Here is a 57,136-nt window from a genome sequence, read left to right as displayed (position 1 = left end):
GAGATTGGTGCCAGCGACGACCTTTCCCGGCGGCTGCTGCAGGAGGTGGTAAGACCGCGCAAGGAGCGACTGCTCGACGATCTATCGCGACGCCTGAACGCCATGCTGGAGAATGGCTATCGGGACAACCGCGGCGCCATCGAAGGCTATGTCGACGGATTGATCCACCAGGCGCTGGCGAATAATCCGGAGGTCATCCGCCTGCGTCGCCTGCCGCTTGGCGACCGGGTCGTCGATACCCTGGACGATGCGCTCGCCGATATCGCGGCACGGCTCCTCCAAGGCGCGGTAGACGGGCTGCGGGGCGCGCAATTCCAGCGTCTGGCTCGCAGCCTGGCTGACGAATGCTTCGAGGCCTGGGTGTATCAGGACGAAAACACCGATCTAGCGCTGGAGGAATTGCTGGTCGATGTCATCGAAGTGCTCAAGCAGCAGGTGCTCGACCGGCGCTGGAGCCGCTTCGTCGGCCCTATCGAGCCGCCGACGCCGCCGGGTTAGCCCAACCGCGCGGCGGCTGCACCGTGCTGCTGGCCGACACGTCCACCAACGACCATCTCGGTGGCCCATTTGACGAGAATATCGGTGTAGGCCTGCTGGCAATTCTCATGGGACAGACCATGATCGGCCCCAAGGATGATGCGGTGAGTCAGAGAATGGGTCTGATGGAATGCCGCCCGGTAACTCATGATCGTGCTGTGCGGGACCAGATGATCGTGCTCGGACTCGACGATTAATACATCGCCACGAAACTCGGCACAGGCCGCCAACGCCCGATTCTCCTCGGGAGCGACCCGCCGACCACGCAGCTCATTGAGCAGATCGCGACTCAACTGGCGCTTGGGTATCGCCCAGTCATCATCCCTGTACAACGCCGGCACGCGCATCGCCAGCCATTTGACCGGACGCAAGGAAGTAAGCAGCGCAGCCAGATAGCCGCCGTAACTGGTGCCGACCACGGCGATCGCGGAAGGATCGATGTTCGGATGCTGTACCAAGAGATCGTAGGCCGCCATCAGATCACGCAGATTCTGCTCACGCGTGACAGTCTGCTGTTGCGCCAGCGTTTGGGCATGGCCGCGCAGATCGAACGACAGACAGATGCAGCCCAGACCAGCAATACCGCGAGCGCGGGTCAGGTCGCGCTCTTGGCTACCGCCCCAGCCATGCACGAAGAGCACACCCGGCAATTTCGTCGGAGGCGACAGAAAGGTGCCGGCAATGTGCTCGTCATCTACGAGGATATCCACGCTTTCACTATGGGTTGCCATGAGCCTCCACCACTGCGTATTTGGTTATGAAGCCGACCTCGGCGTCCTCGCCGCGAAACAGCACCGTTGCGCCTTCGGGCACGGTTGATTCACCGTAGACTTCAACCGATGACGCACGCACGACCGGCCCGCTCTCGCCTCGGATAAACGCCTCCAGCGCCGCAACCTCGGCACTGCTGGCACCGCCAATGCGCCAGGATTGCTCCAGCACACCGGAGCAGGCGCGCCCTCTGCCATCGACGCCCTGAGCGATATCGTAGTTGCGCCGAGAAGCATAGAAATTGCGAAAGCAGGCCGAGGCGGCAGCGTCGTAGATTTGAGCCTGGGAGATGGCCAGACGGATCTTTTCGGGCAGATTCAGGTTTAACAGGGCATCGAAATCGCCTTCAACAACCAACAGATCCGAGCCACCGTAGACCGCTACACCCGTGTTGTCCTGAGTCAGCCGCTGGGTACCGTAGTAACTCAGTACCCTCCCCGCTGCGCGAGTTTGCCCGACGCTGAAAGTCGTCACGTCATCCAGGTGCGTTTCGAGTACCAGCCCGTACTGGCTGAGTTCGGTTTCGTCGATATTTTCCAGGGCATGGTCGAGCTCCTGCTCGGTCGTCACCCGCTCCTGCCCTCGCCCACCGGTGGCACGCACCGGTTTGATGCGCAGCGCGCCTTCGTTAAGCAATCGCCGTCCGGCCTCTCGCGCATCGTGTAGGGAAAAAACGCTGTAACCGGGCAGAACGCCGCCCGTGACGCGCCGGGTGAAACCTCGCGACCAGCCCAACGGCGAGTCGGCATCCGGCCGTACCAGCGGATGCGTGATGGCCTTGGTTTCGATGAATGCATGCGGTACGACCCCGCCGAACAGATCCTGCTCGCTCTCAAGCCCCAGCTCACGTGCCTGCTCGGTGCCGATCACGGTGCCGGAGGGAACGAAGTAAAGCTGATGTGGATAACTGGTGCTGCGGTCGTAGTCGCCGAGAAAGACGAAGCCCTGCAACTCAGCCAGGCGTTTGGCGAGCTGCTCGTGCACGACTCTTTCGTGTTGAGGTTCATTGGATCGATTGGCAAGCGTTACAACAGCGCCTCGGACGTCTTGCGGCGTATCCGCTTTTTTCATAGATGGATTCGCTCCATGGACGACTGGTACATGTGCGACGAAGCGGTCCATTGCCGCATCTTTCGCTCGTTTCCACCCGACCGACGCGGATCCGGTGTAATGAAATAGACCCCGGAACGCCGCTATCTATCCTTCGCGGCCAGCCCTCAGCCCTCAGCGTAGCGATCCCCAAAAAACGAAAAGGGGGAGCAGACCGAAATCTGCTCCCCCTTTTTCGTGCCCGTCAGGCTCAGTCTTCCACGGAGCTGCGGATCAGGTGGTCGAACGCACTCAGCGAAGCCTTGGCGCCTTCGCCGACGGCGATGACGATCTGCTTGTACGGCACCGTGGTGACGTCGCCCGCCGCGAAAATGCCCGGCAGCGAGGTCTCACCCCGCGCATCGACGATGATCTCGCCGCGCGAAGTCAGTTCGACGGTGCCCTTCAGCCAATCGGAGTTCGGCAGCAGGCCGATCTGCACGAAGATGCCTTCCAGTTCCAGGTTGTGGAACTCGCTGGAGTTGCGGTCCTTGTAGATCAGTCCGGTGACCTTCTGGCCGTCGCCGATGACTTCGCTGGTCAGCGCGCTGGTGATCACGGTGACGTTGGGCAGGCTGTGCAGCTTCTTCTGCAGCACGGCGTCGGCACGCAACTGGCTGTCGAACTCGATCAGCGTGACTTGAGCGACGATGCCGGCCAGGTCGATGGCCGCTTCCACGCCCGAGTTGCCGCCGCCGATCACCGCTACGCGCTTGCCCTTGAACAGCGGGCCGTCGCAGTGCGGGCAGTAGGCGACGCCACGGCCACGGTATTGCTGCTCGCCCGGCACGTTCATTTCACGCCAGCGGGCACCAGTGGCGAGGATCAGTGTCTTGGCCTTGAGCGAGCCGCCGTTTTCCAGCTTGATCTCGTGCAAGCCGCCTTCGGCCGAGGCCGGAATCAATGCCGCAGCGCGCTGCAGGTTCATGATGTCCACGTCGTATTCGCGCACGTGGTTTTCCAGCGCACGGGCCAGCTTCGGGCCTTCGGTCTCGTTGACCGAGATGAAGTTTTCGATGGCCATGGTGTCCAGCACCTGACCGCCGAAACGCTCGGCCGCCACGCCGGTACGGATGCCCTTACGCGCAGCATAGATAGCTGCCGCGGCGCCAGCCGGCCCACCACCCACAACCAGTACGTCGAAGGCCTCCTTGGCGCTGAGCTTCTCGGCATCACGCGCCGAGGCGCCGGTGTCGAGCTTGGCGAGGATTTCTTCTTCGCCCATGCGGCCTTGGCCGAACAGTTCACCGTTGAGGTAGATGCTCGGTACGGACATGATCTGCCGGGCTTCGACTTCGCCCTGGAACAGCGCGCCGTCGATGGCGACGTGGCGGATGTTCGGGTTGAGCACGGCCATCAGGTTCAGCGCTTGGACCACGTCGGGGCAGTTCTGGCAGGACAGCGAGAAGTAGGTCTCGAAGCTGTAGTCGCCTTCGATGTTCTTGATCTGCTCGATGACTTCCGGTGCGGTCTTCGACGGATGGCCGCCGACCTGCAGCAGGGCGAGCACCAGAGAGGTGAACTCGTGGCCCATCGGGATGCCGGCGAAACGCAGGCTGATGTTGCCACCGATGCGGTTGAGTGCGAACGACGGGCGACGAGCATCATCACCATCGGTGCGCAGAGTGATCTGGGCGCTCAGGCTGGCGATGTCTTCCAGCAGGGCGAGCATTTCTTGGGACTTCTCACCGTCATCGAGGGACGCGACGATCTCGAACGGCTGAGTGACCTTTTCCAGATAGGCTTTCAACTGGGTCTTGAGATTGGTGTCCAGCATGAGCGGCGGTACCCCGTAGTCCGAATATGAAAATGCAGAAAATAAAACGCCTGGATAAACCGCATCCAGGCGTTGGGCTAGAGAGGCTGGGTTACAGCCCCTATAGCATGCAAGGCATTCGAGCGAATGAACCTTAGATCTTGCCGACCAGATCCAGCGAAGGAGCCAGAGTCTTCTCGCCTTCTTTCCACTTGGCAGGGCAGACTTCGCCCGGATGCGCGGCGGTGTACTGGGCAGCTTTCAGCTTGCGCAGGGTTTCGGATACGTCGCGAGCGATTTCGTTGGAGTGGATTTCCACGGTCTTGATCACGCCTTCCGGGTTGATCAGGAAAGTGCCACGCAGAGCCAGACCTTCTTCAGCGATATGTACGCCGAAAGCGTTGGTCAGCTGATGAGTCGGGTCACCGATCAGCGGGAACTGTGCCTTGCCAACAGCCGGGGAAGTCTCGTGCCAGACTTTGTGCGAGAAGTGGGTATCAGTGGTGACGATGTACACCTCGGTACCGGCCTTCTGGAACTCGGCATAGCTGTTGGCAGCGTCTTCGATCTCGGTCGGGCAGTTGAAGGTGAAGGCTGCCGGCATGAAGATCAGCACCGACCACTTGCCCTTCAGGGACTCTTCGGTGACTTCGATGAACTTGCCATTGTGGAAAGCGTTGACTTTGAACGGCTGAACTTGGGTGTTGATCAGAGACATCTGCTAACTCCTTTTGGGATTCAGAAATTTAACGGGGTCTACGATAACGCAGCTGACCGCATACGGTTAATTGATTGAGAAAATAGCAGCGATAAACTTTAACTATCGCAACCATCTCTTCTATTGCGACGGCATCGGATACGACCACGGCATTGACCGGCAATTCGGATCAGGCCTGTCGATGCGTGTGATCGCGCCAGTTATCAATGCGGCCAGAACGCCCGGATCGCTGCGACGCCTTGGCCGCCCACTCGCAGGGCCTGCGCCAGATCGGCGGGACCGAGCCCGCCCAACATATAAGCGGGCTGGCTGAAGCCTACCAGCAATTCAGCGGCGCGTGGCCAACCCAAAGGCTGTGCCCCAGGATGAGTGGCGGTCCGCAGTACCGGTGAGAGCGTGACGAAGTCGACTCCCATCGCCATGGCCAAGTCCAGCTCAGCGGCATCATGACACGAGGCTGCGAGCCATTGCCGGAGCGGGAGCGGCCTGCCCTGTCCGGCATGATCACGCAGCTGTTCAGCCGTCAGATGCCAGCCGGCCACGGGAAATTCGTCCGCCCATTCCAGCGGTCCCTTCAGCATCAACTGCGCCCGCCCGGAACACATCGCGATGATCTCGGCCGCCAACGCTCGGTAAGCAACGTGGGGCAGGGATGGCGCTCGAAACTGGATTAGCCGGATGCCCGCATCCAGTGCCCGAGCAACGCCGCCCAGCAACTGTTGAGGAGACAGGCCATCAGGCGTAATCAGGTACTGATCGGGCAGACGCGCCGCCGTAATGATCGGCCGGTTCGCCGCCGGAAAACGGTAGTTCGGCAAGTCCGCAGGCTCCACCCAGGCCAGCGGTTGGCCCTCGGCGCCATGCGGCTCACCCAAGAAGGCCAGCACCTCCCAGACGTCCAGCAGAACCTGCTTGTCAGGATAATCATGGCGCACCTGAATCAGCGGACGAGTTTCGGTGACGGCGATGTTCAGCTCTTCCTGCAGCTCTCGCGCCAGCGCGGCCTCGACGGTTTCGCCGGCTTCGACCTTACCGCCTGGGAACTCCCAGAGCCCGCCCTGATGTTTGTCGAGCGGGCGCTTGGCGATCAGAACGAGGCCGTCAGGGGAGCGGATCACCGCGGCGGCGACATGGATTCGGTTCATGGCTAATTCATTAGCTGGAAGGTGGAAAGAAGTGTCGGGGCAGTCCGCACGGCCTGCCGCGCTCTGTCTTCAAGCCTCCAGCTTAAGGCTTCAACTGCTTTACGTTCGATATTCGGCATTGATCCGCACGTACTCATGCGACAGATCGGTGGTCCAGATGGTCTCGCTGCAGCTACCGCGGCCCAGCTCGATACGAATCTCGATCTCCTCCTCGGCCATCACCGCAGCGCCCTGCTCTTCCGTGTAGCTCGGCGATCTGCCGCCTTTGCTGGCGATACAGACCGCGCCGAGATGAACATCGATCTTGCTGACATTCAACTCCGGCACGCCGGCACGGCCAACCGCCGCGAGGATGCGACCCCAGTTCGGATCGGAGGCGAACAGTGCGGTTTTGATCAGCGGCGAGTGGGCAACGGCATAGCCGACATCCAGGCACTCCTGATGGTTCTTGCCGCCGTTGACTGTCACCGTGACGAACTTGGTGGCGCCTTCGCCGTCGCGCACGATGGATTGCGCAACGTCCATGCTCACCTCGAACACGGCCTGCTTGAGCTTGGCGAACAGCTCGCCGCTGGCTTCGGTGATTTCCGGCAACGCCGCCTTTCCGGTCGCTACCAACATGCAGCAGTCGTTGGTCGAGGTATCGCCATCGATGGTGATGCGGTTGAAGGACTTGTTAGCCGCATCGCGTAGCAGGTCCTGCAATACGGCCTGGCTGACCTTCGCATCGGTAGCGATGTAGCCGAGCATGGTGGCCATGTTCGGGCGGATCATGCCGGCGCCTTTGGAGATGCCGGTAACGGTAACGGTAACGCCCTGGTGCTCGAACTGACGGCTGGCACCCTTGGGCAGGGTGTCGGTGGTCATGATGCCGGTTGCCGCTTCGGCCCAGTGATTTTCGTCCAGGTCAGCCAGGGCGGCCGGCAATGCCGCCTCGATCTTCTCGACCGGAAGCGGCTCGCCGATCACACCGGTGGAGAATGGCAGGATGGCCGTTTCATCGACGCCGGCCAGTTTGGCGAGGCTGGCGCAGCTACGAATCGCTGCCTGCATGCCCGGCTCACCGGTGCCAGCATTAGCGTTCCCGGTATTGGTGAGCAGGTAGCGGACCGCTCCCTGTGCACGTTGCTTGGCCAGGATGACCGGCGCGGCACAGAAGGCGTTGAGTGTGAACACGCCAGCAATGGTCGAACCTTCCGCACAGCGCATCACCACTACATCTTTACGCCCGGGCCGCTTGATACCGGCCGAAGCGATGCCGAGTTCGAACCCCGGTACCGGGTGCAATGTAGGTAAAGGACCAAGACCGACAGCCATTGATGCACTCCTTAGGAAGAATAGATGGCCTTCGGCCACCGCGAAGCAGGGATAAAAACGCCGCGAGCGGCTAAGCCGGTCGCGGCGCGGGTCATAACGGGTGGTTCAGGTTATTGGACCTGCCCGTGACAATGCTTGTACTTCTTGCCGGAGCCGCAGGGGCACGGCTCGTTGCGCCCGATCTTCGGTTCGACACGCACCGGAGCAACAGGTGCGGCGGCACCACCGGCGGCTTCTGGCTCCTCCTCGGGCTGTTCCAAGGCCGAAACTTCGGCATGCTGAAACTGCATGCGCTGCGCCAGTTCCTCGGCCTCGCGACGCAGGCGCTGCTCTTCCTCGGCAGGATCCTCGCGGCGGACCTGGACGTGGGAAAGGACGCGAATGCTGTCGCGCTTGATCGATTCGAGCAGCTCCTGGAACAGCGTGAACGACTCACGTTTGTATTCCTGCTTCGGGTTCTTCTGGGCGTAACCGCGCAGATGGATACCGTGACGCAGATGATCCATGGTCGACAAATGATCTTTCCACAGATCATCAAGCACACGCAGGACGATTTGCTTCTCGAAGGATCGCAGCGCCTCTGCGCCAGCCATTTCTTCCTTCTCGTTGTAGGCGTCGATCAGGGCCTGCAGGATGCGCTCGCGCAGGGTTTCCTCGTAGAGCTTCTCGTCTTCGTCAAGCCACTGCTGAACCGGCAAACGAACACCAAAATCGCTGTACAGCACCGCTTCTAGGCCGGTGATATCCCACTGCTCTGGTAGCGACTGCGGCGGAATGTGCTGGCTGATAGCGGAATCGAGCGCTTCACGTCGGAACTCGGCGATGGTCTCGCCGATTTCATCGGCCGCAAGCAGACTGTTGCGCATGTGATAGATGACTTTGCGCTGCTCGTTGGCAACGTCGTCGTACTCCAGCAGCTGCTTGCGCATGTCGAAGTTTCGACCTTCGACCTTGCGCTGCGCTTTCTCGATGGCGTTGGTGACCATGCGATGCTCGATGGCCTCGCCGGATTCCATGCCCAGCGCCTTCATGAAATTCTTGACGCGATCCGAGGCGAAGATGCGCATCAGGCTGTCTTCAAGGGACAGATAAAAACGGCTGGAACCGGCATCGCCCTGACGACCGGCGCGACCGCGCAGCTGGTTGTCGATACGACGCGATTCGTGACGTTCGGAAGCGATCACATGCAAACCACCGGCTTCGAGAACCGCCTGATGGCGTTTCTGCCAGTCGGCCTTCAACTGCGCAACCTGCTCTTCCGTGGGGTTCTCCAGCGCAGCGACTTCAACCTCCCAGTTGCCGCCGAGAAGAATGTCGGTACCGCGACCGGCCATGTTGGTGGCGATGGTCACCGCGCCCGGGCGACCGGCCTGCGCAATGATCTCGGCTTCCTTGTCGTGGTGCTTGGCGTTGAGCACCTTGTGCTCGATGCCTTCCTTTTCCAGCAGCCGCGACACGTACTCGGAACTCTCGATCGTCGCCGTACCGACCAGAACCGGGCGGCCGTTGTTCTGGCAATCCTTAATGTCGGTGATGATCGCAGCGAACTTCTCTTCCTGGGTCAGATAGACCAGGTCGTTGTAGTCCTTGCGCGCGAGCGGCTTGTTGGTCGGAATGACCATGACCGGCAGGCTGTAGATCTGCATGAACTCGAAGGCTTCGGTATCGGCGGTGCCGGTCATACCGGAAAGCTTGCTGTACAGACGGAAGTAATTCTGGAAGGTCGTGGAGGCCAGGGTCTGGCTCTCCGGCTGGATCGGCAGGTTTTCCTTCGCCTCGATGGCTTGGTGCAGACCTTCGGAAAGACGGCGACCTGGCATGGTACGACCGGTGTGCTCGTCGATCAGCAGAACCTGGTTGTTCTGCACGATGTATTCGACGTTGCGATGGAACAGTTTGTGCGCGCGCAGACTGGAATAGACATGTGTCAGCAATCCCAGATTGTGTGCGGAATAAAGACTTTCGCCTTCGGCCAGTAGCCCGGCGCGGGTGAGCATCTCCTCGACGAACTGGTGGCCCTGCTCGTTCAGCTCGACCTGGCGGGTCTTTTCATCGATGGAAAAGTGGCCCTCTTGAGTGACGACACCCTCTTCTTCCTCGATGTGCTGCGTGAGCAGCGGAATCAGCTGGTTGATCTGCTGATAAAGCTTGGAGCTGTCCTCGGCTTGACCGGAAATGATCAGCGGCGTCCGCGCTTCGTCAATGAGGATCGAGTCCACCTCGTCGATCACCGCGAAGTTGAGTTCGCGCTGGTTCTTGTCCGCAAGGCTGAACGCCATATTGTCGCGCAGGTAATCGAAGCCAAACTCGTTGTTGGTGCCGTAGGTAATGTCGGCGGCATAGGCGGCACGCTTTTCTTCCGGTGGCTGGAATGGCGTGACGATGCCTACGGAGAGACCGAGGAACTCGTATAGCGGACGCATCCAGTTGGCGTCGCGGCGCGCCAGGTAGTCGTTCACCGTGACCACGTGAACGCCCTTCCCAGCGAGCGCGTTGAGGTAGACCGCGAGCGTTGCCACCAGGGTCTTGCCTTCACCGGTGCGCATCTCGGCGATCTTGCCCTCATGCAGGGTCATGCCACCGATCAGCTGTACATCGAAGTGACGCATGCCCATCACGCGCTTGCCGGCTTCGCGGCAGACCGCGAAGGCTTCGGGGAGAATCTGGTCGAGGGTCTCGCCTTGGCCGAGGCGGGCCTTGAACTCTTCGGTTTTGCTTCGCAATTGCTCGTCGGACAGAGACAGCATCTGCTCTTCGAGCGCATTGACGGCTTGTACCGCCTTGAGCATGCGCTTGACCTCACGGTCATTCTTGCTACCAAAGAGCTTCTTCATTAAAGGCGCAAACATATCGACAAGGACTTCCATGCTGGGGATGGAGGCACGGCCGCGGGGCCACCACGGCTGCGTGCAAAGGGGGCATTCTACTCGGAAACGTCCGAGAGGAAAGGTGCCTTACTGCGCAGCCAAGGCAGCCAAGCATGCGGTAAATTGCCGACCGCACGGTCACGTCCGAAGCCGCAAGGGCTATCTGCCAGCACATGCGGCCCAACTACAGATGGGCCAGTTGCTTATCTACGTTCACCGCCTCGATCGGCCGACCCGGCGATATCCGAGGCTTCTGCTAAGATAGCCCGCTCATCCTTTCCAGTTCGAGCCTTGACCATGTCGCTGCGTCCCCTGCCGGCCCGTGCACCCGTTGCGCTGCTACGCGAGGCGAAGCCGCTGAAAGCCTTGTTCGGCGAGGCAAGACGGCTCGACCACCTGCAACGGCTGGTCGAAAGCCAGTTGCAGCCCGCAGCGCGAGAGTATTGCCGTGTGGCCTCGTGGCGTGAGGGCACTCTTCTCCTCATCGTCACCGACGGTCATTGGGCGACGCGTCTGCGCTATCAACAACGCCGCTTGCAACGGCAACTGCAAGGCATGAACGAATTCACCGGGCTGAACCGGATCCAGTTCAAAGTCCAACCTCCCGAGGCGCCCCGATATAAACCCGGGCCGGCACCGGAACTGTCGGCAAGCGCAGCGGACAACATCCAGCAAACCGCGCAGGGCATTACAGATCCGAGACTCAAGGCCGCGCTCGAGCGACTCGCCAGCCATGCCCAGCCGGCCAAAGACGACTGACCCGCGCGTATCTGCGCATGACGCGGTCGCAACCCAACCTAGTCAGCGTTAGCATGTTCGCGGACTCAATCGAAATCGAGGTATTGATGCCTGCCCTCTCGAAAGGCGACCGATCGTGCTGATCGGCGCCCTGTTGATCGCCACCTGGGTGATCCTGCTGATTCGCTATCCCGTTCGAGCGATTCCAATCTCACTGGGAGCATTATTCGGGTTGGGCCTGGTTGCCGCGTGGGTGATCTGGCAGGAACAACGTGAAGTACGCCTGCTTGCTCAGCTCGAACTACGGTTGGAATACGCACCCGCGACCTGTCCGGCGGCACAGCCGCTGCGTATCACGATCGACAACCATAGTCCGCAGCCATTGCGAAGCCTGCGTTGGGAGATCGGCGCCTATTCGCCCGGCTCCAGCCTAGATTTGGTGACATCGAACTACGACGCGCCTCAATACCGCGGGCCGGGTGACCTGCAACCCGGCCAACGCTGGGAATCCTGCTTCCCCTTGCCGCCGCTGCGCGCCGGCTATCGCGGCAGTAGCCTGGAGTTTCGGGCCGAGCGGCTTCAAGGGCACTTCGACCATTGAGATGGCCATAGGACACACAAGCGCTTTTCATTCGTCGCCGGGCGGCATATGCTGTATAAAAAACCAGTAACTCAATTTAGCCGAGGTGGTTGATGGCCGTCGAAGTGGTGTACCGCAGCAGCCGGGACCTGGAGCGTTTATTCATGGATAAAGCCGAAGCCGATCGTCACGACAAAATGCTTGAGCTGGCCGAAGCCCTCGCTGCGGCGTTGCAGAAGGCCTCTCCATCCCTGAGCGAACAGCAAGCCGATGACATAGGCATCTTCATGGCCCGGCATCGAGACCTGTTTGCCAAGGCTTTCAAGAACAATCCAGAAGTACTTACTGAGCTGCCAGCCACGACCGAAGAGTGATGGCGCCCCCCTCATCGCACCCGTCCGGTGCTACGTATCGCCACAGGGAAACACGCCCAACGGGCGAAACTTGTCATTCGATCCGCCGGTCCATTGCGTGCAGTCATCCAAACCAGGTAACCGGCATGGACAGTCCATTCAAAAAAATCAGCGATGTGTTTCAGCCCCACTACAACGTCAATTTCAGCATCGAAAAACCTGACGGCAGTATTCTGCTGACGCTGACTGACGCAGCTGGCGTGGCGGTCAAACGATTCATTAGCACCAGCCAATGGCGGGACCAGCAGCAGCTCGAACGCTTGATCACCAGCCTGCAGTTCAGCTTGGCGATCGAACGTGGTGAACACGCCAGCCTCTATCGGCTGGCCAAGCATTCAACCTCAGCCACTCAATAATCGACGCCTGACGCCTGCAGTAGCTGCTACCCCCGCGCTGTTCTTCCGACAAAAATAAAAAGATTTCTGGTTCTGCCGACTCGATGTTTTGACACCGCGCGCCGCACCACTGCGCCCGTCTCGGTCGCTTTCGCCTTCATCCGAACCGATCAGAGCCAAGCCAAAGCCTTGGCGCGAGCTACAGCCTGCGTACGCCTGGCGACGCCCAGCTTGGTATTGATACGACGAGCATGGGTTTTGACGGTGTGAAGCGAAATAAAGAGTTGTTCGGCAATTTCCTGATTCGAACATCCCTGAGCGATAAGGCGCAGTACCGTGAACTCACGATTGCTTAGAACCACCTCCTCGTTTGACGCAACAGCCTCGTCAGGCTCACGCTCGAACTGCAGAAGCCGATCTCGCAGACTTTCACCTTTATTGACTGGCAAAATTCTGGCGAGCCATTGTGGTTGACGATGCTGCAATTCGTACAACGGCTTAATCAAGTGCTGCCTTGCCGCCTCCCCAAGGGCTTTGCGCAGCTCCACTTCCGCCTCTTCATGCCGACCATCCAGCTGCAGCGCTTCGGCCAACGTGAACCGGCACTCACAGGCCAGACCTAATCGCTGTGAACGCAGATTCTGCTCGATCAGCTCGCGCAGCGTGTCGATGGCCAGCGAGCAACGTCCCGACAGCAGATCGATCACGGCAAGATAGCGCTGCACCCGTGGCAGCAACTCGTAAAACCCCGACGGGGCCAGATAGCTGTGTCCTTTGTAAAGCTCCAGCACCTGCATGAAAACAGCCCTGGCTTTTTTCAATTGCTCCTGATGAAGCCAGGTCAGACCCGTTATCAATAGCAGGATGCCGCGGAATCGCGCCTCCGGCACATGCCGCCACTGCGCCAGCCGCTCAGCTTCACGCAACCAATGGTACGCCGTCGGAAATTCCTGCTTGCGAGCCGCCAGCTCCGCCAGCCCGGCGTAGCCAAAGAAAACGTAGGAATCCCCGCAGGTTTCAGTCTCGATTCGCCCCTGCTGATAAGCTTCCCGCGCCAGCTCGTCGAGCCCCTGATACGCCAACAGATGGCCCTGCAGCAACTTTAGGCGACCAATGATGGGGCTGTGCCTGACGTTGTCGCGCAGCACCAGCAGCGACTCGTCCAGCACACCTACCGCGCGCTCGAACTCCCCAGTCAGCTCCAGCAGCTGAATTCGGTCGACGTTGAGCATCGCTTCATACAACACGCTGCCCTTGAGCCGAGCCAGCTTCATTCCTTCGCTGTTGTAGTGCTGCGCAAGCTCGAGCCGGCTTTCAGCCATTGCGTGCTGAGATAACGCCTGATAACAGAGTACTCGCTGCGCCCAGGCATGATCTGACAAAACCTCAAGCGCCTGGAGGCAATAACTCCTGGCCTCCGGCTCCCCTCGCAGTCGCGCAAGAAAGCCACGTAGCGCTTGCCATTGGGCCAGCAGTTGCGCCTGGCGACGGGCGTCGGGCTGGGGAAAGAACTTCGCCAGATCGGCAAGACAATTATCTACCTCATCGAGCCGGGCGGAGATGATCAGTGCCCAGCCATGCAGCACGATCAGTCGAGTAGTGCTGTTGAACAAATCCTGCGGCAGCTCGCTGCGCCATTTCAGAAAATGCGAGACGTTGTCGCCGATCAGTAATTGCTCCTGTCCGTAACGCTGCAAGAAATTGGCGGCGACCTCGGGCTGCCCCGCCCAAAGCGCATGTTCCACTGCCTCACGCATCTCGCCGCGGTTGGCGAACCACTGGCACGCACGCAAATGGACCTGAGTCGGTGAAACGGTCTCCGGCATCCGTCGTAGCATCGATGCAAAGGGGCGCCACAGACGAAACCACTCACCGCAATTGTCGATCTGCCGAATGAACAGCTGGAAGGTCTTCAGCACATCCAGAATGTCGCTACCGCTTCCGTCGAGCACATGTTCGCAAAGCTGCGGTGAAAAACGTGGCATTTGCGCCAGCGCGAACAGTGCCCGGCAAACGTCTTCGCTCTGCCCTTCGAGCACTTCTCGCTGAACGTAATCTCTCAGCAATGGCGTTCCCGCTACCAGTCGCTCGCGCACCGCCTGCTCATCTGCATTCAGCAGCAACAGGCTGACGCCGGCCAACCAACCTTCGCTACCGGCCAACAATCTCTTGAAGGTGTCGTCAGCCAACTCCAGACGGTGTGCTTCGAGCAACTGCCTGAGCTCGCCGGCAGTGAGCGCCAACGCCTCGGCTTCCAGTTCGAACAGGTCACCCTGCAGCAAAAGCCGGGGCAATTTCCACGCTGGTTGCCGGCGGCTACTCACCCACCAACTGACGGACTCGGGACCTCTTTCCAGAAGCAGGTCAAGGCAGGCATCGAACTGTACGGCGGCCTCACGCGGATAGTCATCGAGCATGATCCAGAGCGGTCGCGGAAAGTCATTCAACAGATCGACGAGATCCTGCTGCACGTCTCCGCTCGGTGCCGAGGGGATACCGAGGACCCGACTCAGTTGAGCATGCAGCGCCTCGACGGAGAACGGCCGCCCGCCAAGATCAAGCCATACGAGATGCGTGTCAGCAGGCATTCGCCGAGCACACTCGTTCATCAACACGCTTTTGCCGAAACCCGCTGGTGCGCAGATCAAACGCAGGCGGCAATGGGCTTCGAGCAGTGCCTCTACCAGCCGCGGTCTGGAAATATGAATGGGGGGTAAACGCGGAATAGTCGCAACTTGAACCTGCGCGGCGGCCTCTGTGCTAAGTGCACCAGGGTTGAAGCGTACGGACATGGCGAGGTTTCTCTTATTCGTGTCAGTCCATTGAAAACGCGATGAGCGCAGCCAAAGACCCTGCTCCGAGGGCCTACAACCTTGAACCGTATCGTTGCGCTTTTGCGGTAATAACCTGCACGATCCCGCTGCTTTTGTCGACTCGAGCAAAGTGCTCAGCCTGCTTTGCGCGATATCCGGCCTCACTACTGGCTAAAAAGTATCATCCTCCGCTTCGCAAGAAAAAAAAAGGCGGCCAAACGGCCGCCTTATTCACTACATGGATTTCAATCGATCAGCGCACCCCGGCATTACGCAGAGCGGCGGGTGTGAAGTCCCGAGCCGACGCCTTGTAGCCGAACTCATGCGCTTTCTCTTCGTTGCTCATGCCGATCGCGATATAGCGACCCGAGATGATGTCGTAGAGCGCTTCGAAGGCGAAGGTTGGAACCTGATGCTGATAGTACTGCACCATATGCCCCTCACCGACGCGCCACAGCTGGCCGCGACCGTCATAGAGCTCGGATTGCACAATAGTCCAGCTATCCTCGTCGACGAAGAATCGGCGCTTGGCGTAGATGTTGCGCTCACCATCTTTGAGGTTGGCTTCGATCTCCCAGACACGGTGCAGCTCGTAACGTGCTAGATCCTGGTTGACGTGACCGGCCTTGAGGATGTCGCTGTACTTCACATCGCTGGAGTTGATTTCGAAGCTGTTATACGGGATATACAGCTCCTTCTTGCCGATCAACTTCCAGTCGTAGCGATCAGGCGCGCCGCTGAACATGTCGAAGTTGTCCGTGGTACGCATACCGTCGGACGCGGTGCCCGGACCGTCGTAGGCAACCTGCGGAGCGCGACGGACGCGACGCTGGCCGGCGTTGTAGATCCAAGCCTGACGCGGCTCTTTCACCTGATTAAGCGAGTCGTGCACTAGCAACACGTTACCGGCGAGGCGTGATGGCGCCGTTACCCGCTGCTTGAAGAACAGCAGCGCATTCTTGGCACGCTCCGGATCCAGATCCGTCATGTCGCTCGGGAACGCCACTTCATCCTCGAAGTGCACCAGTGTGTAGCTGCCGTTCGTTTGCGGGGTAGCCTGGACGATATTGCGGCGTACGTTACCCCCACGGTAACGGGTGATGTGGTTCCAGACGACTTCCAGACCACTCTTCGGAATCGGGAAGGCGTAGTAGCGACTGTCGGCGAAATTGTCGACCCCGTTACCCCCGGCAACCAATTCGGTATTCAATGCGCTTTTCTTGGCCGCTTCGTAAATGGCGTCAGGCACAGCAGCGCTGCGATGCGTCGGGAATACGCGAATCTTGTAGGTTTCCGGATAACGCTTGAACATCGCCTGCTGACCTGCGGTCAGCTTGTCCTTGTACTGCTCGACGTTCTGCGCGGTGATGACGAACTCGGGTTTTTCGTCCTTGAAGGGGTTGGTCAGGTGGCCGTTAACCAACGGAGCGGCATCGGTAGGCAGACCGCCAGTCCACGCAGGGATGGTCCCGTCGGCGTTACCGGCTTTTTCGGCACCGAGCGGAGTCAATGAAGTGCCGAGCTTCGCGGCTTCCTCGGGAGATACAGCGGCCATGACGCTGCTTGCGAGCAGCGAGAGGGCCAAGACACTGAATAGTTTTCTTGTTGTTTTCATACGCTTCCAGTTCCTCTTGATCTTGTTTTGGCCGGAGGCCTTGCATGAAGCTAGTCGCGCGGCGGAGCCTTTCGCGGGCCCCGCTCGACGACTTTGAAGCGGCCTCCTTTAGAAGTTCACACCTACGCTCAGTGCGAGGAAGTCACGGTCGACCAGCGTGTTGTAATCGCCACCGAAGAAGTCGGTGTACGACAGGCTGGCGGTGTAGGTGTTCTGGTAGACGGCGTCTACGCCAACGCTGATAGCCTTGGAACCTTCGTTGAACAAGCCGTTAGGGCCATAGCCGTCGACGTCATGAGAGAAGGATAGGTTCGGGGTCAGGTTCACCCCGGCGAACACGTTGCTGTAATCGGCCAGCGCGCGCAGACGGTAGCCCCAGGAGTTGGCGGTTACGAAGCCGTCCCAGCCATATCGCGCCTCCGAAGCGGCGTTGCTGGGTTGGGTTCCAGCCGGGGAGCCGTAAATTGCGTCTCGCCCATAACGCACATCACGCCTACTTTCTAACCCACCAACGTGCGCGTAGCCGATTTCGCCAACGAGCGTAACCCGTCCGGCACCAAGCACCTGATCGAAGAAGTGTGTGAATGTTGTTTGAAGCTGCGTTACTTCTTTCCGGTTGTAACCATGCGTATCGAGACCAGCTTGAGCGGCGGCCAAGCCAGGGCCACCAGCTAACAATGCTTCAACAAAGCTCAGCGCCAATCTACCCGTGGTGTCAGTAGTATTAATTTGAATGGGCAGATTCGGCCTATAGCTCAACTCGCCCGACCACGCAGTGCCGGTGGGCAGGGTTGTGGAAAAGCTAAGCCCGTATAGACGTATATCTTCCGGGTATTCAAGAAAATACTGCCCATTGCCAAGCAAAAGAGCTTGAGCAGTTGAAATTTGCCCAGCACCGGCCGCTTGAAGTGCACCACCAATCACTAAGGGATTGCTTGTGTTTTGCATACTCAAGTTAGGCGTGCGGCTGTGGTAATTCATGAAGTAAGCACCATATTCCGTAGCATCACCAAGCCAACGCAACGCAACCCCGAACTGACCAGAATCACGAGCGTCACGATCGCCGCCGCGAGGAACCATTAACCCCTCGTCAGTTACCGTCAAGCCTGCTTGTTGCAAAGCAGCAGTTTGAGCCGCACCGAATGGGCCAAGGATGTGATAGTTGTTGTCACAACCGTCGGCCGCTACGTCTGCGCTAGAAAAGAAGGTGCCGCAGTTATCGACGATGGTCTGATCCCACTCCAACTGATAGAACGCCTCCATGCTCAGGCGATCACTCAGGCTCTGGGACACATACAGCATATTGACCGGAATCAAACCTTCCTTGATTTCCGCACCTGGGCGGCGGAAAGCTGCGGCGTCGAGCGGGTTGATGGAGTTGATCGAGTTACCGATAAAGGTACTTTCACCCCAACTAACCACTTGCCTACCGACACGTACCGTGCCGGGCAAATCGCCTACGTAATAGTTGTGGTAAAGGAAAGCATCGAGAATCTGGGCACCGGAAGACTGCGCAGCCTCTTTACGGTTGCTGTCGCTAATATCCTTGAACAGACGATCTTCATCCTTCAGTTCAAAGTCATACCAGTACTTGCCACGAATGAATGCGCCACTGTCGCGATAGCGCAGTTCGAGGTCATGAATGCCTTTAAAGATTTTCGAGAAGGTCTCGCCCTTTTTGAAGTTCAGACGGCCATCGTCACCAGTCTGAGTAAAGCCGGTACCGCCATTGGCTGCACCTACCAGATCCATATCGGGATCATCCATTGCCCAACTAGCCCCAACGGACATTGCCGAGTCGAATTGCCCCTCGATTTCCCCGATATTGAAACTAACGGCATAAGCCGGTGCGGCAGTTCCCAGCGCAACGGCGAGAGCCAATGCCTTGGGCTGGAAGATTCCTTGCCTTGTTGTTTTTGTCATGAGGCGCTCCTGGTTGGTTCGAAGTAGGCTCACCCTAACCACACGGCAGCGGAGGGTTAAGCGCACTAAGGTTTGATTTGTTTTGTAATCCTAAAGTATGAACGGCCTTCCCGTTACTGGCTTGCAACGGAGCATCACCCTATCGGAAATGCCGCCCCCAGCGAAGCTATCGAAGAGCTTAGCCGCAAGGCAAATTGGTGCAAGCCCCGAAATAGAGCAGCTGCGACGCCGTTTGCGGAAAATCTGCAGAACTACGCTCTATCAACCCCAGGCGACTTGAACCGAAGCGCCCGTAATCAGCATCGCAACTCACAGACTGTAAGGAAGGCAAAACGCTATCGGCGAGTCGGAGCGTTACCCAAGCACAGCGCCTTGGGGCGAAACGAAACAACTGAAAGGTCGAAAGCCGCTGCTAGGGCATTCGCGCCGGTCTACAGTGAGAAGCCGAGCAAACGCTAGTCGCTCGGCGCGAAGGGATAGCCCAACCGGAACAGGAAATGTGGCGAGATAGCCGCTTAGTCAGAAATCAGAGCCGAGCATTCGGCCCTGACGGGATATCAAGGCAAGCCGACTTACATTCCTTTAACGGCATAGATACCAGGAGCGTTGCGCCAATAGCCCTTGTAGTCCATGCCGTAACCGAACACGTAGCGATCAGCACAGCTGAGCCCGACGTAATCCGCTTTCAGGTCTGGACGGGCCTTGCGCTGGTGCTCCTTGTCGACCAGCACCGCGGTATGCACCGCAGTGGCACCCGCATGACGACAGAAATCGATGATCGCGCCGAGGGTATGCCCTTCATCCAGAATGTCGTCGATGATCAACACATCGCGGTCAATGAAGGAAATCTCCGGCTTGGCTTTCCAGAACAAGTCGCCACCGCTCGTCTCGTTGCGATACCGCGTGGCGTGCAGGTAGGAGAGCTCCAGCGGAAAGTTGAGCTTCGGAACCAGCTTGCCGGAGAAGATTAGCCCTCCGTTCATGACGCAGAACACCACCGGGTTACGGTCGGCCAGCTCGCCATTGATTTTTGCGGCCACCGCATCGATTGCCGCCTCAACTTCGGTTTCGGAATAAAGACAATCGGCTTCGGCCATGATCTGGCGGATATGTGCGAGATCGACGGACATGGGCGATGCTCCAAGACAGAGAAGAGAAGGAAGCAGCTCAGTCGGCTGCGCACAAAATAAGGGGCGCGACGATACCGATGCAGTTGCGACCAAGGCAAGCCCTGATTGATACATCAATAGCCGCTAACACCCCGATGCATTAATCTACGCCGGTTTATTCGACCGCCGGAGCCACCATGACCATTCGAGAGATCCGCCACCCGCTAATTCGCCACAAACTTGGGTTGATGCGTCGCGCCGATATCAGCACCAAGAACTTTCGCGAACTGGCGCAGGAGGTCGGGTCGATCCTGACGTACGAGGCGACTCGCGACCTGCCGCTGGAGAATTACAGCATCGAGGGCTGGTGCGGCCCGGTCCAGGTGGAAAAGATTTCCGGCAAGAAAATCACTGTGGTACCGATCCTTCGAGCCGGCATCGGGATGCTCGACGGCGTGCTCACTTTGATTCCCGGCGCCAAGGTAAGCGCGGTAGGCATCGCCCGTAATGAGGAAACTCTGCAGGCACACACCTATCTGGAGCGCTTGGTAGACGATCTTGATCAGCGCTTGGCGATGATCATCGACCCGATGCTGGCAACAGGCGGTTCCATGGTCGCGGCAATCGACATGTTGAAAAAAGCTGGCTGCAAGGAGATCCGTGCGCTGGTGCTGGTCGCTGCGCCGGAGGGCATCGATGCCGTGGAAAAGGCTCACCCGGACGTCATCATCTATACCGCCTCCATTGATGAGCGCCTGGACGAGCATGGTTATATCGTGCCCGGCCTGGGCGATGCGGGGGACAAGATCTTCGGCACCAAGCAGAAGGACATCTAAGATGTCGCAACCCATGGAAGAAGCGCTCGGCCGCCAAGTTCTCGCCGGCGCGCAGATGCTGTTCGTGGCGTTCGGCGCACTGGTGCTGATGCCGTTGATCACCGGCATGGATCCCAACGTTGCGCTGTTCACTGCCGGTATCGGTACCCTTCTGTTTCAGCTGGTCACTAAGCGTCAGGTGCCCGTGTTTCTGGCATCGAGCTTCGCCTTCATCGCGCCGATCATCGCGGCCAAAGGTGACTTCGGCCTGCCTGCGGTACTCGGCGGCGTAGTCGCGGCGGGCATCGTCTATATAGTTCTCGGTTTTGCGGTTCGCCTTAAAGGCCCAGGCTTTATCGACCGGCTGCTGCCACCCGTTGTAATCGCTCCGGTCATCATCTCCATCGGCCTCGCGCTCTCGCCTGTCGCGGTGAACATGGCAATGGGCAAGGCCGGCGACGGCAGCGCCCAACTGGTGCCGTACGAGACCGCCATGCTGATCTCGATGCCGGCGCTGTTGACGACGCTGCTGGTGGCCGTACTCGGCAAAGGGTTGTTCCGGCTGGTGCCGATACTTGCAGGCGTCGCAGTGGGCTATGGCCTATCGTTCGCTTTCGGCGTCGTGGATACCACCGGCATCGCCGCGGCGCCCTGGCTGGCGGTTCCGAACTTCGTCGCTCCGGAATTTCATTGGGGCGCGATTCTGTTCATGGTCCCGGTGGCGTTGGCCCCTGCGATCGAACACATCGGTGGCGTGGTGGCCATCGGCGGGGTCACTGGCAACAACTTCATCAAAAAGCCGGGGCTACACCGCACATTGCTAGGTGACGGCCTGGCCACCTCGGCCGCTGGCCTGTTCGGCGGCCCGCCCAATACCACCTACGCGGAAGTCACCGGCGCGGTGATGCTGACCAAGAACTACAACCCGAAAATCATGACCTGGGCAGCCATCTTCGCCATCGTTCTGGCCTTCATCGGCAAGTTCGGAGCGGGCTTGCTGAGCATTCCAGTGCCGGTGATGGGCGGCATCCTTTGCCTGCTGTTCGGTTCGATTGCCGTAGTCGGCCTGAGCACGCTGATCCGCCATCAGGTGGATCTGGCGGAAGCGCGTAATCTGATCATCGTTTCGGTGACACTGGTGTTCGGCATTGGCGGCATGGCGATCGGCTATGGCGAATTCACGCTGTCAGGCATCTCCCTTTGCGCGATCATCGCGCTGCTCCTCAACCTGCTGCTGCCGGGCGGAGAAGGTTGGAAGAACAAGCAGCTCGAAGAAAATAGCTGACGCGATTCTGGCCAGCCGCCTCTCTTGAGCTGGCCTTCGCCGTTGCGCGTCGAGCGGTCTGTCATCACCGTTGCAGCTATCGCTGGGCAGGAGGGGTAGACTGCCCCGATGAGCCTGCCCAACATCCCCCATCGACAACTGAGCGGAGCTGCTGTGAGCTGCTCCACTTGCGCCGCCTGTTGCTGTCGACTTGAGGTTCTTCTCATCACCGATACCGGCGTACCGGAGCGCTTTATCGATGAGGACGCCTGGGGTGGCCAGGTCATGCGCCGTCTCGATGATGGCTGGTGCGCGGCGCTCGACCGCGACAGCATGCGCTGCACCATCTATGAGAAGCGCCCGCTGATCTGCAGAGAGTTCGAACTCGGCTCGGAGGATTGCCTGGAGGAGCGAAAGGGCTCTGAACGGGCTTATCAGGACTGAGCGGGCGGGAGTGAACGGGTGAGCGCAACGTTAAGTAAGACCCATCGAGCATAAATAGCCGATGGGTTTCACCTGCGCGGCCCGCACCATGCTACGGGCACGTGGCCTCCGGCGCTTAGAACGACGCCCGATAATGCACTGCGTAACTTTCGATGCCATCGTTCGGATTCTTGATCCCGGCGTTGGAATAGTGAATTGCCCGGATACCAACTTCGTGCCCGCCTGCGAATCGCAGCCCCGCGCCGAAGCGATCTTCGAACTGGAACGATGACCCCAGATCCTTATCTTCTACTTTGGTGTTCTCGAATGCCGCAACACCGATACCCAGTTCCAGATAAGGCTTCACCGCATCTCCGGCGAACTCGTAGACGAACACCGGTGCCAGCGACACGCTATGGTTACTCGAGGTTTCGTCACCTTCCCAATAGGTGTACCCAGCATCCCAATATCCGGTGAGCCGCCCCACGCTCGTCTGGAACCAGCTGCGGTTGAAGTCGAATTGCGCACCAAGGCGATAAGTCATTGTCGACTCACCGGTCTGGCCGACGGCAGCTGTCAGGTCCAGCGCATGAACAGCAGCCACCTGACCCAGCGAAACGGCGGCAATCGCAGCGAGGGAGATCAGTTTTTTCATCGGAATTTCCTTATCGAAAAGTTGGCGTCGCTTGTTTTTTTTCGAGCATTAACTCGAATACAGAAAGCAGGCGCAGCGGGGAGTTCCTAATTAGAGTAGTCGGCTACCGTGCCGTTTTCGCCCCAAAGTACCGGGAGTACGCCGGCCAATTGGCGGGGATCGCCACTGCTCCAGAATCGTATCGCCGGTTCGCCATGCCCCAGCAGGTCGCGCGCTGCCAGCACCGCTTCGAGATGCCGCGCCACCGCGGCCCCGGTGTCTACCAGAGTTACGTTAGACGGCAGCAGCTCGGTTAGCAGCGGTTTGATGAACGGATAGTGAGTGCACCCCAGTATCAGTGTGTCGCAGCCCTGCTCGATCAAAGGCTGGACGAACTCCTGCAGCAACGAACGCGTCGTGTCGCCATTGAGCTCGCCGGCCTCGATGCACTCGACCAGACCGGGGCAGGGCTGGGTGATGACCCGAACATCGCTGGCAAAGCGGTCGAGCAATGCGGCGAATTTCGCGCTTTTCAGCGTGCCGGTGGTCGCCAGCACCCCCACGACACCGCTGCGAGTCGCCTGTGCGGCGGGCTTTACCGCCGGCTCCATCCCCACCAACGGGACATTCGGATACAGCTCGCGAAGCTCGGCCACACCCGCGGCAGTTGCGGTATTGCAAGCCAGCACCAAAGCCTTGGCGCCCTGCCCCAGCAAGAAGTCAGCGATTGATCGGCACCGCTGACGAATGAATTCCGGACTTTTTTCGCCGTAGGGCACATAACCGCTGTCGGCCAGGTACAACAACGACTCCTGCGGTAAGCGCGCGCGAATCTCCCGCAGCACCGACAGCCCGCCCACGCCGGAATCGAAGACGCCAATCGGCGCGTTATCAGCCATGGCGGTCGCCGCAAACCGCACAGGCCGGGTCGCGCTTGACCTTCAGTTCGCGAAAGCGACCGGACAGCGCGTCTATCAACAGCAGCCGGCCTACCAAAGGCTCACCGAAGCCGGCGAGCAGCTTCAGCGCTTCAAGCGCCTGCAGACTACCCACCATTCCCACCAAGGGCCCCACTACGCCGGCCTCGCTACAGGTCAGTTCGGCTTCGCTGCCATGACCATAAAGGCAGTGGTAGCACGGGCTTGTCGTCACTCGCGGATCGAACACCGACAGTTGCCCCTCGAGCCGGATCGCAGCACCGCTCACCAAGGGTTTGTTCGCGCTGACGCAAGCGGCATTCACGGCTTCCCTCACGGCAAAGTTGTCGGTGCAATCGAGCACCAGATCTACCTCAGCCACAGCCGCGTCAAGGGTATCGACATCCATCGCGGCGCGGTGCGGCACCAGCTTCACTAAAGGATTGAGCCCCGACAAACGCGCAATCGCCGAGTCCACCTTCTGCACCCCGACCGAAGACGAATCATGAATGATCTGCCGCTGCAGATTGGTCAGATCGACGCTATCGAAATCCGCCAGATGCAGCTCTCCCACACCTGCGGCGGCCAGATAAAGCGCCACGGGCGACCCCAGCCCGCCCAGCCCGACGATGAGCACCCGGCTCTGCTTGAGTTTCAGCTGACCGTCGATATCGATCTGTTTCAGCAATATCTGCCTGCTGTAACGCAGCAGCTCCTCATCGCTCAGCATGTTGCTCTCCTGGATGATGAAATCATGGCCGACGGCCCAGACTGATGCGCTCGTGCCCGCCAAAATCCCTGCGGCTTTCGACGTCGGCGAATCCGCTCGCCACAAGCAGCTCGCGCACCGCCGCTGCCTGATCGTAGCCATGTTCCAGCAGTAACCAGCCGTCTTCCTGCAGATACGCCGGTGCCTGGTCGATGATCTGGCGAATGTCATCCAGACCATCCACACCGGCAATCAGGGCGCTGCCCGGCTCGAAACGCACGTCACCCTGCTCCAGATGCGGATCTCCGGCAGGGATATAAGGTGGATTGCTGACGATCAGCCGATAGCGCTGCCCCTCCACTATGGAAAACCAATGGCTTTCATGGAATCGCACGTTATCCAGGCGCAGCTGCTGGGCATTACGGGCCGCCAGCGCAACCGCCTCAGCGACGCGGTCTACACCCGTCACCTGCCAGGCCGGACGCTCGCTGGCCAATGCCAAGGCAATCGCACCCGTGCCGGTGCCCAGGTCCAGAATCTGCGCCGCAGTTGTCGGAATCAGTTGCAGCGCGGTCTCGACCAGCAGCTCGGTGTCCGGGCGCGGAATCAGCGTATGCGGCGCGACTTCGAGATCCAGGCTCCAGAACCCTTGCCGACCAAGGATATAGGCCACCGGCTCGCCACGGCGGCGGCGCGCCAGGCATTCGCTAAAGACGCGACACTGCTCGGTGTCGAGCTCCCTTTCCGGCCAGGTGTGCAAATAGCTGCGCGACTTGCCCAGCACATGGGCGAGCAACAGCTCCGCGTCGAGCCTGGCGCTTGGTGAGTCGGGCAAGTTGCTGTCGTTCAGCAGGGATTCAATGTTGGCCATAAGGTTAAGCCTCAAGCGAAAGCCTCAAACGACAACACGCCACATACTCAACTTATGGCTTGAGGCTTGCCGCCGTCGTTAATCTCCCAACGCTGCCAGCTGATCCGCCTGATATTCCTGCAATAGCGGTTCGATAACTTGCTCCACCGCGCCGCCGATGACTTCGCCAAGCGAATACAGGGTCAGGTTGATGCGGTGATCGGTCACGCGTCCCTGCGGGAAGTTGTAGGTGCGGATGCGCTCGGAGCGGTCACCGGAGCCAACTAGCAGCTTGCGGGTATCGGAGATTTCCTTGTGGGCGGCGCTATCCTGCACGTCTTGCAACTTGGCCGCCAGCCAGGACATGGCGCGGGCGCGGTTCTTGTGCTGCGAGCGCTCTTCCTGGCACTCGACGACGATACCGCTGGGCATATGGGTGATGCGCACGGCCGAATCGGTCTTGTTGATGTGCTGCCCGCCGGCACCGGATGCTCGATAGGTATCGACGCGCAGATCGGCCGGGTTGATCTCGATGGCAATCTGCTCGTCAGGCTCCGGCAGCACAGCCACAGTACAGGCCGATGTATGGATACGGCCCTGGGATTCGGTTTCCGGGACGCGCTGGACGCGGTGGGCGCCAGACTCGAACTTCAGCTTGGCGTAGACATTGTCGCCCTCGACGCGCGAGATGACCTCCTTATAGCCGCCGTGTTCACCCGGATTTTCTGAGAGGATCTCGACGCGCCACCCTTGCCGTTCGGCGTAGCGGGAATACATGCGAAACAGATCGCCCGAGAAGATCGCCGCCTCGTCACCGCCCGTACCGGCGCGTATTTCGAGAAAGACGTTGCGCCCGTCCTTTGGGTCCTTCGGCAGCAGCATGCGCTGCAGGCGGGCTTCAATTTCCTCCAGCTTCGCGCGCGCGTCGGCCACTTCCTCTTCGGCCATCTCGCGCACATCCGGGTCGTTATCCTTGAGCAGCGCCTGGGCGCCTTCGAGATCGGACTGCAGCTTGAGAAATTCCCGATAGGTGCCGATGACCGGTTCTACCTCGGCGTACTCGCGCGAATAGGCACGAAACCGCGTCTGGTCGGTGATCACCTCGGCGTCGCCAAGCAACGCCGTCAGCTCTTCGAAGCGGTCCTGCAGAATGTCGAGTTTATTGAGCAGCGACGCTTTCATGGTTTGTCCGTGCTGTCCGGCAAGGCGAAGAGTTCCTGAACGATGTTCAGTGCCTCCACTCGCCCTTCGGCAGAAAGTTTTTTCAGCTGAACGCTGGGTGCGTGCAGCAGTTTGTTGGTCAGCCCTCGCGCCAGCTGGGCCAGCGCATCCTCGGGCGTACCGCCATTGGCCAGCAGCCGCTGGGCCTTAACTAACTCTTCATCTCGAATGCGCTCCGCGTGCTGTCGATAGGACTTGAGCACGTCTACCGCAGCCAGCTCCCGTAACCGCCCCATGAACTCATCGGTTCCAGCGGCGACCAGCTCTTCGGCGGCCTGGGCGGCACCTTGTCGACTCTTGAGATTCTCCGCCACCACCTCATGCAGATCATCGACTGTATAGAGGTAGACATCGTCCAGCTCGCCGACCTGCGCCTCTATGTCGCGGGGCACGGCGATATCGACCATGAACATCGGCTTGTGCTTGCGCTTCTTCAGCGCCTGCTCCACGGCGCCCTTGCCCAGAATCGGTAATTGGCTGGCGGTGGAGCTGATGACGATGTCGCTGTTATAGAGCTCCTGCGGGATGTCGGCGAGCAGGATCGCATGGGCGCCGAACTGCTCCGCCAGCACGCTGGCGCGCTCGAGGGTACGGTTGGCAACCACGATGCGCTTGACGCCCTGCTCGTGCAGATGACGAGCGACCAGCGTAATGGTCTCGCCAGCACCGATCAGCAGGGCCTGGCTGCGATGAAGGTCGGCGAAGATCTGCTTGGCCAGACTGACCGCGGCAAAGGCCACCGAGACCGGACTCTCGCCGATGGCGGTATCGGTCCGCACGGTCTTGGCGGTGCTGAACGTCGCCTGGAACAGACGCCCCAGCAGCGGACCGACGCTGCCGGCTTCGCGCGCGACGGCATAGGCCGACTTCATCTGCCCGAGAATCTGGGGCTCGCCGAGCACCATCGAGTCCAACCCGGACGCGACGCGCATCATGTGGCGCACCGCCTGATCGTCGGTATGAACGTAGGCACAGGCCCGGACATCTTCGAGATTCAGCCGATGATAATTGGCCAGCCAGGCCAGCACCGCCTCGGCCTCGACCTGGTCCTGCTCTAGGTAAAGTTCGCTGCGGTTACAGGTCGAAAGAATCGCGGCCTCTCGCGTCGGCGTGACACGGCACAGCTGCTGAAGCGCCTCGACCGTTTGTTCAGGCGTGAATGCAACACGCTCGCGCACGTCCACCGATGCGGTCTTGTGATTAATGCCAAGCGCGATGAAAGCCATGCAGGGTCGCTGATCGAAAACGGAGCGCGCGATTCTCCTACTTCGCCTGTCTCAGAACAACCATTGCCCTTCATTGTCTGTACCTATCGAGCCTTCCTACTCGCCTCGCATGCCAGCCCGTGCGCTTGCCTGACGGCTTGTGTCATGATGCCGCGACCCCAGACCAGCCTTGTAATCCCCTATGAAAAAACTCCTCGCCCTCAGCGCCCTTCTGTTTCTCGGTGGCTGCCAAAGCATCATGCAGAGCACGCCCGAAAGCAGCCCGCCGGTCGAGGAGGCCACTCCGCAAGCCGTTGAGCCAGACGCCGGCGAATATGGCTCGTTCAGCAGCGACACGCTTTATGCCCTGCTGGTGGCTGAACTGGCGGGCCAACGCAATCGCTTCGACATCGCCCTGGGCAATTACGTCCAGCAGGCCAATGCGACCCAGGATGCGGGCGTCGCCGAGCGCGGATTCCGCATCGCCGAATACCTCGGCGCCGAGCAGGCCGCGCTGGACACGGCGATGATCTGGGCGAGCAACGCCCCAGACAACCTCGACGCCCAGCGCGCCGCGGCAGTGCAGCTGGCACGTGCCGGACGTTACGAGCAATCGATGGAATATATGGAAAAGGTGTTGCAGGGTCAGGGTGATACCCACTTCGACTTCCTCGCCTTGTCCGCCGCCGAAACCGACCCGGATACCCGAACGGGCCTGCTGAAGAGTTTCGACCAGCTACTGGTCAAACACCCCGACAATCCCCAGCTCAAATTCGGCAAAGCGGTGCTGCTACAGCAGGACGGTCGGCCGGAAGAAGCATTCGCATTGCTCGAAGCGCAGTCCGCCGGCGAGCAGGAAGTGCCGTCGATACTGCTCCAGGCTCGCCTGCTACAGATCCTCGAACGTGGCAAGGAAGCGCTGCCGTTGCTGGAGAAGAGTCTGCGCCGGCATCCCGAAGACAAACGCCTTCGCCTGACCTACGCGCGCCTGCTGGTCGAGCAGGATCGCCTCGACGAGGCCATGGGTGAATTCGCCACGCTGGTCCAGCAGCACCCCGGCGATGACGACCTGCGTTTTTCCATGGCGCTGGTATGCCTTGAAGCACAAGCCTGGCGCGAAGCGATCGTATATCTGGAAGACCTGATAGCGCGCGGCAGTCACCGCGATGCGGCCCATTTCAACCTCGGCCGAGCCTATCGCGAGCTGAACCAGCCCGAGCAGGCGCTAAGTGCCTTTTCCAAGGTCGGCCCTGGCAATGAGTATCTGCCGGCAAAGCTGATGCAGGCGGAGCTGCTGTTCGCCCTGGATCGCAACGAAGAAGCCTCGCGGTTGCTGGCCAGCGCCCGCGACGAACAGCCCGACTATGCCATCCAGCTGTATCTGATCGAGATCGAAGCACTCTCCGGCCAACAGCGCCTCGACGCGGCCTGGCAACTTACCGAGCAAGCGCTGCAGCAGTTTCCAGAGGACCTCAACCTGCTCTATACCCGCGCGATGATCGCCGAAAAGCGTGGCGACCTGGCGCAACTCGAGCAGGACTTACGCTTCATCATCGAGCGCGAGCCCGACAACGCCATGGCCATCAACGCGCTGGGCTACACCCTTGCCGATCGCACCGATCGATACGAGGAAGCCCTCGCCCTCATCGAGCAGGCCTACCGGCTCAGCCCCGATGACGCCGCTATTCTCGACAGCCTCGGCTGGGTCAATTATCGCCTGGGCAACCTGAAGGAAGCGGAAACCCAGTTGCGCAAAGCCCTCGAGCGCTTTCCAGACCACGAAGTCGCCGCCCACCTCGGCGAGGTGCTCTGGGTGTCTGGCAAAAAACGTGAAGCGCGGGCCGTCTGGGCCGAAGCGCTAAAGCAACAGCCGGACAGCCAGATACTGCGTGAAACTATCAAACGCCTGACAGGCTCGGAGAATCCCTGACCCATGAAGCTGATGCGCAACCTGCTGATCCCCGCTCTCGTGCTGTTGCTCGCCGGCTGCGCCGGTCTCGGCCCGCAGGAATCGATCGAAGGCCCCGGCAACAAGGAAGACTGGACAACTCACAAGGCGCGGGTCAGTGAAATCGATGGCTGGCAGATCAGCGGCAAGATCGGCATTCGCGCGCCGCAGGACTCGGGCAGCGGCACGCTGTTCTGGCTGCAGCGTCAGGATTATTTCGATATTCGTCTCTCCGGCCCACTGGGGCGTGGCGCCACTCGCCTGACTGGCCGGCCTGACGCCGTCGCGCTGGAAGTCGCGGGCCAGGGCCGTTACGAAGCCGAATCCCCGGAAGCGCTGGTGGAAAGTCAGCTCGGCTGGCAATTGCCCGTATCGAGCCTGCTCTGGTGGGTGCGCGGACTCCCCGCGCCGGACAGCCGCAGCCGTATCGCGCTGGACGCCAACGGCCGCCTCGCCAACCTGCAGCAGGACGGCTGGGACATCCAGTATCTCGGCTACAGCGAAGAAGGCGGCTACGCGCTGCCGTCGCGCATCAAGCTGGCAGGCCGCGACCTGCAGATCACATTGGTAGTCAAGGACTGGCAGCCGCGCCAGCTCGGCCAATGATGCACAGGCTGACCCTGCCGGCCCCGGCCAAACTCAATCTGATGTTGCACATCCTCGGTCGTCGCGCCGATGGCTACCACGAGCTGCAGACGCTGTTTCAGTTTCTCGATTACGGCGACGAACTGACCTTCACGCCTCGTGCCGATGGCCAGATCCAACTGCACACCGAGCTGCCGGGCGTCGATCATGAAAACAACCTGATCGTACGTGCCGCCCGCCTGCTGCAGAGCCACAGCGAATGCAGCCAGGGCGCCGACATCGAACTGATCAAGCGCCTGCCCATGGGCGGCGGCATAGGCGGCGGCAGCTCCGATGCGGCAACCACGCTTATCGGGCTCGATTACCTTTGGCAGACAGAGCTGGGCGAGGACCAGCTGGCGAAGATCGGCCTGTCGCTTGGGGCCGATGTGCCGGTATTCGTGCGGGGTTATGCGGCCTTTGCCGAAGGGGTTGGCGAGCGCTTGCAACCGGTCGAATTGAGCGAGCCGTGGTTCCTCGTAATCGCCCCGCAAGTCTCTGTTAGTACAGCGGAAATATTTTCCGACCCAGAGTTGACACGCAATACCCCCGCCATTACAGTTCGCAGCCTTCTTGCAGGGGGCGGTCATAACGACTGTCAGCCGGTGGTCGAGAAGCGTTATCAAGAAGTTCGTAACGCTTTGAGCTTGTTGAACAATTTTGTTCCAGCAAGAATGACCGGCACTGGAGCTTGTGTGTTTGGGAGCTTCCCAAACAAAGGTGAGGCTGATAAAGTTTGCCGCCAACTTCCAGCCGATTTACCAGCTTTCGTAGCTCAAGGCCGCAACATTTCGATGCTGCACCGAAGGCTCGCGCAACTGGCGCAGGAAGTAAGTAGTTAGAGGTTGTACGTTACAGGGGCGTCGCCAAGCGGTAAGGCAGCAGGTTTTGATCCTGCCATGCGTTGGTTCGAATCCAGCCGCCCCTGCCATAACCTTCGGGTTAGTGCAGCAGCAACACTTCAAGTTTTATATCCACAGGGGCGTCGCCAAGCGGTAAGGCAGCAGGTTTTGATCCTGCCATGCGTTGGTTCGAATCCAGCCGCCCCTGCCAAACATCACGAGAGCTGTTCAAAACGCCTGGCCTTTTGAACAGCTTTTTGTTTCATCGGATCCACCCTCAGGCAGGTACTGCGCGTGTCCAAGATGATGGTCTTCACGGGGAACGCCAACCCCGACCTGGCCCGGCGTGTTGTACGTCAGCTGCATATCCCCCTCGGTGACGCCTACGTCGGAAAATTCTCCGACGGCGAGATCAGTGTCGAGATCAACGAGAACGTTCGCGGTAAGGACGTCTTTCTGATTCAGCCGACCTGCGCCCCTACCAATGACAACCTGATGGAATTGGTGGTGATGGCAGATGCCTTCCGCCGCTCCTCCGCTACCCGCATCACGGCAGTCATTCCCTACTTCGGTTACGCCCGCCAGGATCGCCGTCCGCGCTCCGCTCGCGTACCGATCAGCGCCAAGGTCGTGGCCGACATGCTCGATGTGGTTGGGGTCAACCGCGTCCTTACTGTCGATCTGCACGCCGATCAAATCCAGGGCTTCTTCGACATGCCGGTAGACAACATCTACGGCTCGCCGGTCCTGGTCGATGATATCCAGGCTCAGCGCTTCGAGAACCTGATGATCGTTTCCCCCGATATTGGCGGTGTGGTGCGTGCTCGCGCCGTGGCCAAGTCGCTGGGCGTGGATCTGGCCATCATCGACAAGCGTCGCCCGAAGGCCAACCAGTCCGAAGTGATGCACATCATCGGTGATATCGAAGGCCGTACCTGCATCCTCGTCGACGACATGGTCGATACCGCCGGCACCCTGTGCCACGCTGCGACCGCTTTGAAAAATCACGGCGCTTCGAAAGTCTATGCATATTGCACGCATCCGATTCTGTCCGGTCGCGCCATCGAGAACATCGACGGCTCGGTACTCGACGAACTGGTGGTGACCAATACCATTCCGCTGTCCGCAGCGGCACAAGCCTGTACCCGTATTCGCCAATTGGACATCGCGCCAATGGTGGCTGAGGCGGTTCGCCGCATCAGCAATGCTGAATCGATCAGCGCGATGTTCCGCTAAGCCGAAAGCTTGGCCCTTCGCGCCGAACGAAAATGTGCCCCGCCGCGTGCGGGGCTTTTTGCCCAACCGCCCGATAGCACTGGTCGCGAGTGTTTCGGGCGCGTTGTTATCCTGGAGAAACACAATGACTGACTTCACTCTGAATGCCCAAGTGCGTTCCGACCTGGGGAAAGGTGCGAGCCGCCGCCTGCGTCGTAACGCCAACCTCGTCCCAGCCGTAATCTACGGTGGCGACAAGGCTCCGCAATCCATCAGCCTGCTGGCCAAAGACCTGGCCAAGATGCTGGAAAACGAAGCTTCCTTCAGCCACGTGCTGACCCTGGACGTCGATGGCCAGAACGAATCCGTTCTGATCAAGGCGCTGCAGCGTCATCCGGCCAAGGGCTTCGTTCTGCACGCTGACTTCGTTCGCGTTGTCGCTGGCCAGAAGCTGACCGCTATCGTTCCTCTGCACTTCATCAACCAGGAAACCTCGGTTGGCGTGAAGCAGCAGGGTGGCGAAATCCTGCACAACCTCAACGAAGTTGAAGTCTCCTGCATGCCGCAGGATCTGCCGGAGTTCATCGAGGTCGACATGGCCAAGGTCGAAGTGGGCCAGGTTCTGCACATGACCGACCTTACGCTGCCGAAAGGCATTGAACTGGTCGCTCTGGCACATGGCAGCGATCTGCCGGTCGCCAACGTTCACGCTCCGCGCGTGAGCAAGGAAGACGCACCGAAAGAAGAAGGCGCTGCCGAGTAATCCACTCGTCATCACCTGAGGAAGGGCCTCTGCCGTGACCGCCGTTAAACTGATCGTTGGCCTGGGTAATCCAGGCCCTGAGTACGACCAGACCCGGCATAACGCAGGGGCCCTTTTCGTTGAGCGTCTGGCCGCCCACAAGGGCGTCAACCTCAGCGTCGATCGCAAATACTTCGGGCTGGTCGGCAAGTTTCGCCATCAGGACGAAGATATCCGCCTGTTGATTCCCACCACCTATATGAACCGCAGCGGTCAGGCGGTGGCGGCACTGGCCGGATTTTTCCGAATTCCCCCCGAGGCCATCCTGGTTGCCCATGATGAACTCGACATGCCCCCCGGCGTCGCCAAGCTCAAACAGGGCGGCGGCCATGGCGGGCACAACGGGCTTCGCGACATCATCGCCAAGCTCGGCAACCAGAACAATTTCTACCGCCTGCGTCTGGGCATCGGCCATCCCGGGCACAGTAGCCTGGTGACGGGCTACGTATTGGGGCGAGCGCCTCAGGCCGAGCGCGAAAAGCTGGACGCCAGTATCGATTTCAGTTTCGACGTGCTGCCCGAGATCCTTGCAGGTGACTGGACGCGGGCGATGCAGAAGCTGCATAGCCAGAAAGCCTGAGGCGCAAGCACACACGACAAGGCGACGGCTGGACAGGACGCTTGCATCACAGCGCATCCCGACGCCGTTAAAGCAGTTTGGCAACGCCGGTAGCTTTCCAGCTGCCAGCCACACCGAGGCAAAGACACCATGGGATTCAATTGCGGCATCGTCGGCCTGCCCAACGTCGGCAAGTCCACCCTGTTCAACGCACTGACCAAATCCGGCATCGCTGCGGAAAACTTCCCTTTCTGCACCATCGAGCCGAACAGCGGCATCGTACCGATGCCCGATCCGCGCTTGCAGGCCCTGGCCGATATCGTCAAGCCGGAACGGATATTGCCGACGACCATGGAGTTCGTCGATATCGCCGGCCTCGTCGAAGGCGCTTCCAAGGGCGAAGGTCTGGGCAACAAGTTTCTGGCCAACATCCGCGAGACCGATGCCATCGCCCACGTGGTGCGTTGCTTCGAAGATGACAATGTCATCCACGTTTCCAATTCGGTCGATCCCAAGCGCGACATCGAAATCATTGAGCTCGAGCTGATCTTCGCCGACCTCGATAGCTGCGAGAAGCAGCTGCAGCGCGTCACCCGCAACGCCAAGGGCGGCGACAAGGAAGCCGTGGCGCAAAAGGCATTGTTGGAAAAACTCATTCCCCACTTCACCGAAGGCAAGCCGGCTCGCACGCTGCTGAAGAAGCTGGGTGACGATGAGATACAACTGGCCAAAGGCTTTCACTTGCTGACCAGCAAGCCGGTGATGTACATCGCCAACGTTGCCGAAGACGGCTTCGAGAACAACCCGCACCTGGACGTGGTCAACGCCATTGCCGCCGAAGAAGGCGCCGTCGTGGTGCCAGTGTGCAACAAGATCGAAGCGGAAATCGCCGAACTGGACGATGGCGAGGAAAAGGACATGTTCCTCGAATCCCTCGGCCTCGAAGAGCCGGGCTTGAATCGCGTGATCCGCGCCGGCTACGAACTGCTTAACCTGCAGACATACTTCACCGCTGGCGTGAAGGAAGTTCGCGCCTGGACCGTAAAGGTCGGCGCTACCGCGCCCCAGGGCGCAGGTGTCATTCACACCGATTTCGAAAAGGGCTTCATCCGTGCTGAAGTAGTCGCCTATAACGACTTCATCCAATACAAGGGCGAAGCTGGCGCCAAGGAAGCTGGCAAATGGCGCCTGGAAGGCAAGGAGTACATCATCAAGGATGGTGACGTGATGCACTTCCGCTTCAACGTCTAAGCCGAAGCAGTAACTTCAGCAAGCTTCGTGAAACTCCTGAAGGTAACGAAACAATAAAAAAGGCCGCGCATTAACGCGGCCTTTTTTTGTTCAAAAACTACCCGAATCACTTGCTCACGAAATGGAATTTGCATTTGCCCTCGTTGCCGGAGCACGACCAGTGAGGCTGGCCAGCGAGGCGCGCTCGTCCCGATGCTCCCACGGCGTTAGTCCCTCTTTTCAATCGAATAGGGGATACGCCTGGCTGCGTATGCGCGAGCATGATGGTGCGACACGACTGAGATAAAACAAGTGCGTGCCCAGGACAGATTAGGCGAGGAATGAACCGGGGCTTTTCACAGCCCTTCTTGCGCTCCTGCCTGTCGCCCGCAGCATTTGCCTCAGATGGCTTTCAATGCTGAGACAGACCAGCCCCAGCGCATGGCAGAGGCTGTGCCGGCTCCGCCAGGCAATGATACTCAGAGGTCTGTCATGTCAGCCGCACCAAGGACACGCGTCACCACTCTCCGTGACCGCATTAAGCGCAACAGTACGGTCATTACCGAATCTGGATCAAAGAACACCCAAGACCGGATCAGGGCAGCTCCGATGGGGCCATCGAGGTCGACCAGGTGGGGACGGGAAATAGGGCTATGGTTCTTCAAAGTCCGACACAGTCGTAATCAGTCAGGACTGATTTCCGTAAGCAGAAGCACACCTAATCGGAGCTACATCATGCGCACCCTGAAGCCGCTTGCCCTTGCTGTGATTGCTGCAATGTCCTCACCGGCATTCGCAGCTCAAAACTCGGCCGACGTTGATCAGTCCGGCGTCTCGCTGATAGCCACTGTCACACAGACAGGTGGTATCGATAACACAACCTCAATCACCCAGCGCGGCGTGTCCAACGAAGCGGTTGCCGTCCAGCTAAGTGGTATAGGCGACTCGATCAATCAATACCAGCAAGGCAGCGCTAACTACAGCGAAGCGCGTCAATCGGACAACATCGTAGCGGGCCTCGCCTCAGGCAACATGATCCTGCAGCACCAGGCCGTTGGTTCTGGGAATGTCGCGAACGCCACTCAGACCAATTCAACCGGCAGTGTCATTTCACAAGGCCAACATGGCAGCTCGAACTCTGCGGAGGGTACCCAGTCGGACTCCGTCGGAGCAGAGCTCTACCAGCTGCAAGTAGGCGACGGGAATTCTACTACCGCGAGCCAATCATTCGGCGAAGCAAAATCTACCAGCCAACAGTACGGTAACGACAATGTCAGCAATACCCTCCAAAACGATGCCTTAGGCGACACGGCCTATGTTTGGCAGGATGGCACTGCGAACATTGCCAGCGTGAGGCAGGACTTCGGCAATGTCTCTGATGCCACGATTTTGTCCTTTGGCATTGGCAATTCGGCGACAGTGGTTCAGTCCTCTGCCATCGCCTCGAAAGCCGAGATTGAAGGCACTGGCAACTACAACAGCGCGACGGTCACCCAATCCGATATCTTGATGAATTTCTCGAGCGAGCAGAATGGCGACCGCAACGAAGTCGTAGCGAGCCAAGGAGGCCGGCAGAACACATCCGTTTCTTCCCAGACCGGCAATGACAACGCAATCGAACTTGCACAAGCCGGCAGAGACAGCAGCGTCGCCATAGTGCAGACCGGCAATCGCAACACGGCCAGCCTCTCGCAGACCGCGGTCGGCAACGTATTGAATGCCGTGACAACAGGAAACGACAACAGCATCGTGACCGTTCAGGTTGGAGAGGGTGAGGTAAACGAACTGGATCTGGAGCAGAACGGTGAGAGCAACATCATCCAGGCCTCGCAATTCAACGAGGGCAACTACGCGCTTGTCAGCCAAGCCGGCACTGCAAACTTTGCAGACGTTTCGCAGTATGGCGCCAGCGACAGTGCCAGCGTTCTCCAGAGTGGCTCTACCAACTCGGCGCGCGTAGTGCAGCGCTAAAGCTTATTGCCGCCGGCAGTCGCGGTGCTGCCGGGCCGGCACTAGCTCAGTACGTTATCTCTAAGCGAATCTTCCAGATTGGCACTCGCTGATTGCACCACCCCAAAGCCTCGCTAACGCGAGGCTTTTAGGGCCGAACCACCCGCTCTGAAACACCGAAAAATAGCTCTGTCCCGGACATCTGTCTGACGACCGGCACGGAAACCATTCATCAGACGCGGAATATTCGCCCTGCATATGCGGTCGGAACAGGCAGACTTGCCGAAGCCGGAGCGCAGATGAACAGCCTTACCGAACCGCCATCACAGTTTCTCGACGACGCTTTCTTCGACCGGGACGCGCAGCTAGTCGCCCAGGATCTGTTGGGAACCGTGATTCGCCATTGCGTCGATGGGCTGTGGTTGTCGGCTCGCATCATCGAGACCGAAGCCTATTACGTCGACGAAAAGGCCAGCCACTCCTCGCTCGGCTACAGCCCGTCGCGGCGCGCGATGTTCATGCCGGCCGGCCATCTCTATCTGTATTACTCGCGTGGCGGGGATTCGCTGAACTTCAGCGTGCAGGGTGACGGCAACGCGGTGTGCATCAAGGCCGGCTACCCCTGGGTCGACTCGCTGTCATGCGAAGAATCCATTGCCCGAATGCGCAACAACAGCCCGGCCGCCGCTGGCGGACCGCGACCATTGACCCGCCTTTGTTCCGGCCAGACCCTGTTGTGCAAGGCATTGGGCTTGACCGTCACGGAGTGGAACACCCAGCGCATGGACCCTGCCCGGCTGCGCGTGGACGACATCGGTGCGCGTCCCGACATCATCCAGACCACGCGGCTGGGCATCCCGGCCGGTCGCGACGAGCATCTACCGTACCGTTTCGTCGATGCGGGCTTCGCCGCGCACTGCACGCGCAATCCGCTGCGCCGTGGACAACTGGAAGGCCAGGACTACGTCATGCTGCGCCGCGAGCTGTTGGCGAGTTAGTCAGCGACGCCTAGTCGTCGGCTCTCACCAGACGAATCCGGGTGATTTCCGAAGGGGCCCCGAAGCGCAGTGGCGGCCCCCAGTAGCCGGTGCCGCGACTGATGTAGACCTGCATCTCGCCGACACGCTGTAGCCCTGCCACCCAGGGCTGCTGCCACTGCACGAAGTGCATCCAGGGCCAGAATTGCCCGCCGTGCGTATGACCGGACAGCTGCAGATCGCAGCCCGCCTCCAGCGCGGCCTTCGCCGAACGCGGCTGATGCGCCAGCAGAATGCGCGGTATGTCGTTCGGGGCGCCAGCGAATGCCGCAATCGGATCGCTGCGATGGCTGGGCCTGAACAGTTCAGCCGAATAGTCAGCGATACCCGCCAGCACCAGCCGGGCGCCGCCGTGTTCGATTTGGACGTGGCGATTGAGCAGCACCACCATTCCCAGCCGCTCGAACTCAGAGATCCAGCTGTCCGCGCCTGAGTAATACTCGTGATTGCCTGTCACCACGTACACACCGTGCCGAGCGCTTAGCTGCGCCAGCGGTGCGATATCTTCAGCCAGGTCGGCAACGCTGCCGTCCACCAGGTCGCCGGTGATCACGATGAGATCAGGCGAGAGTCCATTGACTCGCTTTACGATCGCATCGATATAGCCCTGCTTGATCGTCGGGCCCACGTGGATGTCGCTGAGCTGCACGATGCTGAACCCTTCCAGCGCGGCAGGCAGGTTCCGCAAAGAGATGCCGCGCTCGACTACCCGAGCCGTTCGCCGTGCGTTGAGCAATCCGAACAGCGTCACGACCGCCACCGCAGCGATGACGCCAAGCGCCGAGCCCTGCGCTAAGCCCGACGACTCCCAACCCAGCAGCGATGCCAGTGCCAACGTAAACGCGCGCAGCAGTGAAAATATCGACAGGCTGGAAAATATCCCCATCGCCAGCAATCCGGACCACGCCAGCAACGTGTTGCCAGCCCCTCGCACCAGCACGCCGTAGCGCATCAGCACAGCAGACAGTGCGAGGTATACCCAAGCCAGAACGCTGCCGAGCAGCCCGAACGGGAGATCCGGAATCAGCGTGACGCCAACGAACACATGCAGGCCAATCAGCAATACTCCAACCAACAGTCGCCTGCTCATGCACTTCGTCTCTGGAGAAAAGGAGGACACGCCTGGATGCGCAGCGTACTTCTCTGACTGTGTTCTAGCTCGAATTCGCCGGCGCTCATGTTTTCAGCGCCTCGATCACGCTGCATTCGACGCTTGCGATACCGTCGTTCTGCTTTTCGAGTACAGCGGAGCGGTTGCTGGAGCGCCATAGTAGGGACTGTCACCGGTCGGACGAGTAGCCCGCCCGGTCGGAGGCAAGACTCTCAAAGGTAGGGCGCCCATGCAGACGCATGGGCACGCTCAGCATATTCCGCGCAGACCTAGGCGCTAGCAGTGTGGTCGACCTACCGATGAATCCTCTGAGACTGGCCAGCGCTCAAGCCACGTTGCAACCCGACGCATCGCCAGAAGACAACCGCAGCTACATCACCCCTGGCTCGGGCATCGGGTCGGGTGGCGGCGGCTCTTTCTCCAGCTGTTCGAGCACCTCGTCGGGCAAGGTGTCGCCGTCGTCTAGTTCAGTATCGCTCTCGGCGTCATCGAGATCGTTCAGAGGCGACTCGTCCGCCAACCACGGATGCAGCGGCGGATCGCTTGGAAAGGCTGTGCTGAGCATGAGGGTCTCCTCGCAGGTATGCCTGCAAAGTTAGGCAGGCACTGATCTGCATCGTTCGAACCGGTCATCCGTGACGCGTCCAGGCCTGCTCCGCCAGGCACTCGCTGAGGTAATCGAGAAAACAGGTGATGCGCGCAGCGAGCGCGGTATTGCGGTAGTACACCGCGTGGATCGGCTGCAGCACCCTGACATTCGCCTCGGCCAGCACTTCGACCAGTGCGCCCTCGGCGCGATCGCGCGCGGTCATGAAGTCAGATAAGCAAGCGATGCCTTGGCCGGCCAGCGCCAGCTGCCTCACGGTCTCGCCGCTCGATGCCCACAAGCTCGGCACGATGGACCAGGTCTCGCCGAGCGGATGACGCAGCGGCCAGTGATTGAGACTTTCCGGCTGGGTGAAGCCGATCAGGCTATGCGCAGCCAAATCCTCTACCTGCTGCGGCGCACCCCGGGCTGCCAGATACGTGGGACTCGCCACTGCACGCAAACGACTACGCCCCAGCGGCCGCGCATGCAAGGTGGAATCCCGCAGCGGACCGTGGCGCAGCGCCAGGTCGGTGCGATGCTCGAGCAGATCGATGATCTGATCGCTGCTATTCAGTTCCAGCTCGATGTCCGGATAGCGCTCGCGGAACCCACCTGTCAGCGGCACCAGCACATGCAGCATGAAGGGTGCCGAAGCATTGACCCGCAGCCTTCCCGCCGGACGCTGCAAACGACGCGACATCTGCTCCTCGGCTTCCTCTACCGCATCAAGAATCCGCCTGGCCTGAATCAGATAGGCCGCGCCCTCCTCCGTCAGCTCCAGGCGCCGGGTCGTGCGGCGCAACAGCGTGGTGGCGAGCTTGGCTTCCAGCCGGCTCAGCGCACGGCTGACACCCGAGGCGGTCTGCCCCAGCTGCATGGCCGCGCTGGAGATGGAGCCGGTATCGATGACGGCCGTGAACGCCTGCAACTCGTCGAGCGTGGTTTTCATCTGTGACTCGCAGTCAATTATGTTTGGCCTGAGCCCCGGTTTTTCCGCATGAGTCTGCGGTAGACACTGCGCGCCATGCAATCCAACCGGAGTTTCATCCCATGCCCATCGCTTTGCTCGCGCTGACCCTCAGCGCATTCGCCATCGGCACGACGGAGTTCGTCATCGTCGGCCTGATCCCCACCATTGCCGGCGATCTCGGTGTCAGCCTGCCCTCGGCCGGGCTGCTGGTCAGCCTTTACGCCCTGGGCGTCGCGATCGGCGCCCCGCTGCTCACCGCACTGACCGGCAAGGTCCCGCGCAAGTTGTTGCTGCTGTCGTTGATGGTCTTGTTCACCGCCGGCAACCTGCTGGCCTGGCAGGCGCCGGGGTACGAGTCGTTGATCCTGGCGCGCATCGTCACCGGCCTCGCCCACGGCGTGTTCTTCTCCATCGGCTCGACCATCGCCACCAGCCTGGTTTCGAAAGAAAAAGCCGCGAGCGCCATCGCGATCATGTTCACCGGGCTCACCGTCGCCCTCGTGACCGGCGTACCGCTCGGTACCTTCATCGGTCAGCAGTTCGGCTGGCGGGAAACCTTTCTCGCCGTATCCCTGCTCGGGGTGATAGCCTTTATCGGCAGCCTGCTCTTCGTGCCGCGCGACATCCAGCACAGCAAACCCGCCTCACTCGTCCAGCAGCTGGCCGTACTGAAGCAGCCGCGCCTGCTCCTGGTCTACGCCATGACCGCGGTCGGCTACGGCGGTACCTTTATCGCGTTCACCTTTCTCGCGCCGATCCTGCAAGAGATCAGCGGCTTTGGCGAAGGCGCGGTGAGTCTGGTTCTGCTCGTCTATGGTGTCTCGGTGGCCGTGGGCAACATATGGGGCGGCAAACTGGCCGACCGCCGCGGGCCGATCAGCGCGCTCAAACTGATCTTCACGCTCCTGGCGGTCGTGCTGTTCGCCCTCACCTTCACCGCCGGCAATCCCTGGCTGGCGCTGGCCACCATACTGCTCTGGGGCGCCGTGGCCTTCGGCAACGTGCCCGGTTTGCAGGTCTACGTGGTGCGCCAGGCCGAGCACTACACACCGAACGCCGTGGACGTCGCCTCGGGCCTGAACATCGCCGCCTTCAACCTTGGCATCGCCGGGGGCGCATGGCTCGGCGGACATATCGTCGCTTCCATGGGTCTCATCCATACCGCCTGGATCGGCTCGCTGGTGGTGCTGGTCGCCCTGGCGCTCACCTACTGGAGCGGCCAGCTGGATCGCAAAGCCGGTACAGCACCAGCCCATACCCCAGGCACCGATACGCACGAGCCGGTACTTACCGCCTCGCATTGAACTCAACCTAAGAAACCTCACAGGAGAACCCTTAATGACCATCCCCGCATTCGGCCTCGGCACCTTTCGCCTCAAAGATCAGCAAGTCATCGACTCGGTGAAGATGGGCCTCGAACTCGGCTATCGCCACATCGACACCGCGCAGATCTACGACAACGAAGCGGAGGTCGGCCAGAGCGGCGTCCCACGCGAGGAGCTGTTCGTGACCACCAAGGTCTGGACCAGCAACCTTGGCGCCGACCGCCTGATCCCCAGCTTGGAGGAAAGCCTGAGCAAACTGCGCCTGGAACAGGTGGACCTCACCCTGGTGCACTGGCCGTCGCCGAACGACGAGCTGGCAGTCGCCGACTACCTGGCCCGGATGATGGACGCCAAGCAGCGAGGCCTGACCCGCGCCATAGGCATCTCCAACTTCACCATCAGCCATATGCAACAGGCCATCGACGCCATCGGTGCCGAGAACATCGCCACCAATCAGGTCGAGGTGCATCCCTTCCTGCAGAACCGCAAGGTCATCGATTTCGCCCGCAGCCAGGGCATCCACATCACCGCTTATATGCCGCTCGCCTACGGCAAGGTGATGCAGGACGAGGTGCTGCAACGCATCGCCGAAGCCCACAACGCCAACCCCGCACAGATCGCCCTTGCCTGGTTGCTGCAACAGGGCTTCGCTGTAATCCCCTCCTCCACCAAGCGCGAAAACCTCGCCGCCAATCTGGCTGCTCAGGAGCTGCGCTTGACCGATGAAGAGATGCAGCAGATCGCCACGCTGGATCGCAACGAGCGCCTGGCCAACCCCGGCTTCGCGCCAGCGCGCCGGCAACGGTCGGACCGGCGGCATAAGCGTTTGAAAAAGCAGGTAGAAAAAGCACACCCGGAGGGTTGACACACAACCGCGCGGCGCGAATAATGCGCGCCACTTGGCTACGTAGCTCAGTTGGTTAGAGCATAGCATTCATAATGCTGGGGTCCGGGGTTCAAGTCCCTGCGTAGCCACCAAATTCAAAAAGGGTTCAGCGAAAGCTGAACCCTTTTTTTGTGCCTGCTGTTTAGCCAGCCGTACCGAGAACGCACCATGAGAAACGACTTCGACAACATCCGCGCCGAGCGCGAAACGCCCTACCGCACCGCCGCTGCTACCCCATCCAATCAATACGCCGGGCTCTGGAAACAGATCGCCATTGGCATCGTGGTCGGGCATCTGTCGCTGGGGTTGATTGGTGCGGTGGTCTGGATGGTGGCGGCGCAGTTGCTGGTTGGGGATGTGCAAATCGTTGCGCCGTGGGCGGGGAAGCAGGGATAAACAACCGTTGCCGCGCCGCTATTAGAACGCATAGTCTTCTGAAAATGCATCTGTGCCTTTTTTCAAATGGAGTGGAATATTTCAACCAACTGAGTGAGCGTGCTATGCAGCAAAAGGGGTTTGCGTAGCAAGAGGTGAGTTGTGTGTCCTTATAATGCTGGTGACAGCGCCAAACGGTTTGATAATGAACTGTCCTGTTAAATTAAAAAATTGATAGGCGCTCAAGTTTGTCGGGTGCTAGGGCTCAGCCGGTGATTTAGAGGCCGCTAAAGAGGTCGTTGTTTTCTTCGATTTCAAGAGCTTCAAGATGTGAAAAGTATAGCTTGGGCCTTTTAGCTACTGTCCTTCCTTTCTCGTCTGTACGATCTACTGTGCCAAAGAGTCTGCAGCGAAGAAATAGAAGGGGCTTATACCGGACAATGCTACCGGTTTCTGGGTAGGCGGTTAAGATATGATCAAGGTATTTGAAGCCCATTGAGTTAGATGTCTTGTTCTCTCTAGTTACCTCGCCTTCAAGAACAACATTCTCTCCATGGCGAAGCTCTGGAAAAAGAGGCTCCTCAGGGTCTTCATCTTCGTCATCACAAAAAATAGATTTGTCATCTTCGGTAATAATTACTTCGTCAACAATAGCGCCATTAATGTCACCGATTCTGAGACTTCTGCCTTCCGCAACTAGGGAAACTAACCCCTCAAGAATTTTGGGGTCGCTTTGAACATATAGGTCAAGAATATATTTGGGAATGTAGAGGTATTCCCCTGCATCATTCTTTATTCCAATTGAATTGTTGTTGTCGGCAAACTTAACGTCTTCAAATGGTTTTTTTTCAATGCGGCCAAGATGCTTTCCAAGACGAGCGAACCACTTTATTGCCGCCAAAGCTTTGCAAAAAATATCTTTTACGCCGAATTCGTCGAAGTCACGCTCTGCCATCTTTTGAGCGGCTTGAGTCAAATATGCAGTTGCTGCTATTCCTAAGCTAGCCTGAACCCAGCCAGACACAGTTTCAGGAATCAATGCTTCCCAAGAACCCTCTCTGACTTTTACAGGTATTTCAAAGTCAACTCCTTTGAAGGTGGGATTTATTTTGACAATGAAGTGCCGAAGAGCATGGTCAAGGCCTAGTAATGCGTCTGCTTGTTTACGGGCATCCATAATCCCTCTTTCTAGTCCTTTTCCATCATATTTGATGTATCCCAGAAAACCATCAATATCTGCGTTAGATTCAACGGACAGGTCGCTACTCATTCTTCCAAAGCTCCCTCTATGGATGCAGGCTAGAAAGTGAAACTAAAGTTAAAGCAAAATCGCTTGAGATTGGATTTTGGCAAAACGCCAGTAGGAAAACTACCGCGATAGCCGAGTCCGGTAAAGAGCTATAGGTGACTACAATGGCCGAATTTCTGGAAAAGATTAGTCTAGCCAGCATAGAGGAAGGACGGAGGCCCTGAATTATAGGGCTTTCTGGCTCAGTAGAGCGGTTCGTAGCGGATTTATAATACTGGGCCAGAGGTTCAGCCCCCAGCGAGCCAAGTTCAAAAGGGTTCAGCAAAAGCTGAACCCTTTTTGGGTCTGCCATTTTAGCCAAACAGCATCGAGTAAGCCTTCAACAAGCACACCTGGCGCTCGTCACCTCACTCAGCTAAACCGCTGCCCCGATATCGCCGGATGATAAAGCGGCTGAACCGTATTCCCCGCAGGATCGAGCACATGAAAGCTATGGGCGCCGTCGCGATGGGCGAAGGGACGGTCCAGCAGGGTGACGCCTTGGTCTTTCAGGTATTCGTACCAAGCGTGAAGTTCTTCCACGCTATCGACGATAAAGCCGTAGTGATCCATTGCCTGGACGCCGCTGCTTTTTTCCGTGGCGCGGCCCAGGGAGAGGTTATCGTTGCCGCAGGTCAGGTAGACAAGATCCCTGTTGGCGCGGTTGAGGACTTCCATGCCCAACACGTCGACGTAGAAACGCTCGCATTCTTCGAGGTTCGGCGCGGTGAGCGCCAGATGACGCAAGCCGTTCAGGCGACCGGGACGCTGTGGCATCTTCTTGTTCCTTTTTGTATACAATCGAGCGACCTACATTAAAACAAAATGGAGTGCTCATGTACTGTCTCATCCTGAAAACCCAACTCGCGCCGGGCTCGTTCGATAAGTTCATGGAGGCGATGCGCGTCAATGCCGCTGCTTCAGTGCGGGACGAACCGGATTGCCTCGTATTCGATGTGGTCCAGGATCTGGCGGATCCAGACCTCGTGTATCTCTACGAGCTCTACCGCGATGAAGCGGCTTTGGCTCACCATAAGACCACCGAGCACTTTCTGCACAGCCGCCCGCTGGTGGGTGAGTTCATCGTCAAGCAGGAGGCCATGAAGGGCCATATGGTTTGCGGTAACAGCAAGCGCTGAAGGACACAGCGATAGAAAAATAGCCGGACGACGACAAGCCCCGCCGAAGAGCGTGAATGCTGTTCACTTAAACACTGTCGACCTGGGCAGGCCTGCGTTTCGGACAGGCCTGCGGCCTGTATTCGCCGCGAGGTCGCGCCTCCCACTGGAGCTGGTGTGCGCCTGCTGCTTTCGAGGGAGGCCTGACCTCGAAGCGAACTTGCTAAGTGACCAGCATGGCGCCGAGGCGGGGCTAACTGCAGACAGTTGGGCTGGGCGTCAGCGAACCGCGCTCCGTAACATTGGCCGCGTCGCCAACAGCAGACCGGCGAAGATGAGCCCACCACCAACCAGATGGAACAGCTGCACCCCTTCCCCCAGCACCAGCCAGGCGAGAATCGCGGTGAATACAGGCATAAGGTAGGTCGTCATGGCTGCCTTCGCGGCGCCAACGGTTTTGACGCCGTGGTTCCATGACAAATAGGCCGCCAGCGAGGCAAAGATGGCGGTGTAGCCGATGGCGGCGAGGTTGGTTGGGGTTAGCGTGAAACCACCGACTTGGCTCAGTTCGTACAGGTAGAACGGCATAATCATCGGTACGCCGAGCAGCATCAGCACGCCCAGCAGCGTCAGCGGTGGCAACCGGAGAAAGCCTGCCCAGCGCCGCAGGAGCAGGGTGTAAAGCGCCCAGACCAGCACCGCCACCAGCATGATCAAATCACCCGCCTGGAACGACAGACCGCTGAATACCTCCCAGCTGCCGCGGCTAATGAGGTAAACCAGCCCTCCAGCCGCAATGGCCATACCGAACCAGGCGCGTCGAGCCGGCCATTCATTCAGCAGCAGACCACCGCCGATGAAGGTGAACAGCGGCAAGCAGGTGTTCACCAAGGTGAGGTTGATGGCTTCGGTGCTTTGCGCTGCCGTGTACAGCAGCGAGTTATAGCTGCTGATGCCCAGCGCAGCGATGATAGGCAAACGCCAGCTTGCCGCGCGTAGCACGGCACGGTGAGCCCAGATCGAGCGCGCGACGAAAGGTAACAGGAGACAGGTCGCCAGCACCCAACGCCAGAAGGACAAGGTCAACGGCGGAATCGCGTCGTGGAAGGCGCGCGCGACCAGTGCATTACCACTCCAGCAGAGCACGGCGAGCAGCAGACCAGCAAAGGCCCATCCTTGGCGGTGCGCCATCAGACTGGCCGGTGCGGGCGCAGACGGTATTGCAGTGGCACCTGTTCCGGGCCGCTGATGGTGACGTTGAGGTCCTTCCAGATTCCATCTTTGATGCCATAGATGCAGCCATGCACGGACAGTGCCTGGCCACGGTGCCAGGCGTTCTGGACGATGCTGGTGTGGCTGACGTTGGCGACCTGCTGGATGACGTTGAGCTCGCACATGCGGTCCACCTGGGCTTCCTCGGTGGGGAAGCTGGCGATGTGCTCGCGGTGCTCGTAATACAGGTCCCGGATGGTGCGCAGCCAGCCGTCGATAAGACCCAGCTGGTCGTCACGCATGGAGGCGCGAACGCCACCGCAGCCGTAATGGCCGGTGACCAGAATGTGCTTCACCTTGAGCACGTCGACGGCGTACTGAATGACTGACAGGCAATTGAGGTCGGTATGCAGCACGACGTTGGCGACGTTGCGGTGGACGAACAGATCGCCCGGCAGCATGCCGACGATCTCATTGGCCGGCACGCGTGCGTCCGAACAGCCGATCCAGAGGTACTCCGGCACCTGCTGCTTGGCCAGTTTGGCGAAAAACGTCGGGTCTTCCTCGTTGATGGCTTCAGCCCAACGCGCGTTGTTTTCGATTAGTTGTTGAAGATCTTTGCTCATCGATAGCCCCTTTGTAATCCGATACGCACGTTACGAACCGGACCACGTTTTGACAAGCACGCCGGCCGGGACGTCACAGGCTAAACAGTGAAGAGCGGATTCGAAGGCACTTCGGCACGCGGTCGGGATGAAAAGGCGCGTAGATCACGCAGGAAGTTGTCGCGCCAGGCATCGAGGTCCGCAGCGCGGATGGCGCGCATCATGTGCTCGTAGCGGTCCTTGCGCTCGGCAAGCGGCATGCGCAGGGCTCGGTCCAGCGCTTCGGCCATGCCTATGCAGTCATAGGGATTGACGATCAGCGCCGAGGTCAGTTCGCGGGCGGCGCCGGCGAAGCGCGACAGCACGAGCACGCCGGGGTCTTCCGGGTCCTGCGAGGCCACGTACTCCTTGGCGACGAGGTTCATGCCGTCGCGCAACGGCGTGACGAAACCGATGTCGGCATTGCGGAACAGGCCCATCAACACACGCCGATCATGGCTCTTGTTTAGGTAATGCAGCGGCGTCCAGTCCAGATCCGATAGCCAACCGTTGATGTGCCCCGCCGCGCTTTCCAGTTGCTGGCGGATGTGCTGGTAGGTCTTCACATCAGAACGGGAGGTGGGCGCGATCTGAATGAATTCGACCGAGCGACGGTGCTCCGGGTAGCGCTCGAGAAAAGCCTCATAGGCCTTGAAACGCTCCAACAGCCCCTTGGAATAGTCCAGGCGATCGACGCTGATGATCTTCTTACGGGCAATGTCCGTGGTGCGCCGCATGGGCTTGCGACGGCCTTTGTAGGATTCGGCCAAGTCGTGGATTTCATCCGGGACCACACCGATCGGATAGACCCCGGCGCGGAAGTTCTGCCCATAGGCGGTCAGGCTGCCGTCGGATTCCAGAATGCCGCGCACTTCACGGGTCATGTAGTCCTGAAAGGCGAGACGATCGGTTTCAGTTTGAAACCCGATGAGGTCGTAGAAACAGAGCGTTTTGAGCAGCTCGTTGTGCGGCGGGATGACGGTGAGAATTTCCGGCGGCGGAAACGGGATGTGAAGAAAAAAGCCGATGCGGTTACGAATGCCCAACTGGCGGCAGCATTCGGCGAAGGGGATCAGGTGGTAATCGTGGATCCAGATGATGTCGTCGGGTTTGAGCAGCGGCTTGAGCTTCTCCGCCAGCATGGCATTGACCCGTCTGTAGCCATCGTATTCCTGACGGTTGTAGCGGGCTAGATCGATGCGGTAGTGGAAGATCGGCCAGAGCGTGGCGTTGGAAAAACCGCGGTAATACTGATCGTAGTCTTGCTTGGTCAACCCCAGGGTCACGTAGGTGATGTTACCGATGGTCTCGCTATTGGTTTGCGGGGAGCTGCTTACCTCACCGCTCCAGCCAAACCAGATGCCTCCGGCCTGGCGCAACGCGTCATAGACGCCCACTGCAAGTCCGCCAGCAGCGACCTTCCCCGCCTTGATCGGCGCTACGCGGTTGGAAACCACTACTAGTCGGCTCATGGATGGTTCTCGCTTCAGTCTGGTTTTATTGGATTTACGGGCTGTTCGGATAGTGCGCTAAGTAGGCTTTCGAGCCAGGCGCCGACGGCTTCTACCGAATCCAGACGCTGCGTGGCTTCGGTCGCGCCGGTGCCGACCTTGATGCTTAACCCGCCCAACTCATTGACAACCTTGAAGCCCGCCTCGTCGGTCAAATCGTCACCGATGAAAACAGGCGTTCGCTCCTTGAAAGGCGCTTCCTGCATGAAGGTGCGAATCACCTCGCCCTTGCTGGCGCCACGCGGCTTGAGTTCGAACACGCATTTGCCTGGCTGCAGGGCCAGCACGTCGCCGTAGCGCCCGATGAAGTCTTCAGCCAGAGCACGAGCGGTATCTTCCAGTTCTGGAGCCAACCGGAAATGCAACGCGAAGGCGACATCCTTGTTTTCCAGAGATAGACCGGGAAGCTCAGCGCACGCTTTTTCCAGCTCTTGGTGGATGCGGTCGAACAGAACGTTATCCAGCGCCAGATTCCGTAACTGGCCTTCGGCAGTACGTCTTTCGGCACCGTGCACACCGGCAGCCGGCAGGCGCAATGGCGAGAGAAGATCGTCGAGCTGGCTGAGCGGGCGTCCCGAAATAACCGCTATGGGGATCTCGCTGACATGCAGATGTTCGAGCGCCACCAGCGAGCGAGGCGGGATGAAAACGAGTTCGGGACGAGGCTGTATCTCAGCCAGCGTGCCATCGACATCGAAGAAAAAAGCGCAGTGGCGGACGTCCAGCCCGGATAGATCATCGGATTCGTTCATGTTTCTGAGACTCTCGATCCTCGCCAGTGGTTCGCTCGTTTTGCAACGCCACAAGGCCCTAAGCGTTGAACGAAGGGCTCTTGCAGCTTGGTTCATAAAGCCTGAACCAGCCAGCGGTCAGCCTGAATCTTCACCGCGACACCGGGTCACAATCTGCAAGACCGCACTTTCGCAGGAGGTTGTCATGAACGATCGCAAGCCCTACACCCCCACTGAAATCGACGATACCGAAGACCGCATGGGCTCGATCGAGCAGCTCGATTTCGATCAGCGTCAGGACGAACGCAAGGGCCGTATCGGTGACGAGGCCCCTGCGCAAGAGATAGAGGATGAGTTCCCGCCGGAGCGTGTCGCCGAAGCCGGCATGTCCTCCGGCGAAGTGCTGGATGACGGCGCCACCATGGATGACCTGGCACCGGAAACGCTGATCAAGGAAGACGGCGCACGTTCGACCCACGAACGCGGCCATGGAGGCCCAGCCGATCAGGATCTGAGTGAAGTTTCCGAGCACCGCATCGGCGCCGGCGTGGATCTGGACGAGGCCGAAGAGGCCCGCTATGACCCGTTGGATGGCAAGGCGTGGGATGGTCCTGCCGATGGCGATCCGGATACTGGCCTAGGTGGTGGCGATGCCGTACTGCACGAAAACGATGACCTGATGGATGACAACGAACTGGGCGGCGACGCCCCACTGGATTCGGGGCGGGACAAAGCGCCAGGGCGGTAATCTCGTCAGGTGACGCTCATCGGGCTCAGGCCGAAAGGTTTCGTCGAGCACCAAACGAAAGGCCGGACTCATTCGAGCCCGGCCTTTTCAATGCCCTTTCGCTGATCAGTCGATCAGGGTGCAGGCCATCACCAAGGCATCTTCTCGTCCATCAGCCGATGGGTAATAGCCCCGGCGGCGCCCCACTTCGTTGAAACCGTAGCGCTCGTACAGCCGGTAAGCCGGTGCATTGCTGGCGCGCACTTCCAGAAAGCATTCTCGACCGCCACGCTCGTGGGCCCGCTGCATCAGGTGTTCGAGCAGCCGCAAACCGAGGCCATGGCCTTGGCTCTGCGGTTTGACGGTGATGTTCAGCAGGTGCGCCTCGTCGAGGATGACGTTGATCACGCCATGCCCGACCTGCTGCTCGCCTTCGAACATGACCCAGCACTCATAAGCCGTTAGCGCATCGGTGAAGATGCCTCGGGTCCAGGGATGGCTGAACGCGGCGTATTCGATTTTCAGGACGGTTTCGATATCCGCCGCGGTCATCGGGCGGAAGCTGACTGCATCACTCATTCAACACTACTCAAGGGAGCCACTCATAAACCGGTTACCCAGCGCGGCATGCTACGACGCATGGCCTTCCACAGCTGCGCCTTGCTTTCAGGCTGCTCCATCAGCTGTTCGAGACCAGGCATGGTCAGCACAAGCCCCAAACCTTCGACGGTGAGCTCGCGATAGCAGCCATCCGCCTCGACTTCGCCGCCGAAACGAAGGGCTGGTGCGCCGATCAGCCAGAGGCAGGCACAACCCATTTCCTCCAGTTCAGCGGCGACCACACCCTGCACGTAATCGCGTGCGGCCTCGATGCCCTGATCGAGGCTGCCGCGATGCAACAGCGGCCAGCGAATCGGCTCGCCGTCACCGACCTGCTGCGGCTTGTCCGGTAGCCTGGCGGCGCGCAGCAAGTCCTTGAGCAGGATGTAAGCTGGGTCACGGCTCTGGAAGGACTCGCCCGTCGGCAGCTCCACCAACAGCAGCACGTTGCCCGCACGCAGCAACTGCAAGGCGAAACGCGGCGGCGGCACTGCGGCTTTTTGCTCGACGGCGGACGCCTGCGCCTCGTCGGATTTCAGGGCCGTTTTTTTTGGCTCGGGCATGGCGATGCGCGGCATAACCGAGCGAACCGCATCTGCCGCCGGGCTCGCCGCGGCAGCCGGTGTAGCGGTTACCGGTTTGGGCGACAACGGGGCCGGCTGCGCGACTGGCTGTTCGAGCTCGATGACTGGCGCGGGTTCGGGTTCAGGCTCGACGAATTGCAGCAGCTCTGGGCGAGAAGGCGCGGCGAAGGGCAGCTCGGTCCGTGGCAGCCAAGTGCTGACCTGCATGGCGTCGAGGAAGGCCCGACGTCGGCTTTCGGTAATCAAACCCCGGTCACCTGCGGATGGGCCTTGGCACCCACCTGCATCAGGTTCAGCGCATTCAGGTAGGCCTTGGCGGAGGCCACGACAATATCGGTATCGGCCCCGTTGCCATTGACGATGCGCCCCCCCTTCTCCAGCCGCACCGTGACCTCGCCCTGCGAATCGGTGCCCTTGGTGATGGCGTTAACCGAATACAGCTGCAACGTGGCGCCGGAATTGGCCACCGATTCGATGGCCTTGAAGGTCGCATCGACCGGACCGGAGCCCTGCGCCGATGCAGGCCGCTCACTGCCGTCCACGCTCAGGACGAGCCTGGCATCCGGCACTTCACCCGTCTTGCTCGATACCTCCAGCGTCACCAGTTTGAAGTGCTCCTGCACATCTTCGGTGAGGGTGTCGGAGACCAACGCCTGCAAGTCTTCGTCGAAAATCTCGTGCTTCTTGTCGGCTAATTCCTTGAAGCGCGCAAAGGCAGCGTTCAGCTCACCCTCGCCGGGCAGCACGATACCGAGCTCATCGAGCCGCGAGCGAAACGCGGCGCGGCCGGAGTGCTTGCCCATGACCATCTTGTTGGCGTTCCAGCCGACCGACTGCGCGGACATGATCTCGTAGGTTTCGCGGTGCTTGAGCACGCCGTCCTGGTGGATGCCAGACTCGTGGGCGAATGCATTGGCGCCGACGATGGCTTTGTTTGGCTGCACCGGAAAGCCGGTGATGCCGGAGACCAGGCGCGAGGCGCTGAGGATATGTTCGGTCTCGATGCGGGTGTGCACGTTGAGCAGGTCCTGGCGGGTCTTGATCGCCATGACGATCTCTTCCAGCGCGGCGTTGCCGGCGCGTTCGCCGAGGCCATTGATGGTGCATTCGACTTGGCGCGCGCCCGCTACGACGGCCGCCAGCGAGTTGGCGACGGCCAGGCCGAGATCATTGTGGCAATGCACGGAGAACACCGCCTTGTCGGCATTGGGAATGCGTTCGAGCAACTGGCGGATGGTGTCGGCATATTGATGCGGAATGGCATAGCCGACGGTGTCCGGAATATTGATGGTGCGCGCGCCGGCATTGATCGCCGCTTCGATGATGCTGCAGAGAAAATCGATTTCCGAACGCCCGGCGTCCTCACAGGAAAACTCCACGTCGGCGCAGAGGTTGCGAGCCTTGGTCACGGCGCGTACGGCCTGCTCGACGACCTGGTCCGGCTGCATGCGCAGCTTGTATTGCATGTGGATCGGACTGGTGGCGATAAAGGTGTGGATACGCCCTGAGTTGGCGCCGGCCAGCGCTTCGGCGGCGCGCTCGATATCGGCATCGACGGCGCGAGCCAGGCTGCACACGGTGCTGTCCCTGATGTTATCGGCCACCGCTTTGACCGCGGCGAAATCGCCCGGACTGGCAATGGCGAAGCCGGCTTCGATCACGTCGACCTTCAGCCGTTCGAGGGCCTTGGCAATGCGCAGTTTTTCTTCGCCTGTCATGGAAGCGCCGGGGCTCTGTTCGCCGTCTCGCAGGGTGGTGTCGAAGATGATGACGCGGTCGTTGCTGCTCATGTCGAACTCCTCTTGGCCAGCCGTGCGGACTCAGGCGGCGCCTCAGGTGTGAATTGTGGCCGGAAACCCACAACGCGGGAAGGCCCGGCTCATTGCGCGAATCCACAATCGGTTTGGGCTGATTTGCACCGGGGCCGGGCAGTACAGTTGGATCCGCCTAGACATCCTGGCCCCGATGGCGAAAAGCCCGAATCGCTTCGAGCTGAACGCGTAGATCCACGGCTTCCTGTCTTAACTGCGCCACGAGCATCGGCTCGGCCTGTGCTTGGATATCGAAGCCTACTTGCGCCACCTCGAACGCCTGGCAGGGCATCCTCAGGACGCCGTCGAAGCCGCGATGGCCAGGCCCCGTCTGCCAGCTGCGCCTGCTCGAATGCGCCTGCTCGAATGCGCGTGCACGACGTGCTGAAAAGCTCGCCAACGATGAGCAGCGCTGATCAGCGTGGCCACAGCGATCGGCAGATTCCGCTGCGTCACACTATGCCGAGATGCCGGCGACCTGGATGAATACGTCGAGCCGATGATCCAACTGGCCGCGTCAGATGGCGCTTCCGAGCAGGGCGTGTGCCGCGTCGAGTAAGTGCTGATGAAGCTGCTCGGCGAGCGGCAGCGACTCGGCCAGTTGGTGGACGACGACCTACCGTTACGCGCTCATGCACGCAACCTTAGATGCAGAGCACTGCCCAGCTGACCTTGCGTCATGCTCGCGTGCTGTTGTTACCGTTACGTGAGGAGACGCACCGACACAACGCCGTGATCCAGGGTGCCACCCAGGCCTGTCGGCCGTCCGCAAGTAACGCCATAGCTGGGTAAATCGTAGATCGAAGCCTTTATCCGCTCCACCAGCGCTGCATCGTTGAGCACACGCTGCCATCGAATTCTATGCTTTCGGGATTTGTCTGATTCGAGCCGTCAGTTGCGAGCGCGACACATCGAGACTTTTGCTGACCAGCTTCACTAGTCGCCCCCGGCAACAAGGACGAGCGCGCAATCCATTTTCGCGAACGGGCAATCTCTACTGCGTCTTGAGGAGTTCTGCTTCCATCGTCTTCTTGCCCAGCATGCAGCTCGCGGATCTGTTTCATCGTGTCGGCCAGCTCCTAGGCCGGCACCACCGTCTCACCAAAGCTGACGCCGATAGGCTGCCTGTGTAGCCTTAGCAAGCTGTTCATAAGCCCTCATAGCCAAGTACACATCGTAGAGCCGTCTCTACAGCTTAATAATTTCTCTGGCGCAAAGACAAACCCCCGACCTTCTTACGAGGGCCGGGGGTTTGGTGTAGAAGCTTGACGATGACCTACTCTCACATGGGGAGACCCCACACTACCATCGGCGATGCGTCGTTTCACTGCTGAGTTCGGGATGGGATCAGGTGGTTCCAACGCTCTATGGTCGTCAAGCAATTCGGTTGCTGCCTCGGGATTTAGCCGCTGCAGCGAATCGGGCATGTGATGGTGTTGCTGTGTTTTGGTTCGCTTTGCGAGCGATGCGTCTTTTCGGTTTGTTTGTCGACTTCAACCGTCTGACACGCAAACATCAAATTGTTTGGGTGTTATATGGTCAAGCCTCACGGGCAATTAGTATGGGTTAGCTCAACGCCTCACAACGCTTACACACCCCACCTATCAACGTCGTAGTCTTCGACGGCCCTTCAGGGAGCTCAAGGCTCCAGTGAGATCTCATCTTGAGGCAAGTTTCCCGCTTAGATGCTTTCAGCGGTTATCTCTTCCGAACATAGCTACCCGGCAATGCCACTGGCGTGACAACCGGAACACCAGAGGTTCGTCCACTCCGGTCCTCTCGTACTAGGAGCAGCCCCTCTCAAATCTCAAACGTCCACGGCAGATAGGGACCGAACTGTCTCACGACGTTCTAAACCCAGCTCGCGTACCACTTTAAATGGCGAACAGCCATACCCTTGGGACCGGCTTCAGCCCCAGGATGTGATGAGCCGACATCGAGGTGCCAAACACCGCCGTCGATATGAACTCTTGGGCGGTATCAGCCTGTTATCCCCGGAGTACCTTTTATCCGTTGAGCGATGGCCCTTCCATACAGAACCACCGGATCACTAAGACCTACTTTCGTACCTGCTCGACGTGTCTGTCTCGCAGTCAAGCGCGCTTTTGCCTTTATACTCTACGACCGATTTCCGACCGGTCTGAGCGCACCTTCGTACTCCTCCGTTACTCTTTAGGAGGAGACCGCCCCAGTCAAACTACCCACCATACACTGTCCTCGATCCGGATAACGGACCAGAGTTAGAACCTCAAAGTTGCCAGGGTGGTATTTCAAGGATGGCTCCACGCGAACTGGCGTCCACGCTTCAAAGCCTCCCACCTATCCTACACAAGCAAATTCAAAGTCCAGTGCAAAGCTATAGTAAAGGTTCACGGGGTCTTTCCGTCTAGCCGCGGATACACTGCATCTTCACAGCGATTTCAATTTCACTGAGTCTCGGGTGGAGACAGCGCCGCCATCGTTACGCCATTCGTGCAGGTCGGAACTTACCCGACAAGGAATTTCGCTACCTTAGGACCGTTATAGTTACGGCCGCCGTTTACCGGGGCTTCGATCAAGAGCTTCGCTTGCGCTAACCCCATCAATTAACCTTCCGGCACCGGGCAGGCGTCACACCCTATACGTCCACTTTCGTGTTTGCAGAGTGCTGTGTTTTTTAATAAACAGTCGCAGCGGCCTGGTATCTTCGACCGGCATGAGCTTACGGGGTAAACCCTTCACCCTCACCGGCGCACCTTCTCCCGAAGTTACGGTGCCATTTTGCCTAGTTCCTTCACCCGAGTTCTCTCAAGCGCCTTGGTATTCTCTACCCAACCACCTGTGTCGGTTTGGGGTACGGTTCCTGATTACCTGAAGCTTAGAGGCTTTTCCTGGAAGCATGGCATCAACCACTTCTCCTTCTAAAAGAAGGATCGTCATCAGTTCTCGGCATTAAGATCCCGGATTTACCTAAGATCTCTGCCTACCACCTTAAACTTGGACAACCAACGCCAAGCTGGCCTAGCCTTCTCCGTCCCCCCATCGCAGTAACCAGAAGTACGGGAATATTAACCCGTTTCCCATCGACTACGCTCTTCAGCCTCGCCTTAGGGACCGACTCACCCTGCGTCGATTAACGTTGCGCAGGAACCCTTGGTCTTTCGGCGTGCGAGTTTTTCACTCGCATTGTCGTTACTCATGTCAGCATTCGCACTTGTGATACCTCCAGCAAGCTTCTCAACTCACCTTCACAGGCTTACACAACGCTCCTCTACCGCTCATCTTACGATGAACCCGTAGCTTCGGTACCTGGTTTGAGCCCCGTTACATCTTCCGCGCAGGCCGACTCGACTAGTGAGCTATTACGCTTTCTTTAAAGGATGGCTGCTTCTAAGCCAACCTCCTAGCTGTCTAAGCCTTCCCACATCGTTTCCCACTTAACCAGGATTTTGGGACCTTAGCTGACGGTCTGGGTTGTTTCCCTTTTCACGACGGACGTTAGCACCCGCCGTGTGTCTCCCGTGCTGACACTTGCTGGTATTCGGAGTTTGCATCGGTTTGGTAAGTCGGGATGACCCCCTAGCCGAAACAGTGCTCTACCCCCAGCAGTGATACACGAGGCGCTACCTAAATAGCTTTCGAGGAGAACCAGCTATCTCCGAGCTTGATTAGCCTTTCACTCCGATCCACAGGTCATCCGCTAA

General features: G+C 59.5%; 51 protein-coding genes, 3 tRNA genes, 2 rRNA genes and 1 pseudogene (2 of these 57 cut by a window edge). 26 read left to right on the top strand and 31 right to left on the bottom strand.

Going from position 1 to position 57,136, the window contains the following annotated elements; genetic code table 11:
* Positions 1-498, top strand: the final stretch of a protein-coding gene (locus tag GYM54_RS18770; RefSeq protein ID WP_181102014.1) for an ion transporter. The gene continues 531 nt to the left of window position 1, outside the view; only the last 498 of its 1,029 coding nucleotides appear in the window; its start codon lies beyond the left edge, outside the window; it ends in the stop codon at positions 496-498.
* Here the strand turns inward: GYM54_RS18770 and GYM54_RS18765 are convergent.
* From GYM54_RS18765 to secA, 7 genes are all read right to left on the bottom strand, one after another.
* The gene (locus GYM54_RS18765) at positions 495-1,268 is read right to left on the bottom strand and encodes a S9 family peptidase (protein ID WP_181102016.1); all 774 of its coding nucleotides are present in this window, start codon (positions 1,266-1,268) and stop codon (positions 495-497) included. The genes GYM54_RS18770 and GYM54_RS18765 overlap by 4 nt on opposite strands.
* A complete protein-coding gene (locus GYM54_RS18760; RefSeq protein WP_131651010.1) occupies positions 1,255-2,379 on the bottom strand; it encodes a DUF3182 family protein in 1,125 nt (374 codons plus the stop codon). The genes GYM54_RS18765 and GYM54_RS18760 overlap by 14 nt, the downstream gene beginning before the upstream one ends.
* A 229-nt stretch (positions 2,380-2,608) precedes the next feature.
* Positions 2,609-4,174, bottom strand: coding sequence for an alkyl hydroperoxide reductase subunit F (gene ahpF, locus GYM54_RS18755; RefSeq protein WP_219232598.1), 1,566 nt, complete (start codon positions 4,172-4,174; stop codon positions 2,609-2,611).
* Positions 4,175-4,307: 133 nt separating this feature from the next.
* Positions 4,308-4,871, bottom strand: a complete 564-nt coding sequence (gene ahpC / locus GYM54_RS18750) for an alkyl hydroperoxide reductase subunit C (RefSeq protein ID WP_131651008.1) — start codon at positions 4,869-4,871, stop codon at positions 4,308-4,310.
* Positions 4,872-5,074: 203 nt separating this feature from the next.
* Entirely contained in the window at positions 5,075-6,016 is a 942-nt protein-coding gene (locus GYM54_RS18745; RefSeq protein ID WP_181105342.1) for a Nudix family hydrolase, read from the bottom strand.
* A 99-nt stretch (positions 6,017-6,115) separates the two neighbouring features.
* Positions 6,116-7,333, bottom strand: a complete 1,218-nt coding sequence (gene argJ / locus GYM54_RS18740) for a bifunctional glutamate N-acetyltransferase/amino-acid acetyltransferase ArgJ (protein WP_181105343.1) — start codon at positions 7,331-7,333, stop codon at positions 6,116-6,118.
* 110 nt (positions 7,334-7,443) lie between these two features.
* Positions 7,444-10,182 (bottom strand): preprotein translocase subunit SecA, encoded by a 2,739-nt coding sequence (gene secA, locus GYM54_RS18735; protein WP_181105344.1) that lies wholly within the window; start codon positions 10,180-10,182, stop codon positions 7,444-7,446.
* Positions 10,183-10,497: 315 nt separating this feature from the next.
* On the opposite strand from secA, the gene GYM54_RS18730 reads away from it, so the two are divergent.
* The 4 genes from GYM54_RS18730 (at position 10,498) to GYM54_RS18715 (ending at position 12,287) form a co-directional block, all read left to right on the top strand.
* Entirely contained in the window at positions 10,498-10,959 is a 462-nt protein-coding gene (locus GYM54_RS18730) for a DciA family protein (RefSeq protein ID WP_131651259.1), read from the top strand.
* 115 nt (positions 10,960-11,074) lie between these two features.
* Positions 11,075-11,539, top strand: coding sequence for a multidrug transporter (locus GYM54_RS18725; RefSeq protein ID WP_131651004.1), 465 nt, complete (start codon positions 11,075-11,077; stop codon positions 11,537-11,539).
* A 92-nt stretch (positions 11,540-11,631) separates the two neighbouring features.
* Positions 11,632-11,892 (top strand): YebG family protein, encoded by a 261-nt coding sequence (locus GYM54_RS18720; protein WP_131651003.1) that lies wholly within the window; start codon positions 11,632-11,634, stop codon positions 11,890-11,892.
* A 125-nt stretch (positions 11,893-12,017) separates the two neighbouring features.
* Entirely contained in the window at positions 12,018-12,287 is a 270-nt protein-coding gene (locus GYM54_RS18715; RefSeq protein ID WP_131651002.1) for a DUF3509 domain-containing protein, read from the top strand.
* Between the two features lie 149 nt (positions 12,288-12,436).
* Here the strand turns inward: GYM54_RS18715 and GYM54_RS18710 are convergent, their stop codons facing one another.
* From GYM54_RS18710 to GYM54_RS18695, 4 genes are all read right to left on the bottom strand, one after another.
* Complete coding sequence (locus tag GYM54_RS18710) at positions 12,437-15,058, bottom strand: LuxR C-terminal-related transcriptional regulator (RefSeq protein WP_197446046.1); 2,622 nt, start codon at positions 15,056-15,058, stop codon at positions 12,437-12,439.
* Positions 15,059-15,332: 274 nt separating this feature from the next.
* A complete protein-coding gene (locus tag GYM54_RS18705; RefSeq protein WP_131651000.1) occupies positions 15,333-16,694 on the bottom strand; it encodes a DUF1329 domain-containing protein in 1,362 nt (453 codons plus the stop codon).
* Positions 16,695-16,802: 108 nt separating this feature from the next.
* Complete coding sequence (locus GYM54_RS18700) at positions 16,803-18,617, bottom strand: DUF1302 domain-containing protein (RefSeq protein WP_131650999.1); 1,815 nt, start codon at positions 18,615-18,617, stop codon at positions 16,803-16,805.
* Positions 18,618-19,189: 572 nt separating this feature from the next.
* Entirely contained in the window at positions 19,190-19,747 is a 558-nt protein-coding gene (locus GYM54_RS18695; RefSeq protein ID WP_131650998.1) for a hypoxanthine-guanine phosphoribosyltransferase, read from the bottom strand.
* A 176-nt stretch (positions 19,748-19,923) separates the two neighbouring features.
* Between GYM54_RS18695 and upp the strand changes: the two genes are divergently transcribed.
* The 3 genes from upp to GYM54_RS18680 all read left to right on the top strand — a co-directional run bounded on the left by upp (position 19,924) and on the right by GYM54_RS18680 (position 22,249).
* The gene (gene upp, locus GYM54_RS18690) at positions 19,924-20,562 is read left to right on the top strand and encodes a uracil phosphoribosyltransferase (RefSeq protein WP_131650997.1); all 639 of its coding nucleotides are present in this window, start codon (positions 19,924-19,926) and stop codon (positions 20,560-20,562) included.
* Between the two features lies 1 nt (position 20,563).
* On the top strand, positions 20,564-21,826 hold the full coding sequence (locus tag GYM54_RS18685; protein WP_131650996.1) for a uracil-xanthine permease family protein: 1,263 nt from the start codon (positions 20,564-20,566) through the stop codon (positions 21,824-21,826).
* 108 nt (positions 21,827-21,934) lie between these two features.
* A complete protein-coding gene (locus GYM54_RS18680) occupies positions 21,935-22,249 on the top strand; it encodes a YkgJ family cysteine cluster protein (RefSeq protein ID WP_131650995.1) in 315 nt (104 codons plus the stop codon).
* A gap of 115 nt (positions 22,250-22,364) precedes the next feature.
* On the opposite strand, the gene GYM54_RS18675 is transcribed toward GYM54_RS18680, so the two are convergent.
* The 6 genes from GYM54_RS18675 to hemA form a co-directional block, all read right to left on the bottom strand.
* Positions 22,365-22,883: an acyloxyacyl hydrolase gene (locus tag GYM54_RS18675; protein ID WP_131650994.1), complete on the bottom strand. Its 519-nt coding sequence runs from the start codon at positions 22,881-22,883 to the stop codon at positions 22,365-22,367.
* Between the two features lie 86 nt (positions 22,884-22,969).
* Positions 22,970-23,761, bottom strand: a complete 792-nt coding sequence (gene murI / locus GYM54_RS18670) for a glutamate racemase (RefSeq protein WP_131650993.1) — start codon at positions 23,759-23,761, stop codon at positions 22,970-22,972.
* Positions 23,754-24,509 (bottom strand): molybdopterin-synthase adenylyltransferase MoeB, encoded by a 756-nt coding sequence (locus tag GYM54_RS18665; RefSeq protein WP_131650992.1) that lies wholly within the window; start codon positions 24,507-24,509, stop codon positions 23,754-23,756. The genes murI and GYM54_RS18665 overlap by 8 nt, the downstream gene beginning before the upstream one ends.
* 22 nt (positions 24,510-24,531) lie before the next feature.
* Positions 24,532-25,359, bottom strand: coding sequence for a peptide chain release factor N(5)-glutamine methyltransferase (gene prmC, locus GYM54_RS18660; RefSeq protein WP_131650991.1), 828 nt, complete (start codon positions 25,357-25,359; stop codon positions 24,532-24,534).
* Between the two features lie 78 nt (positions 25,360-25,437).
* Positions 25,438-26,520 carry a peptide chain release factor 1 gene (prfA, locus tag GYM54_RS18655; RefSeq protein WP_197446047.1) on the bottom strand — a complete coding sequence of 361 codons (1,083 nt, stop codon included), beginning with the start codon at positions 26,518-26,520 and terminating at the stop codon, positions 25,438-25,440.
* Positions 26,517-27,785 carry a glutamyl-tRNA reductase gene (gene hemA, locus GYM54_RS18650; RefSeq protein ID WP_197446048.1) on the bottom strand — a complete coding sequence of 423 codons (1,269 nt, stop codon included), beginning with the start codon at positions 27,783-27,785 and terminating at the stop codon, positions 26,517-26,519. The genes prfA and hemA overlap by 4 nt, the downstream gene beginning before the upstream one ends.
* Positions 27,786-27,966: 181 nt before the next feature.
* Here hemA and GYM54_RS18645 point away from each other — a divergent pair, with 181 nt between their 5' ends.
* From GYM54_RS18645 to GYM54_RS18595, 11 genes are all read left to right on the top strand, one after another.
* Positions 27,967-29,694, top strand: a complete 1,728-nt coding sequence (locus tag GYM54_RS18645) for a tetratricopeptide repeat protein (protein ID WP_181105350.1) — start codon at positions 27,967-27,969, stop codon at positions 29,692-29,694.
* Positions 29,695-29,697: 3 nt separating this feature from the next.
* Positions 29,698-30,318, top strand: coding sequence for a lipoprotein insertase outer membrane protein LolB (gene lolB, locus GYM54_RS18640; protein WP_181105351.1), 621 nt, complete (start codon positions 29,698-29,700; stop codon positions 30,316-30,318).
* Positions 30,318-31,178, top strand: a complete 861-nt coding sequence (gene ispE / locus GYM54_RS18635; protein WP_181105371.1) for a 4-(cytidine 5'-diphospho)-2-C-methyl-D-erythritol kinase — start codon at positions 30,318-30,320, stop codon at positions 31,176-31,178. The genes lolB and ispE overlap by 1 nt, the downstream gene beginning before the upstream one ends.
* A 14-nt stretch (positions 31,179-31,192) precedes the next feature.
* A tRNA-Gln gene (locus tag GYM54_RS18630) sits at positions 31,193-31,267 on the top strand.
* Between the two features lie 47 nt (positions 31,268-31,314).
* A tRNA-Gln gene (locus GYM54_RS18625) sits at positions 31,315-31,389 on the top strand.
* 83 nt (positions 31,390-31,472) lie between these two features.
* Entirely contained in the window at positions 31,473-32,414 is a 942-nt protein-coding gene (locus GYM54_RS18620) for a ribose-phosphate pyrophosphokinase (RefSeq protein ID WP_131650986.1), read from the top strand.
* Between the two features lie 124 nt (positions 32,415-32,538).
* Positions 32,539-33,156 carry a 50S ribosomal protein L25/general stress protein Ctc gene (locus GYM54_RS18615; protein WP_181105352.1) on the top strand — a complete coding sequence of 206 codons (618 nt, stop codon included), beginning with the start codon at positions 32,539-32,541 and terminating at the stop codon, positions 33,154-33,156.
* 34 nt (positions 33,157-33,190) lie between these two features.
* Positions 33,191-33,775 (top strand): aminoacyl-tRNA hydrolase, encoded by a 585-nt coding sequence (gene pth / locus GYM54_RS18610; RefSeq protein ID WP_181105353.1) that lies wholly within the window; start codon positions 33,191-33,193, stop codon positions 33,773-33,775.
* A 129-nt stretch (positions 33,776-33,904) separates the two neighbouring features.
* Positions 33,905-35,005: a redox-regulated ATPase YchF gene (gene ychF / locus GYM54_RS18605; RefSeq protein ID WP_181105354.1), complete on the top strand. Its 1,101-nt coding sequence runs from the start codon at positions 33,905-33,907 to the stop codon at positions 35,003-35,005.
* Between the two features lie 714 nt (positions 35,006-35,719).
* Positions 35,720-36,955, top strand: a complete 1,236-nt coding sequence (locus GYM54_RS18600; RefSeq protein WP_197446049.1) for a hypothetical protein — start codon at positions 35,720-35,722, stop codon at positions 36,953-36,955.
* A gap of 278 nt (positions 36,956-37,233) precedes the next feature.
* Complete coding sequence (locus tag GYM54_RS18595) at positions 37,234-37,932, top strand: DNA-3-methyladenine glycosylase (RefSeq protein ID WP_131650982.1); 699 nt, start codon at positions 37,234-37,236, stop codon at positions 37,930-37,932.
* 10 nt (positions 37,933-37,942) lie between these two features.
* Here the strand turns inward: GYM54_RS18595 and GYM54_RS18590 are convergent, their stop codons facing one another.
* From GYM54_RS18590 to GYM54_RS18580, 3 genes are all read right to left on the bottom strand, one after another.
* The gene (locus tag GYM54_RS18590; protein ID WP_197446050.1) at positions 37,943-39,061 is read right to left on the bottom strand and encodes a metallophosphoesterase; all 1,119 of its coding nucleotides are present in this window, start codon (positions 39,059-39,061) and stop codon (positions 37,943-37,945) included.
* Between the two features lie 391 nt (positions 39,062-39,452).
* Positions 39,453-39,647 carry a hypothetical protein gene (locus tag GYM54_RS18585; protein ID WP_197446051.1) on the bottom strand — a complete coding sequence of 65 codons (195 nt, stop codon included), beginning with the start codon at positions 39,645-39,647 and terminating at the stop codon, positions 39,453-39,455.
* A gap of 64 nt (positions 39,648-39,711) precedes the next feature.
* Complete coding sequence (locus GYM54_RS18580) at positions 39,712-40,620, bottom strand: LysR substrate-binding domain-containing protein (RefSeq protein ID WP_197446052.1); 909 nt, start codon at positions 40,618-40,620, stop codon at positions 39,712-39,714.
* 101 nt (positions 40,621-40,721) lie between these two features.
* Between GYM54_RS18580 and GYM54_RS18575 the strand changes: the two genes are divergently transcribed.
* From GYM54_RS18575 to GYM54_RS18560, 4 genes are all read left to right on the top strand, one after another.
* On the top strand, positions 40,722-41,945 hold the full coding sequence (locus GYM54_RS18575; RefSeq protein WP_231752259.1) for an MFS transporter: 1,224 nt from the start codon (positions 40,722-40,724) through the stop codon (positions 41,943-41,945).
* A 34-nt stretch (positions 41,946-41,979) separates the two neighbouring features.
* Entirely contained in the window at positions 41,980-42,831 is an 852-nt protein-coding gene (gene dkgB / locus GYM54_RS18570; protein WP_231752260.1) for a 2,5-didehydrogluconate reductase DkgB, read from the top strand.
* 36 nt (positions 42,832-42,867) lie between these two features.
* A tRNA-Met gene (locus GYM54_RS18565) sits at positions 42,868-42,944 on the top strand.
* A 76-nt stretch (positions 42,945-43,020) separates the two neighbouring features.
* Positions 43,021-43,248 carry a hypothetical protein gene (locus GYM54_RS18560; RefSeq protein WP_197446053.1) on the top strand — a complete coding sequence of 76 codons (228 nt, stop codon included), beginning with the start codon at positions 43,021-43,023 and terminating at the stop codon, positions 43,246-43,248.
* Positions 43,249-43,504: 256 nt separating this feature from the next.
* On the opposite strand, the gene GYM54_RS18555 is transcribed toward GYM54_RS18560, so the two are convergent.
* Positions 43,505-44,497 carry a hypothetical protein gene (locus GYM54_RS18555; protein ID WP_197446054.1) on the bottom strand — a complete coding sequence of 331 codons (993 nt, stop codon included), beginning with the start codon at positions 44,495-44,497 and terminating at the stop codon, positions 43,505-43,507.
* 390 nt (positions 44,498-44,887) lie between these two features.
* Entirely contained in the window at positions 44,888-45,292 is a 405-nt protein-coding gene (locus GYM54_RS18550; protein WP_197446055.1) for a VOC family protein, read from the bottom strand.
* 59 nt (positions 45,293-45,351) lie between these two features.
* On the opposite strand from GYM54_RS18550, the gene GYM54_RS18545 reads away from it, so the two are divergent.
* Complete coding sequence (locus GYM54_RS18545; protein ID WP_197446056.1) at positions 45,352-45,654, top strand: putative quinol monooxygenase; 303 nt, start codon at positions 45,352-45,354, stop codon at positions 45,652-45,654.
* Positions 45,655-45,912: 258 nt separating this feature from the next.
* Here the strand turns inward: GYM54_RS18545 and GYM54_RS18540 are convergent, their stop codons facing one another.
* From GYM54_RS18540 to otsB, 4 genes are all read right to left on the bottom strand, one after another.
* Entirely contained in the window at positions 45,913-46,824 is a 912-nt protein-coding gene (locus GYM54_RS18540; protein WP_197446057.1) for a DMT family transporter, read from the bottom strand.
* Positions 46,824-47,471 (bottom strand): carbonate dehydratase, encoded by a 648-nt coding sequence (gene can, locus GYM54_RS18535; protein WP_197446058.1) that lies wholly within the window; start codon positions 47,469-47,471, stop codon positions 46,824-46,826. Before can ends, GYM54_RS18540 begins: the two co-directional genes overlap by 1 nt.
* Positions 47,472-47,551: 80 nt before the next feature.
* On the bottom strand, positions 47,552-48,961 hold the full coding sequence (otsA, locus tag GYM54_RS18530) for an alpha,alpha-trehalose-phosphate synthase (UDP-forming) (protein WP_131650971.1): 1,410 nt from the start codon (positions 48,959-48,961) through the stop codon (positions 47,552-47,554).
* Between the two features lie 14 nt (positions 48,962-48,975).
* Positions 48,976-49,752 (bottom strand): trehalose-phosphatase, encoded by a 777-nt coding sequence (otsB, locus tag GYM54_RS18525; protein ID WP_197446059.1) that lies wholly within the window; start codon positions 49,750-49,752, stop codon positions 48,976-48,978.
* A 184-nt stretch (positions 49,753-49,936) separates the two neighbouring features.
* Between otsB and GYM54_RS18520 the strand changes: the two genes are divergently transcribed.
* On the top strand, positions 49,937-50,479 hold the full coding sequence (locus tag GYM54_RS18520; protein ID WP_197446060.1) for a hypothetical protein: 543 nt from the start codon (positions 49,937-49,939) through the stop codon (positions 50,477-50,479).
* A gap of 105 nt (positions 50,480-50,584) precedes the next feature.
* On the opposite strand, the gene rimI is transcribed toward GYM54_RS18520, so the two are convergent.
* Genes rimI through GYM54_RS18505 form a run of 3 tightly spaced genes read right to left on the bottom strand, consistent with a single transcriptional unit; the run spans position 50,585 to position 53,432 of the window.
* Positions 50,585-51,037 carry a ribosomal protein S18-alanine N-acetyltransferase gene (gene rimI / locus GYM54_RS18515; protein WP_181105368.1) on the bottom strand — a complete coding sequence of 151 codons (453 nt, stop codon included), beginning with the start codon at positions 51,035-51,037 and terminating at the stop codon, positions 50,585-50,587.
* Between the two features lie 23 nt (positions 51,038-51,060).
* On the bottom strand, positions 51,061-51,888 hold the full coding sequence (locus GYM54_RS18510; RefSeq protein ID WP_197446061.1) for an energy transducer TonB: 828 nt from the start codon (positions 51,886-51,888) through the stop codon (positions 51,061-51,063).
* A complete protein-coding gene (locus GYM54_RS18505) occupies positions 51,885-53,432 on the bottom strand; it encodes a 2-isopropylmalate synthase (RefSeq protein WP_131650966.1) in 1,548 nt (515 codons plus the stop codon). The genes GYM54_RS18510 and GYM54_RS18505 overlap by 4 nt, the downstream gene beginning before the upstream one ends.
* Positions 53,433-53,580: 148 nt before the next feature.
* Between GYM54_RS18505 and GYM54_RS21785 the strand changes: the two are divergent.
* A pseudogene (locus tag GYM54_RS21785) lies at positions 53,581-54,209 on the top strand (hypothetical protein); the annotation flags it as partial.
* Positions 54,210-54,716: 507 nt separating this feature from the next.
* On the opposite strand, the gene rrf reads toward GYM54_RS21785, so the two are convergent.
* Positions 54,717-54,832 (bottom strand): 5S ribosomal RNA (gene rrf / locus GYM54_RS18500).
* A 156-nt stretch (positions 54,833-54,988) separates the two neighbouring features.
* Positions 54,989-57,136 (bottom strand): 23S ribosomal RNA (locus GYM54_RS18495) (it continues 745 nt past the right edge of the window).

It is taken from the genome of Pseudomonas sp. MTM4 (genome assembly GCF_019355055.1).
Taxonomy (GTDB): Bacteria; Pseudomonadota; Gammaproteobacteria; order Pseudomonadales; family Pseudomonadaceae; genus Stutzerimonas.
Note: the sequence above shows the minus strand (reverse complement) of the source record. Positions and strands in the feature narration are given on the sequence as shown.

Bases quoted from the DNA above. Each gene is read 5' to 3' on its own strand.
- GYM54_RS18560 (WP_197446053.1), top strand. From the start codon at position 43,021: ATGAGAAACGACTTCGACAACATCCGCGCCGAGCGCGAAACGCCCTAC.
- GYM54_RS18615 (WP_181105352.1), top strand. From the start codon at position 32,539: ATGACTGACTTCACTCTGAATGCCCAAGTGCGTTCCGACCTGGGGAAA.
- GYM54_RS18575 (WP_231752259.1), top strand. From the start codon at position 40,722: ATGCCCATCGCTTTGCTCGCGCTGACCCTCAGCGCATTCGCCATCGGC.
- GYM54_RS18585 (WP_197446051.1), bottom strand. From the start codon at position 39,647: ATGCTCAGCACAGCCTTTCCAAGCGATCCGCCGCTGCATCCGTGGTTG.
- ychF (WP_181105354.1), top strand. From the start codon at position 33,905: ATGGGATTCAATTGCGGCATCGTCGGCCTGCCCAACGTCGGCAAGTCC.
- argJ (WP_181105343.1), bottom strand. From the start codon at position 7,333: ATGGCTGTCGGTCTTGGTCCTTTACCTACATTGCACCCGGTACCGGGG.
- ahpC (WP_131651008.1), bottom strand. From the start codon at position 4,871: ATGTCTCTGATCAACACCCAAGTTCAGCCGTTCAAAGTCAACGCTTTC.
- GYM54_RS18600 (WP_197446049.1), top strand. From the start codon at position 35,720: ATGCGCACCCTGAAGCCGCTTGCCCTTGCTGTGATTGCTGCAATGTCC.
- GYM54_RS18590 (WP_197446050.1), bottom strand. From the start codon at position 39,061: ATGAGCAGGCGACTGTTGGTTGGAGTATTGCTGATTGGCCTGCATGTG.
- ahpF (WP_219232598.1), bottom strand. From the start codon at position 4,174: ATGCTGGACACCAATCTCAAGACCCAGTTGAAAGCCTATCTGGAAAAG.
- prfA (WP_197446047.1), bottom strand. From the start codon at position 26,520: ATGAAAGCGTCGCTGCTCAATAAACTCGACATTCTGCAGGACCGCTTC.
- GYM54_RS18760 (WP_131651010.1), bottom strand. From the start codon at position 2,379: ATGAAAAAAGCGGATACGCCGCAAGACGTCCGAGGCGCTGTTGTAACG.
- GYM54_RS18550 (WP_197446055.1), bottom strand. From the start codon at position 45,292: ATGCCACAGCGTCCCGGTCGCCTGAACGGCTTGCGTCATCTGGCGCTC.
- otsB (WP_197446059.1), bottom strand. From the start codon at position 49,752: ATGAACGAATCCGATGATCTATCCGGGCTGGACGTCCGCCACTGCGCT.
- GYM54_RS18710 (WP_197446046.1), bottom strand. From the start codon at position 15,058: ATGTCCGTACGCTTCAACCCTGGTGCACTTAGCACAGAGGCCGCCGCG.
- GYM54_RS18705 (WP_131651000.1), bottom strand. From the start codon at position 16,694: ATGAAAACAACAAGAAAACTATTCAGTGTCTTGGCCCTCTCGCTGCTC.
- GYM54_RS18555 (WP_197446054.1), bottom strand. From the start codon at position 44,497: ATGAGTAGCGACCTGTCCGTTGAATCTAACGCAGATATTGATGGTTTT.
- hemA (WP_197446048.1), bottom strand. From the start codon at position 27,785: ATGGCTTTCATCGCGCTTGGCATTAATCACAAGACCGCATCGGTGGAC.
- GYM54_RS18540 (WP_197446057.1), bottom strand. From the start codon at position 46,824: ATGGCGCACCGCCAAGGATGGGCCTTTGCTGGTCTGCTGCTCGCCGTG.
- GYM54_RS18505 (WP_131650966.1), bottom strand. From the start codon at position 53,432: ATGAGCAGCAACGACCGCGTCATCATCTTCGACACCACCCTGCGAGAC.
- prmC (WP_131650991.1), bottom strand. From the start codon at position 25,359: ATGGCCAACATTGAATCCCTGCTGAACGACAGCAACTTGCCCGACTCA.
- GYM54_RS18765 (WP_181102016.1), bottom strand. From the start codon at position 1,268: ATGGCAACCCATAGTGAAAGCGTGGATATCCTCGTAGATGACGAGCAC.
- GYM54_RS18580 (WP_197446052.1), bottom strand. From the start codon at position 40,620: ATGAAAACCACGCTCGACGAGTTGCAGGCGTTCACGGCCGTCATCGAT.
- GYM54_RS18665 (WP_131650992.1), bottom strand. From the start codon at position 24,509: ATGCTGAGCGATGAGGAGCTGCTGCGTTACAGCAGGCAGATATTGCTG.
- GYM54_RS18685 (WP_131650996.1), top strand. From the start codon at position 20,564: ATGTCGCAACCCATGGAAGAAGCGCTCGGCCGCCAAGTTCTCGCCGGC.
- GYM54_RS18720 (WP_131651003.1), top strand. From the start codon at position 11,632: ATGGCCGTCGAAGTGGTGTACCGCAGCAGCCGGGACCTGGAGCGTTTA.
- GYM54_RS18715 (WP_131651002.1), top strand. From the start codon at position 12,018: ATGGACAGTCCATTCAAAAAAATCAGCGATGTGTTTCAGCCCCACTAC.
- GYM54_RS18545 (WP_197446056.1), top strand. From the start codon at position 45,352: ATGTACTGTCTCATCCTGAAAACCCAACTCGCGCCGGGCTCGTTCGAT.
- GYM54_RS18695 (WP_131650998.1), bottom strand. From the start codon at position 19,747: ATGTCCGTCGATCTCGCACATATCCGCCAGATCATGGCCGAAGCCGAT.
- murI (WP_131650993.1), bottom strand. From the start codon at position 23,761: ATGGCTGATAACGCGCCGATTGGCGTCTTCGATTCCGGCGTGGGCGGG.
- GYM54_RS18730 (WP_131651259.1), top strand. From the start codon at position 10,498: ATGTCGCTGCGTCCCCTGCCGGCCCGTGCACCCGTTGCGCTGCTACGC.
- GYM54_RS18595 (WP_131650982.1), top strand. From the start codon at position 37,234: ATGAACAGCCTTACCGAACCGCCATCACAGTTTCTCGACGACGCTTTC.
- GYM54_RS18700 (WP_131650999.1), bottom strand. From the start codon at position 18,617: ATGACAAAAACAACAAGGCAAGGAATCTTCCAGCCCAAGGCATTGGCT.
- rimI (WP_181105368.1), bottom strand. From the start codon at position 51,037: ATGAGTGATGCAGTCAGCTTCCGCCCGATGACCGCGGCGGATATCGAA.
- can (WP_197446058.1), bottom strand. From the start codon at position 47,471: ATGAGCAAAGATCTTCAACAACTAATCGAAAACAACGCGCGTTGGGCT.
- GYM54_RS18745 (WP_181105342.1), bottom strand. From the start codon at position 6,016: ATGAACCGAATCCATGTCGCCGCCGCGGTGATCCGCTCCCCTGACGGC.
- GYM54_RS18675 (WP_131650994.1), bottom strand. From the start codon at position 22,883: ATGAAAAAACTGATCTCCCTCGCTGCGATTGCCGCCGTTTCGCTGGGT.
- ispE (WP_181105371.1), top strand. From the start codon at position 30,318: ATGCACAGGCTGACCCTGCCGGCCCCGGCCAAACTCAATCTGATGTTG.
- GYM54_RS18680 (WP_131650995.1), top strand. From the start codon at position 21,935: ATGAGCCTGCCCAACATCCCCCATCGACAACTGAGCGGAGCTGCTGTG.
- upp (WP_131650997.1), top strand. From the start codon at position 19,924: ATGACCATTCGAGAGATCCGCCACCCGCTAATTCGCCACAAACTTGGG.
- lolB (WP_181105351.1), top strand. From the start codon at position 29,698: ATGAAGCTGATGCGCAACCTGCTGATCCCCGCTCTCGTGCTGTTGCTC.
- otsA (WP_131650971.1), bottom strand. From the start codon at position 48,961: ATGAGCCGACTAGTAGTGGTTTCCAACCGCGTAGCGCCGATCAAGGCG.
- GYM54_RS18645 (WP_181105350.1), top strand. From the start codon at position 27,967: ATGAAAAAACTCCTCGCCCTCAGCGCCCTTCTGTTTCTCGGTGGCTGC.
- dkgB (WP_231752260.1), top strand. From the start codon at position 41,980: ATGACCATCCCCGCATTCGGCCTCGGCACCTTTCGCCTCAAAGATCAG.
- secA (WP_181105344.1), bottom strand. From the start codon at position 10,182: ATGTTTGCGCCTTTAATGAAGAAGCTCTTTGGTAGCAAGAATGACCGT.
- GYM54_RS18520 (WP_197446060.1), top strand. From the start codon at position 49,937: ATGAACGATCGCAAGCCCTACACCCCCACTGAAATCGACGATACCGAA.